Origin of the sequence: Pseudomonas syringae (assembly GCF_001698815.1) — a bacterium.
Taxonomy (GTDB): domain Bacteria; phylum Pseudomonadota; class Gammaproteobacteria; order Pseudomonadales; family Pseudomonadaceae; genus Aquipseudomonas; species Aquipseudomonas syringae_A.
This window is the reverse complement of the sequence record NZ_LGSI01000031.1, coordinates 1-57,671: the sequence shown is the minus strand read 5'-3', so window position 1 is coordinate 57,671 and position 57,671 is coordinate 1. Positions and strand designations below refer to the sequence as shown.

45 protein-coding genes and 1 riboswitch (1 of these 46 running past the window's edge) are annotated in these 57,671 nt (G+C 59.0%); of the genes, 19 read left to right on the top strand and 26 right to left on the bottom strand.

All coding sequences use genetic code 11. From position 1 onward, the window contains the following. The 3 genes from AFK24_RS07885 to AFK24_RS07875 form a co-directional block, all read right to left on the bottom strand. Positions 1 to 194, bottom strand: partial view of a hypothetical protein gene (locus AFK24_RS07885; RefSeq protein WP_080482076.1) — the 5' portion only. 1,129 nt of this gene lie to the left of the window's left edge; only the first 194 of its 1,323 coding nucleotides appear in the window; it begins with the start codon at positions 192 to 194; the stop codon falls past the left edge of the window. Positions 195 to 203: 9 nt separating this feature from the next. Next, the gene (locus AFK24_RS07880) at positions 204 to 1,511 is read right to left on the bottom strand and encodes a hypothetical protein (RefSeq protein WP_065832726.1); all 1,308 of its coding nucleotides are present in this window, start codon (positions 1,509 to 1,511) and stop codon (positions 204 to 206) included. Positions 1,512 to 2,025: 514 nt separating this feature from the next. Further along, positions 2,026 to 3,645: a glucan biosynthesis protein D gene (locus AFK24_RS07875; RefSeq protein WP_065832725.1), complete on the bottom strand. Its 1,620-nt coding sequence runs from the start codon at positions 3,643 to 3,645 to the stop codon at positions 2,026 to 2,028. A gap of 247 nt (positions 3,646 to 3,892) precedes the next feature. Next, positions 3,893 to 4,064: riboswitch (yybP-ykoY riboswitch) on the top strand. Positions 4,065 to 4,073: 9 nt separating this feature from the next. Between AFK24_RS07875 and mntP the strand changes: the two genes are divergently transcribed. Further along, positions 4,074 to 4,640, top strand: coding sequence for a manganese efflux pump MntP (mntP, locus tag AFK24_RS07870; protein ID WP_065832724.1), 567 nt, complete (start codon positions 4,074 to 4,076; stop codon positions 4,638 to 4,640). Positions 4,641 to 4,746: 106 nt separating this feature from the next. Here mntP and lpdA read toward each other — a convergent pair whose 3' ends face one another. The 11 genes from lpdA to AFK24_RS07810 all read right to left on the bottom strand — a co-directional run bounded on the left by lpdA (position 4,747) and on the right by AFK24_RS07810 (position 21,168). Then, positions 4,747 to 6,147: a dihydrolipoyl dehydrogenase gene (gene lpdA / locus AFK24_RS07865; RefSeq protein ID WP_065832723.1), complete on the bottom strand. Its 1,401-nt coding sequence runs from the start codon at positions 6,145 to 6,147 to the stop codon at positions 4,747 to 4,749. Between the two features lie 114 nt (positions 6,148 to 6,261). After that, entirely contained in the window at positions 6,262 to 7,191 is a 930-nt protein-coding gene (locus tag AFK24_RS07860) for a phosphatidate cytidylyltransferase (RefSeq protein WP_065832722.1), read from the bottom strand. Next, positions 7,191 to 7,811 carry a lysophospholipid acyltransferase family protein gene (locus AFK24_RS07855; RefSeq protein ID WP_065832721.1) on the bottom strand — a complete coding sequence of 207 codons (621 nt, stop codon included), beginning with the start codon at positions 7,809 to 7,811 and terminating at the stop codon, positions 7,191 to 7,193. The genes AFK24_RS07860 and AFK24_RS07855 overlap by 1 nt, the downstream gene beginning before the upstream one ends. A 9-nt stretch (positions 7,812 to 7,820) precedes the next feature. Further along, positions 7,821 to 8,279: a hypothetical protein gene (locus AFK24_RS07850; protein ID WP_065832720.1), complete on the bottom strand. Its 459-nt coding sequence runs from the start codon at positions 8,277 to 8,279 to the stop codon at positions 7,821 to 7,823. Next, positions 8,269 to 9,678, bottom strand: a complete 1,410-nt coding sequence (locus AFK24_RS07845; protein ID WP_240500361.1) for a phosphatase PAP2/dual specificity phosphatase family protein — start codon at positions 9,676 to 9,678, stop codon at positions 8,269 to 8,271. Before AFK24_RS07845 ends, AFK24_RS07850 begins: the two co-directional genes overlap by 11 nt. Then, a complete protein-coding gene (locus AFK24_RS07840) occupies positions 9,675 to 11,432 on the bottom strand; it encodes a bifunctional alpha/beta hydrolase/class I SAM-dependent methyltransferase (RefSeq protein WP_065832719.1) in 1,758 nt (585 codons plus the stop codon). The genes AFK24_RS07845 and AFK24_RS07840 overlap by 4 nt, the downstream gene beginning before the upstream one ends. A gap of 33 nt (positions 11,433 to 11,465) precedes the next feature. Next, positions 11,466 to 12,098, bottom strand: coding sequence for a CDP-alcohol phosphatidyltransferase family protein (locus AFK24_RS07835; RefSeq protein WP_065832718.1), 633 nt, complete (start codon positions 12,096 to 12,098; stop codon positions 11,466 to 11,468). A gap of 1,577 nt (positions 12,099 to 13,675) precedes the next feature. Further along, a complete protein-coding gene (locus AFK24_RS07825; protein WP_080482074.1) occupies positions 13,676 to 14,860 on the bottom strand; it encodes a hypothetical protein in 1,185 nt (394 codons plus the stop codon). Continuing rightward, a complete protein-coding gene (locus tag AFK24_RS07820; RefSeq protein WP_065832716.1) occupies positions 14,850 to 18,257 on the bottom strand; it encodes a toxin VasX in 3,408 nt (1,135 codons plus the stop codon). The genes AFK24_RS07825 and AFK24_RS07820 overlap by 11 nt, the downstream gene beginning before the upstream one ends. Beyond that, positions 18,254 to 19,132, bottom strand: a complete 879-nt coding sequence (locus AFK24_RS07815; RefSeq protein WP_065832715.1) for a DUF4123 domain-containing protein — start codon at positions 19,130 to 19,132, stop codon at positions 18,254 to 18,256. Before AFK24_RS07815 ends, AFK24_RS07820 begins: the two co-directional genes overlap by 4 nt. After that, positions 19,129 to 21,168, bottom strand: a complete 2,040-nt coding sequence (locus AFK24_RS07810; protein ID WP_065832714.1) for a type VI secretion system tip protein VgrG — start codon at positions 21,166 to 21,168, stop codon at positions 19,129 to 19,131. The genes AFK24_RS07815 and AFK24_RS07810 overlap by 4 nt, the downstream gene beginning before the upstream one ends. Positions 21,169 to 21,405: 237 nt before the next feature. Here AFK24_RS07810 and hflK (AFK24_RS07805) point away from each other — a divergent pair, with 237 nt between their 5' ends. The 5 genes from hflK (AFK24_RS07805) (at position 21,406) to cfaB (ending at position 28,864) form a co-directional block, all read left to right on the top strand. Beyond that, positions 21,406 to 23,352, top strand: a complete 1,947-nt coding sequence (hflK, locus tag AFK24_RS07805; protein WP_065832713.1) for a protease modulator HflK — start codon at positions 21,406 to 21,408, stop codon at positions 23,350 to 23,352. Between the two features lie 11 nt (positions 23,353 to 23,363). Then, positions 23,364 to 24,389 (top strand): protease modulator HflC, encoded by a 1,026-nt coding sequence (hflC, locus tag AFK24_RS07800; RefSeq protein ID WP_065832712.1) that lies wholly within the window; start codon positions 23,364 to 23,366, stop codon positions 24,387 to 24,389. Beyond that, positions 24,386 to 25,462 (top strand): protease modulator HflK, encoded by a 1,077-nt coding sequence (gene hflK, locus AFK24_RS07795; RefSeq protein ID WP_065832711.1) that lies wholly within the window; start codon positions 24,386 to 24,388, stop codon positions 25,460 to 25,462. The genes hflC and hflK (AFK24_RS07795) overlap by 4 nt, the downstream gene beginning before the upstream one ends. Further along, a complete protein-coding gene (locus tag AFK24_RS07790) occupies positions 25,459 to 27,402 on the top strand; it encodes a heavy metal translocating P-type ATPase (RefSeq protein WP_065832710.1) in 1,944 nt (647 codons plus the stop codon). The genes hflK (AFK24_RS07795) and AFK24_RS07790 overlap by 4 nt, the downstream gene beginning before the upstream one ends. 277 nt (positions 27,403 to 27,679) lie before the next feature. Next, entirely contained in the window at positions 27,680 to 28,864 is a 1,185-nt protein-coding gene (gene cfaB / locus AFK24_RS07785; RefSeq protein WP_065832709.1) for a C17 cyclopropane fatty acid synthase CfaB, read from the top strand. Between the two features lie 121 nt (positions 28,865 to 28,985). On the opposite strand, the gene cls is transcribed toward cfaB, so the two are convergent. Then, the gene (gene cls / locus AFK24_RS07780; RefSeq protein WP_065832708.1) at positions 28,986 to 30,425 is read right to left on the bottom strand and encodes a cardiolipin synthase; all 1,440 of its coding nucleotides are present in this window, start codon (positions 30,423 to 30,425) and stop codon (positions 28,986 to 28,988) included. 169 nt (positions 30,426 to 30,594) lie between these two features. Here cls and AFK24_RS07775 point away from each other — a divergent pair, with 169 nt between their 5' ends. Further along, a complete protein-coding gene (locus AFK24_RS07775; RefSeq protein ID WP_065832707.1) occupies positions 30,595 to 31,116 on the top strand; it encodes a DUF3617 domain-containing protein in 522 nt (173 codons plus the stop codon). A gap of 2 nt (positions 31,117 to 31,118) precedes the next feature. Here AFK24_RS07775 and folE2 read toward each other — a convergent pair whose 3' ends face one another. Further along, positions 31,119 to 32,015 carry a GTP cyclohydrolase FolE2 gene (folE2, locus tag AFK24_RS07770; RefSeq protein ID WP_065832706.1) on the bottom strand — a complete coding sequence of 299 codons (897 nt, stop codon included), beginning with the start codon at positions 32,013 to 32,015 and terminating at the stop codon, positions 31,119 to 31,121. 104 nt (positions 32,016 to 32,119) lie between these two features. Between folE2 and AFK24_RS07765 the strand changes: the two genes are divergently transcribed. Both AFK24_RS07765 and zigA read left to right on the top strand, forming a co-directional pair. Continuing rightward, the gene (locus tag AFK24_RS07765; RefSeq protein WP_065832705.1) at positions 32,120 to 33,352 is read left to right on the top strand and encodes an N-acetylmuramoyl-L-alanine amidase; all 1,233 of its coding nucleotides are present in this window, start codon (positions 32,120 to 32,122) and stop codon (positions 33,350 to 33,352) included. Between the two features lie 257 nt (positions 33,353 to 33,609). Beyond that, positions 33,610 to 34,818 (top strand): zinc metallochaperone GTPase ZigA, encoded by a 1,209-nt coding sequence (zigA, locus tag AFK24_RS07760; protein WP_065832704.1) that lies wholly within the window; start codon positions 33,610 to 33,612, stop codon positions 34,816 to 34,818. A 126-nt stretch (positions 34,819 to 34,944) separates the two neighbouring features. Here the strand turns inward: zigA and AFK24_RS07755 are convergent, their stop codons facing one another. Next, positions 34,945 to 35,316 (bottom strand): NADH:ubiquinone oxidoreductase, encoded by a 372-nt coding sequence (locus AFK24_RS07755; RefSeq protein ID WP_065832703.1) that lies wholly within the window; start codon positions 35,314 to 35,316, stop codon positions 34,945 to 34,947. A gap of 48 nt (positions 35,317 to 35,364) precedes the next feature. Here AFK24_RS07755 and AFK24_RS07750 point away from each other — a divergent pair, with 48 nt between their 5' ends. Beyond that, positions 35,365 to 36,336: a CobW family GTP-binding protein gene (locus AFK24_RS07750; protein WP_065832702.1), complete on the top strand. Its 972-nt coding sequence runs from the start codon at positions 35,365 to 35,367 to the stop codon at positions 36,334 to 36,336. A 28-nt stretch (positions 36,337 to 36,364) separates the two neighbouring features. Here the strand turns inward: AFK24_RS07750 and AFK24_RS07745 are convergent, their stop codons facing one another. Next, on the bottom strand, positions 36,365 to 36,757 hold the full coding sequence (locus tag AFK24_RS07745) for a DUF3301 domain-containing protein (RefSeq protein WP_065832701.1): 393 nt from the start codon (positions 36,755 to 36,757) through the stop codon (positions 36,365 to 36,367). 114 nt (positions 36,758 to 36,871) lie between these two features. Between AFK24_RS07745 and pdxY the strand changes: the two genes are divergently transcribed. After that, entirely contained in the window at positions 36,872 to 37,738 is an 867-nt protein-coding gene (gene pdxY, locus AFK24_RS07740; protein ID WP_065832700.1) for a pyridoxal kinase PdxY, read from the top strand. Positions 37,739 to 37,803: 65 nt separating this feature from the next. Here pdxY and AFK24_RS07735 read toward each other — a convergent pair whose 3' ends face one another. Further along, positions 37,804 to 38,289: an acyl-CoA thioesterase gene (locus AFK24_RS07735; RefSeq protein WP_065832699.1), complete on the bottom strand. Its 486-nt coding sequence runs from the start codon at positions 38,287 to 38,289 to the stop codon at positions 37,804 to 37,806. Between the two features lie 299 nt (positions 38,290 to 38,588). Between AFK24_RS07735 and AFK24_RS07730 the strand changes: the two genes are divergently transcribed. Continuing rightward, entirely contained in the window at positions 38,589 to 40,352 is a 1,764-nt protein-coding gene (locus AFK24_RS07730) for a cation:proton antiporter (RefSeq protein WP_065832698.1), read from the top strand. Between the two features lie 38 nt (positions 40,353 to 40,390). Here AFK24_RS07730 and AFK24_RS07725 read toward each other — a convergent pair whose 3' ends face one another. The 3 genes from AFK24_RS07725 to uvrD all read right to left on the bottom strand — a co-directional run bounded on the left by AFK24_RS07725 (position 40,391) and on the right by uvrD (position 44,288). Beyond that, positions 40,391 to 40,798 carry an SMI1/KNR4 family protein gene (locus tag AFK24_RS07725; protein ID WP_065832697.1) on the bottom strand — a complete coding sequence of 136 codons (408 nt, stop codon included), beginning with the start codon at positions 40,796 to 40,798 and terminating at the stop codon, positions 40,391 to 40,393. Between the two features lie 134 nt (positions 40,799 to 40,932). Next, positions 40,933 to 41,790 (bottom strand): Tim44 domain-containing protein, encoded by an 858-nt coding sequence (locus tag AFK24_RS07720; RefSeq protein WP_020291644.1) that lies wholly within the window; start codon positions 41,788 to 41,790, stop codon positions 40,933 to 40,935. Positions 41,791 to 42,104: 314 nt separating this feature from the next. Continuing rightward, on the bottom strand, positions 42,105 to 44,288 hold the full coding sequence (gene uvrD, locus AFK24_RS07715) for a DNA helicase II (protein ID WP_065832696.1): 2,184 nt from the start codon (positions 44,286 to 44,288) through the stop codon (positions 42,105 to 42,107). A 244-nt stretch (positions 44,289 to 44,532) separates the two neighbouring features. Here uvrD and AFK24_RS07710 point away from each other — a divergent pair, with 244 nt between their 5' ends. The 3 genes from AFK24_RS07710 (at position 44,533) to AFK24_RS31985 (ending at position 49,014) form a co-directional block, all read left to right on the top strand. After that, positions 44,533 to 47,040, top strand: coding sequence for a putative bifunctional diguanylate cyclase/phosphodiesterase (locus tag AFK24_RS07710; RefSeq protein ID WP_065832695.1), 2,508 nt, complete (start codon positions 44,533 to 44,535; stop codon positions 47,038 to 47,040). A gap of 152 nt (positions 47,041 to 47,192) precedes the next feature. Continuing rightward, on the top strand, positions 47,193 to 48,059 hold the full coding sequence (hexR, locus tag AFK24_RS07705) for a transcriptional regulator HexR (RefSeq protein ID WP_065832694.1): 867 nt from the start codon (positions 47,193 to 47,195) through the stop codon (positions 48,057 to 48,059). Between the two features lie 805 nt (positions 48,060 to 48,864). Continuing rightward, entirely contained in the window at positions 48,865 to 49,014 is a 150-nt protein-coding gene (locus AFK24_RS31985) for a PA3496 family putative envelope integrity protein (RefSeq protein WP_430962149.1), read from the top strand. On the opposite strand, the gene AFK24_RS07695 is transcribed toward AFK24_RS31985, so the two are convergent. Further along, positions 48,974 to 49,918 carry a LysR family transcriptional regulator gene (locus tag AFK24_RS07695; protein ID WP_065832692.1) on the bottom strand — a complete coding sequence of 315 codons (945 nt, stop codon included), beginning with the start codon at positions 49,916 to 49,918 and terminating at the stop codon, positions 48,974 to 48,976. The genes AFK24_RS31985 and AFK24_RS07695 overlap by 41 nt on opposite strands. A gap of 219 nt (positions 49,919 to 50,137) precedes the next feature. Here AFK24_RS07695 and AFK24_RS07690 point away from each other — a divergent pair, with 219 nt between their 5' ends. From AFK24_RS07690 to AFK24_RS07680, 3 genes are all read left to right on the top strand, one after another. Continuing rightward, positions 50,138 to 51,553, top strand: coding sequence for an acetyl-CoA carboxylase biotin carboxylase subunit (locus AFK24_RS07690; protein WP_065832691.1), 1,416 nt, complete (start codon positions 50,138 to 50,140; stop codon positions 51,551 to 51,553). 10 nt (positions 51,554 to 51,563) lie between these two features. Then, positions 51,564 to 53,372 (top strand): sodium-extruding oxaloacetate decarboxylase subunit alpha, encoded by a 1,809-nt coding sequence (gene oadA, locus AFK24_RS07685; protein WP_065832690.1) that lies wholly within the window; start codon positions 51,564 to 51,566, stop codon positions 53,370 to 53,372. Positions 53,373 to 53,671: 299 nt separating this feature from the next. After that, a complete protein-coding gene (locus AFK24_RS07680) occupies positions 53,672 to 53,950 on the top strand; it encodes a helix-turn-helix domain-containing protein (protein WP_065832689.1) in 279 nt (92 codons plus the stop codon). Between the two features lie 140 nt (positions 53,951 to 54,090). Here AFK24_RS07680 and AFK24_RS07675 read toward each other — a convergent pair whose 3' ends face one another. Genes AFK24_RS07675 through AFK24_RS07665 form a run of 3 tightly spaced genes read right to left on the bottom strand, consistent with a single transcriptional unit; the run spans position 54,091 to position 55,855 of the window. Continuing rightward, positions 54,091 to 54,762, bottom strand: a complete 672-nt coding sequence (locus AFK24_RS07675; RefSeq protein WP_065832688.1) for a GNAT family N-acetyltransferase — start codon at positions 54,760 to 54,762, stop codon at positions 54,091 to 54,093. An 11-nt stretch (positions 54,763 to 54,773) separates the two neighbouring features. Next, positions 54,774 to 55,220: a GNAT family N-acetyltransferase gene (locus AFK24_RS07670; protein WP_065832687.1), complete on the bottom strand. Its 447-nt coding sequence runs from the start codon at positions 55,218 to 55,220 to the stop codon at positions 54,774 to 54,776. A gap of 11 nt (positions 55,221 to 55,231) precedes the next feature. Further along, the gene (locus tag AFK24_RS07665; RefSeq protein WP_065832686.1) at positions 55,232 to 55,855 is read right to left on the bottom strand and encodes an FMN-binding negative transcriptional regulator; all 624 of its coding nucleotides are present in this window, start codon (positions 55,853 to 55,855) and stop codon (positions 55,232 to 55,234) included. 88 nt (positions 55,856 to 55,943) lie between these two features. Here AFK24_RS07665 and AFK24_RS07660 point away from each other — a divergent pair, with 88 nt between their 5' ends. Further along, positions 55,944 to 57,491: a PLP-dependent aminotransferase family protein gene (locus AFK24_RS07660; protein WP_065832685.1), complete on the top strand. Its 1,548-nt coding sequence runs from the start codon at positions 55,944 to 55,946 to the stop codon at positions 57,489 to 57,491. Positions 57,492 to 57,671: the final 180 nt, after the last annotated feature.

The window sequence follows — 57,671 nt, the reverse complement described above, 5'->3', positions numbered from 1 at the left end:
TCATCCTTGACCGAGGCGATGCCTGCATCGGCCGCCAGTTGCAGCGCTGGCCGCGATGGCTTTGGGTAATTCATCAGATGCGTGCCGATGCCGAGAATGAACGGCTCTTGCGCATTTTCCTGGGCCTTGGCCAGGCCGCCGCTCAGGCATCCGACACATAGCATGCTTGCTGCAAAACGTAGACTAACCTTCATGCTCACCACTCAATTCATGTTGGGCAGGGTGGACAGCTGGAACTGCGCAGGGCGCGCGGTTTGTCGGCTGTCCAGTTTCTTGCCGGTCAGCACATGACCGAGTGCCAGGCCCAGAAACAGATTGGCCACCGCGATTTCGAACATGTCCGTGGTCCAGCTGATCAGGCAGCAGCAGAAGGTGATGGCCAGCAACGCCCGGGCAATGCGCGAATCGTCGTTGCTTAGGGCGAAAAACAAAGGAATCTGCAGGGCGTACAGCAGGGGACCGAACACCCCGAACAATCCCCACAAGTACATGAAGGTGCTGTCCGAGCCGACCAGCAATTCGGCGCCGGCTACCGGGAAAATGATCACCGAGCTGCCGAACATCCCGAATCCTGCGCCGGTGTAGCCATAACCTAACCGGGTCATGGCATCGACGACGTTGGGCCAGGTGTTGTTCAACCGGTCATACAACGACGACAGCGACGAACCGCCGCTGCTCACGGTACGGGCGTCGAAGTCATACAGCAGCCCCATCAGCGGCAGCAGCATGCCGACCACCACCGCGACGATGCAGGCGGCGCGGGTGGTCCAGCGCATGCGGGCAATCAACAACAGACCCATGGTCAGCAAATAGCCGCCGGCCGGCGCCTTGCTGGTGGTCAGGACGATGCCGTACAGGGCGACAAGGCTCAGCGCCAGAATCAGCAGGCGCGAGCGCAGGAACATCGCGATGTACAGGCTGTAGATCGCGATAAGGATCGACAGCGTATTGGATACCCGGGCGAAACCGGCGCTACGGTCCTCGTCACCGGCGGACCAGGTGGTGTTGGCGCTTAGCTGCGTCTCGCCAATGGCGTAGCTGTAGCCTTTCCAGGGCACCGTAGTGACTTTGTCCAGGGCGAGACCAACAAAACAAGCCACGAGGCATATGCCGATGACCCATATGAGCAGCCGACGGCGATGGATCAGGTGATCGCTGCAAACCATGCCGAACAATATCGGGCTGAGCGCGAACAGGGTGAAGGCGACGTTGTTGAGGGTGGCGCCATGCAACATGGCCAGGACGGCGGAAATCACCAGCATCAACAGGCTCAGCCACACGACGCGGCCGGCCTTGTAAGTGCGCAGCTCCATGAGCAATAGAATCAGGCAGGCGATTTTGGGCAGGTACAGCGCGGGCGACAGTCCTGCCTGGTCGAGATAAAAGCGCAACGCACCGGAAAAGGTCTCGACCACAATCAGGCTGATGGCGGCCCAGACCATGGCCGTCGACTTGTTGAAGGAAAGCATCGACGCGTTATCGTCGGCCCTGTTCGCAGAGTTCAACATCATGTTTTCTGCCTCTGTGGCGCTTGTTTTGAGAGATACCCCGTTGGAGCGAGGCTTGCCCGCGAAGAACGATAGCGCGGTGAATCTGGGCCACCGAGGCGCCTGATTCGCGGGCAAGTCGGAACGCCGCCCGCTCGCTCCAACGAATCGGGGGTTGGGCAGGCACAACGCTACCGCCCATCGACTGTTGAAAACGGTCAATAGAGGTATCAATCAAGATAGGGAAATGGCCGCTGAAGAAGGGGGCGGCATTCAGGTCTGGAGCAAACGCTCCAACTGCGCGACAAGGGCTATATCAGCCTGACTTCGGGAGACTGTCAATCTATTCGTCAAAAATTAATCAAACACCGACAAGCGTAACAATACTAACTTGCTAAGTTATTGAATCTATTGAGCGGTATAAATTTGACGGTGTAAATAATGCTGAAACGAGCACAGGTTATAGCGACTCTATAACGCAAAAACGGCAAGTCCAAGTCACCCCGAAACTTGCCGCTTAAAGCTTGCCGCTTGAAGCTTACGGATACTTACGTTTGTCAGCCGTTGGCGGGAAGTACTGATACAGCCAGGTTTCACTCAGCGTGCGATCCTGGGACTTGATGAACATGCGCATCTCAACCGGTTCAGCACCCTCGTTGGTTGGGTACCAGTCGAACGTCACGCGATAACCCTGAATATCCGGCAGCACCAGAATGTTGAAATCCTGAACCTTGCCGTTGGAAACCGTGACGATCGGTTCGATGGCCGTGCCTTCCGGCAAGCGTTCCAGGCCGCCACCGTTGAAGTCCACCGCGAAGCGCCGCGCCCAGACTTCCGGGTAATGCTCGCCCGGTGCCCAGCCTTCGGTGAAGCCGCCCATGCCGGAACGGGTGGCATGGACCTGCGCCAATGGCGTGCTGACCGGTGGTAGCGGGCTCCAGTACAGTTTGTAGCCAAAGTTGAGCGAATCGCCGGCCTTGACCGGGTTTTTCGGCGTCCAGAACACCACGATGTTGTCCATCGTCTCGCCGGTGGTCACGATCTCCACCAGATTCACCGAACCCTCGCCCCAAGGCGTGGTGGGCTCGACCCACAAGCTCGGCCGGCGGTGATACCAATCGACGGTGTCCTGGTAGCTGGTGAAATTGTGATCAGTCTGCACCAGACCAAAACCTTTCGGGTCCTTGTCGGCGAAGGCGTTGAACTGCAGTTTCGGCGGATTGTTCAGCGGACGACAGATCCACTCGCCGTTGCCGCGCCACATGGCCAGGCGGTCCGAGTCGTGGATTTCCGGGTGAATGGTGTCGCACATGCGGCGTTCATGGGTGCCGCAGCTGAACATGCTGGTCATCGGCGAAATACCCAGCTGGGCGATATCTGCGCGCGCATTGACGGTGGCGTCGATGTTCATCACCACTTGCCCGGACTGGCAGTCGATATCGAAGCGATAGGCGCCGGTCGCGCTTGGCGAATCCATCAGGGCGTAGACCACGAAGCGGGTCGCGTTCTTGTCCGGAGTTTCAAACCAGAATTTGGTGAAGTCCGGGAATTCTTCCTGACGCGTCGAATACGTGTCGATGGCCAGGCCGCGAGCGGAGAGGCCGTACTGCTTGTTGCTGTCCACGGCGCGGAAATAGCTGGCGCCCAGGAACGACACTACGTCGTTGATGGCGATTTCCGGTGCCTTGAACAGCTTGAAGCCAGCAAAGCCCAGATCGCCCTTGACCAGCGACTTGTCGATGCCGCTGGACTCGTAATTGAAGAGTTCGTGGCGGAAGTGGACTTCCCGCGCCTGCTTGGTCGTCGGGTCGACGCTGTACATGCGCACCGGAGTCTTGAAGCCCATGCCGACGTGGAAGAAATGCACGTCCAGCTGGCCTTTGACGTCGTGCCACAAGGAATGCCCGGCGTCGTATTTGATGGCGTTGAACTGTTGCGGAGTCATGTTCGCCAATACCGGCGGCAGGACTTGCTTGTTGCTGACGTAGCCACGGCCGGCCAGTTGTTTGGCGTGTGCTTTCAACGTATCGAAGTCGAAATTTTCGATCTCGCCATCGGCGGCGGCAGCAAAAGCACGTGCAACATAAAGCCCCGAGGCCGGCACGCTGCTATAAGCCGCCAACGCCATGGATGCTTTCAGGAGATTCCTGCGATTCATAAGGTGAAGCCTCTGACTAGTGCTGTGCGTCCTGCACAAGAGAAATGCGCGCTACGACTCCTTGCTGAACGCCAAACTACCCACAACAGATAACAAACACAGCAACCGGTTCGAAAAAAACATAAATAATTACGATTTAGCTGCATTCCAGTGTGTAAATCGATGTCTGGGCCGGGGTTTTGCGGTTTTCGCTGATTTTGCCTTGTTTTGGGCATGACAAAATTTTCACAAATGGGCCGGTATAAAGCGCGCTCTCTTTGGGGAGTAGCCTGCTTCTTTTCGTTAAGAAGCGTCCGTATCAACATTCTCGGCAACCTGCCGTGGTGCGGACACCTTTTTGGTTGGTGAGACCATCGACATTTTCGCGCCATAAGGTCGGGCGTGCGGGAGTGTCGTGGACTCAATGCCCGACCGGAAAAAACCAAACCGTGAATCCCATATCCCTTGTAATGCTCGCCCTGGCGATGTCGACGGACGCTTTTGCTGCGGCCATCGGTAAAGGCTCAAGCCTGCACAAACCGCGTTTTATCGAAGCCCTGCGCATGGGCCTGATCTTCGGCGTCGTCGAAACCATTACCCCGATCATTGGCTGGCTGATTGGCAACGTTGCGTCCAAATTCGTCGAGAGTTGGGACCATTGGATCGCCTTCACCCTGCTGCTCGTGCTTGGCCTGCACATGATCTACAACGGCCTGAAGACCGCCGACGAGGAAGAAGAGAAAACCACCCGGCATGGCCTGCTGTTGCTGATCGTGACTGCGACTGCCACCAGCATCGATGCATTGGCGGTGGGCATCGGCCTGGCGTTCATCAACGTCAATATCCTCGTTGCTGCAGCGGCTATCGGCTTGGCGACCATGACCATGGTCACCCTCGGCACCCTGCTCGGCCGCGCCCTGGGCACCATCGTCGGCCAACGCGCGGAAATCGTTGGCGGCGTGGTATTGATCGCGGTGGGCTCGATGATTCTGTATGAGCATCTTTCAGTCGCTTGATAAAGATCCCGTTGGAGCGAGGCTTGCCCGCGAACCAGGCGCCTGGGGGTCCCGGATACACCGCGTCATCGTTCTACGCGGGCAAGCCTCGCTCCCACGACCGCACTCAAGACTGCGTCGGCAACCCAATCACACTCATTGCCGCCTGACGCAACGCTTCGGAGCGGGTTGGGTGCGGATGGCTGGTCAAGGCGATGTCCTCGGACGACGCGGCAAATTCCATCGCCACACAGAACTCGCCGATCATTTCGCTGACGCTTGGCCCGACCAGATGCACACCGAGGATTTCATCGGTGCGCTCGTCGGCCAGGACCTTGGCGAAGCCTTCGGTTTCGTGATTGACCTTGGCCCGACTGTTGGCGCTGAACGGAAACTTGCCGACTTTGTAAGCGCGGCCCTCGGCCTTGAGCTGCTCTTCGGTCTTGCCGACGCTGGCCAGTTCCGGACGGGTGTAAATCACATTCGGGATCAGGTTGTAATCGATCTCGCCCGCCTTGCCGACGATGCGTTCCACGCACACCGAGGCTTCATCTTCCGCCTTGTGTGCCAGCATCGGACCGGACGTCACATCACCGATCACCCAGATGCCTTCCGCTGCGGTGCGATGCCCTTTGTTTTCCAGCATGCCGCGCTTGTCCAGCTCCAGGCCGACCGTTTCCAGCCCCAGGCCTTTGGTGAAGGGCCGACGTCCAATGGACACCAGCACGTAATCCGCTTCGATCAACTCAGCCTGGCCGCCCGCCGCCGGTTCGACACTCAGGCTGACGCCGTTCTCCGAGGTCGTAGCCGTGGTCACCTTCGAACTGAGCTTGAAGTTGATGCCCTGCCGCGACAGCGAGCGATGCAAGGTCTTGCCCGCTTCCAGATCGCTGCCATGGGCGACGTGGTCGAGAAATTCCACCACCGTCACCTGCGCGCCCAAGCGGCGCCACACTGAACCCAACTCCAGGCCGATCACCCCGGCACCGATCACCACCAGATGCTTGGGCACTTCAGTCAGCGACAGCGCGCCGGTGGAATCCAGAATGCGCTGGTTATCGATGTCCACGCCGGGCAATGGCGTCGGCTCGGAACCGGTGGCAATGATGATGTTCTTGGCGTGCAGCTCGGTTTCGGCACCATTGGCGTCGGTGACGATAACCTTGCCCGGCCCGGCAATACGGCCCCAACCCTTGATCCATTCGGCCTTGTATTTGCGAAACAGAAACTCGATGCCCTTGGTCAGGGCCGTCACGCTTTCGCTTTTCTGTTTCATCATCTGTGCCAGATTCAGGGTCGGCGTGACCTCGATGCCCAGCTTGGCGAATTCTTCGCCGGTGGCCGCTTCATACAGTTCCGACGCATGGAGCAACGCCTTGGAGGGGATGCAACCGACATTCAGACAAGTCCCGCCCAACGTTTCGCGCCCTTCGACACAGGCAACGCTCAAGCCCAGCTGACCCGCGCGGATGGCTGCGTTATAGCCGCCGGGGCCGCCGCCGATGATTACAACGTCATAACTGCTCATGCCCATATGCTCCTGAAGTTGAGAATGGAGGGAAGCGTAGCTCGTGAGTCCGCAAAGGGGTCGTGAGCGATTAGATTATGGTTGTAATGTTTATGCGGCCGAGCGTCAAGCGGGCTACACCCACCAATACCGAACAAGGTGAAAGAAGATCGGCGCGGCGAAGCAGACCGAGTCCAGTCGATCCAGCATGCCGCCGTGACCTTCGATCATGTGCCCCCAATCCTTCACGCCACGGTCGCGCTTGATGGCGGACATGACGATGCCACCGGCAAAACCGAGCAGATTGATCAGCAGGGCGATCAATGCGGACTGCCAGGGATTGAACGGTGTGATCCACCACAGCGCGCCGCCGATCAGCGACGCCAGGGCGATGCCGCCGACGAAGCCTTCCACGGTCTTGGACGGCGACAGGTTCGGCGCGATCTTGCGCTTGCCGAACAACTTGCCGCAAACGTACTGCAACACGTCCGATAGCTGCACGACGATCACCAGATAGGCGATCAGCAGCAGATTGCGGCCTTCGTAACCGGGGATTTCCAGAGTCAGCAACGCGGGTACATGTGACACGCAGAACACGGCGATCATCAAGCCCCACTGGACTTTCGACGCGCGCTCCAGGAAGTGCGTACTGTCGCCACCCAGCGACGCCAGGATAGGCAGCAGCAAAAACACGTAGACCGGAATGAAGATCGAAAACAGCCCATACCAGCTCATGGCGATCAGCACGTATTGCAGCGGCAGCGCCAGATAGAACGCCGCGACCAACGCCGGGTAATCGCTCTTGCGCGTCGGCGTCAGGGTCAGGAATTCCCGCAGCGCATAGAACGACACGGCGTAGAACAGGATGATCACTGCGCTATAGCCCAGCGCGAAGGCGATGCCGATCACGATGACCATCACCCACCACGCGTTGATCCGCGCGTTGAGGTTGTCGATCACCGAGTTCGGGCCGCCAGCCCGGCGCTTGAGGATGAAACCGATGGTGGAGGCCAGCAACAGAATCGCGCCGATCCCCATGAACAACATTTGCGTCTGCTTATCCATCAATGCTGCTCCGGAGCCAGGGCCAGCAGCGCTTCACGGCTGCGCAATAAAAACTGTTCTTTGATCTCGTCACTGCCCAGCTGCAACGGCGTGCCGAAACTGGTTGTGCATAACAATGGCAACGGCAATACGCGGCCCTTGGGCATGACGCGGTTCAGGTTGGCTATCCACACCGGCACCAGTTCGGCTTGTGGATAACTTTTCGCCAAGTGATACAGGCCGCTTTTGAACGGCAGCAAGCCGTCTTCCAGATTGCGCGTGCCTTCGGGGAAGATGATCAGCGAGTCGCCGTTCTCCAGCGCTTCGAGCATCGGTTGCAAGGGGTTGCTGTCCGGCGTCTTGCGCTGGCGATCGACCAGCACGCCATTGAACACGCGATTGATGATGTAACGCCGCAGCGGACTGCTTTGCCAATAATCCGCGCCCGCAACCGGTCGCGTCAGCTTGCGCAACGCAGGCGGCAGCGAAGCCCACAACAGCACGAAGTCGCCGTGGCTGCTGTGATTGGCGAAATAGATGCGCTGCACGGGTTCCGGCGTACAACCCAGCCAGAGACTGCGCGCGCCAGTCACGCTTCGCGCGCCGGCAGTGATGATCGTCGCGACCAAAGGTTCGAACATGGCGTTTCCTTATGATGCGGTGAAGGACAACCAAGGGAAGATCAGAATCGCGCCCAGCATCACCAGCAGCTGGACGGCAACAAACAACAATTGTTGGCGCAGCAGCTTCAGCGCGCCCTTGCTGCGCAGCGTCCAGGATCGCCCGGATTTATCCACAGGCTGAAACTGCAGGGCGACCAGCGCTTGATCGAGGGCAATTGTGCGCTCGGCCAGTCGGGCTTCATCGCTGGCGACTGCCTGGAACAGGTCCGCATCGAATGCGACGCGCAGCGCGTAGTATTTTTCGATCAACCCCAGCAGGACAACGGCCGCTGCCAGTAGCAGCAGCAAAGGCATGGTCGGAGTTATCAACAGCTGTACCAGCCCGAATGCCAGGCCAAGCAAGGTCAGCCCTGTGGACAAGTTATCCAGCGTCTTGCCCCGGCGCAGAAGGCTGGCGACGATATGCAGCTGCATTTCACTGGACATGACCTGATCCTGTAGGAGCGAGCGGGCGGCGCTTCCGACTTGCCCGCGAAAGCGGTGCGCCAGGGGTATCGCCTTCGCGGGCAAGCCTCGCTCCTACGATTTCCTGCAAGGCTTTAACATGCGCGGCGCGCAGCACCACGCCGGGCCTTGCTTGGCGGATGATCGCAATCGCGTTATCCACAGTCTCGGCGCGACCGCTGTGCAAAATCCAGGCGGCGACCGCCGTGGCGCTACGCGAATAACCCAGCGCGCAACACACCAACAACGGGCCTTGCTGGCGCAGACGTTCGATGGCTTGGGCTGCAAGCAGACAGGTCTGCGCCGTGGGCGCGACAAGATCCAGAGTCGGAATCGCCTGATAGCCCCGTGAATCCGGTTTGATCGGCAGCTCAGCGCACATATCCACAACAGCGGCGAAGGGCTTGAGCTGGTCTCTATCCGGCAGACGACCCAGCCAGACGTTATCCACAACAAGATCGGGCTGTGGGTGCTTTCTTGTCCACAGTCGTGAGTTGATCCAGGCACCGAGCAAGTACGGCGCGAACAGCCAATACACTGCCGGGCTGAGGCTGCCGTCCTGACGTTTCTGGAAACCGGCGGCATCAAACACCAGATAATTCAGCGCGACCAACAACAGCGAGCCTGCTGGCCAGGCCAGCCAAAGCCATGCGCCGCCCAGCTTCAAGGCGGTCACGGCCAGGACTATTGCGCCGAGGCCATAAATGGCAGTCAGCTTCAGATGCTTCGGTCCCAGGTTGAAACGCGCCGCGAGCAAAGGGCTGCGGCCTTCATCCGGCCACAGCCACACACAGAACCAACCGGCCAGCGCGCCTGTGGGTAAGTCGATAAAGTGATGTTGATAAGTGGTCAGCACCGAAATGCCGATCAGGCTGAACCAGCCATGCAGCAACCAGCGCCATGCCTGATGGAAATTCTGCAAATAGCGGTCGTAGCAGACCCACAGCACCACCAACAGCGCGATGTGCAGCGAAGGCGCCTGATTGAAGGGCTTGTCGAAGCCAGCCAGCACGGCGAATAACCAGCCAAATACGCCGTCCAGTTCCGGACGCTCGAAAGCGAAACGCAACGGCCAGATCAGGAAGCAGCTCACCGCAATCAGCTGGGCGCTGAACAGGCGCAACGCGTGAGTATCCAGCTGTCGGCGAGTCAGGCACGCCAGCAACGAGAAACCGTAAAGCAGGTCAATGGACCAGTAGGGCACGATGGTCCAGGCCCAGAATGGCATGTGCGCTTCCCAACCGAAGGCCAGGCTTGGCACGTCGCTGCGCTGCGCCGTCACCCAGGTGGCGAAGCCGTAGCTGGCGAAGAAAAACGGCGCCAGTGCCAATAGCCAGACCACGGCGCGTTTCCACAAACCGGCTTCGCGCATCATCTTCAATTGATCCGCTGCGCCAGCGACACGCTGAAAATCCCCCATTCATCCACACGCTGGGTGATCTTGCGGAAACCAGCGGCCTCCACCAGTTGATCCATTTCCGTCTGGCTGCGTCGACGCATCACCCAAGCCTGGCCTTGACGGTGGCTGGTCAGGGCGCGGGCGATCAATTCCAGCTGCGGGTGCCACGGCTGACCGGTGTACACCAGATAACCTCCCGGCTCGACCGCTGCGGCCAGACCCGCCAGCGAATCGCCGACCATCTGGTTACTGGCGAACAGCTCATACAGGCCGGAAACCACGGCCAGCGTCGGTTTCGGGTCCAGAGCAGCGAGGTCGTTGCGGTCGAAGGCGTCGGCCTTGATAAAGCGCGCAATGTGACCCAGACCTTTCTGTTCGATCAAGGCGCTGCCATCGCGCACATTGATGTCGCTGTAGTCTCGCAGCAGGATCGACTCCGGCAACGGATCGACGCCTTGCAGGGATTCGAGAATGTAACGCCCGTGGCCAGCGGCGATATCGACGATGCGCACCGGTTTGCCCTGATTGCGCAGATGCTCCATGGCTAGGCGCAGCAGCTCTTCAACGTGCAGCTTGCGCTGGCGAATGCCGCGCCAGCCGATGGAATCCAGGTAATTCTTGTCGATCATCTCACCGAGCTTGCCGCTGCCGGTGGGCTGGTTGCGGTAGACATAATCCAGCGTGCTGCCGGAATCGAAACCGGTATCGAAACCCAGTTTCACGCCTGTGGATAACTTGCTGCCCAAGCGCATGCTGGCCCGGGTCATGCGCCAGTACAGATCGCGCAGCGAGTTATGCGGCAACGGCGCGGCCAGCTCTTCGGACTCGGCACAGGTCACGCCGAGCTTGTCAGCGTCCAGCAGGGAAGGGCGGGTCGCCGGCAGTTCGAAGTTTTGCAGGATAAAACGCCGCGCACGACTGACCGCCAGGTGGCGATCACGCTCGCCGAGGGTGTCGTGAAAGAAGCCCGGCAGGATATGTTTTTCCTTGCGCACACTGCCCAGCCGCTCAAAAAAGCGCTCCTGCGGGCCGCGATGCACCACAAAGTCCGAGCCGGAGATCAACAGCTGAGTCGGAATCGAAATGGCCTGCGCATCGGCTACAACCCGATCAGCCGCTTCGTACAAACCGAGCAGCACATTGACCGAAATTGCCTTGGTGATCAGCGGGTCGCTGTCGTAGGACGCAATGCGCTGCGGGTCATGGCTGAGGAAGCGCGCCTTGACGTAGCTGTTGACGAAAAAATTGCCTTTGAAGGTGCGCAGCAGCGCCAGCCCCGGACGGGCAAACGGCACGTACAGCTTGACCTTGAAGGCCGGAGAGGCGAGCACCAGCGCGCGGATCTTCGGCGCGTAGTCATGAGCCCAGGTCGCCGCGATGACCGCGCCAACACTTTGCGCAACCACCGCCATGTTTTCTTCGGCGATGTCGAACGTCGCGCTCAGGTAATCAACGAAGGTTTGCATGTCGCGCACACTGGTGGCGAAGCTCGGGCTGTCACCACGCGCGCCGGGTGACTGGCCATGGCCGCGTGAATCCCAGGCAAAGAAATCGAAACCCGGCAGATCCAGCTCATCCACCAGATGCGCAATGCGCCCGGAATGCTCATGACCACGATGAAACAACAACACGGCCTGGCGCGGGACCGTCGGGTCCTGATTCGCTGCGGGCCAATGGCGGTAGAACAGCTCGACCCCGTCATGGGTCATGAAGCGCTGATCCTGAACGTCACGCATGTGGATATCCTTATGCCGGGGTGTCGTTGGCTATTATTTTTCGTCGCGGGAGGTTGTTGGATCAGGCGTTTCGGCGAGGCCACGGCGCACGCGATTGACCACGGTGTAGACCAAAAGCGCGGTAATCACCGTCAGAACAATATTTATCCACAGCCCGGAAAGCCAGCCGATGGCAACGCCTGCCCCCAACACGCCGAAGACAAAGGCCCGATCACTTTTGCCCATCGGCCCGTCATAACGCCGCGAAGCGCCGATCATCGGGCCGAGCACGCCTGCGTACTCACTGAAAATCGCCCACAAAGTGACCATCAGAATCAGCAACAGGTTCACATCGGGAAGCAGCGCGAAAGGCAGGAACAACGCGCTGTCGGCGATGACATCGGTCAGTTCATTGAGATAAGCGCCAAGCCGCGACTGCTGGCCGAATTCACGCGCGAGCATGCCGTCGACGGCATTGAGCGCCATGCGCACAATCATCCACAGCGGGATCAGCACGAAAACCCAATGATGCGCGGCAAATAACGCGACCAACGCGCCGATCACGATGGACACCGCGCAGGCACTCAAAGTGACCTGATTCGCCGTCACGCCTCGGTCGAAAAGACGCTGAACCAACGGCCGCAGCAGGTTTTGAAAGCGGGGTTTGAGCTGATAGATCGAAATCAACGTACAACCGTCCTTGTCGTGAAATTCGCAGGAGGCGCCTGTGGATAACTATTACCACGACGCCAGGCTGGCCCGGATGCTAGTGAACCACAACGTAACGCGATTGAGGCGAGGTTGTTTGTGCGGTGGGTCTCAGGGTGGGAAAGGCACACATCTGTTGGAAGCTAGCTCGCTCCCACAAACAGCAATGATGAATTGAAATGCTCGTTGGAGCGAGGCTTGCCCGCGAATCAGGCGCCTCGGTGGCCTAGATCCACCGCGTCATCGTTCTTCGCGAGCAAGCTCGCTCCCACAAACACTTTGCCGCTTCAACCCTTGTGCTCAATCAACTTACAGGCTTCGATGAAGTTCATCTTCTTCTTGTCCATGGCGTGCTGCACAAGTTGTGTGGCTTTTTGCAGGGCGGGGCTGGGTTTGGCCCATTGATCGGGNTTCTTCTTGTCCATGGCGTGCTGCACAAGTTGTGTGGCTTTTTGCAGGGCGGGGCTGGGTTTGGCCCATTGATCGGGTGGGATGGGTTGCGACCACTGTTGAACACGCTCGGGCATCGCGGGTGTCCCCGCTTTATGGCCCCATTCGGCGATCATGTAGGGCATTTTCCAGAAGCTCAGGACGCGCCAGATATACCAACGACGCAGCGGCCAGCGTGAGCGCGGAGTCAGGCCGATTTCTGCGCGGCGCTCGTCAGTGAAGCAACTGTGCAAACCTCCGTCTTCTTCTTTCATCAGCTTTTCGACCTCCCAGGTATGCAACCCTTCATAAGGTCGTAACTCGTATTCAGTCAGTTCGCGGCCTAGCAGGAGCCTCAGCCATGCACCCGTCTTATCCGTCGGAACACCCTGTTCCATATACAGCCGAATAGCCTCCCAGGTACCAATGGCATGGGCCTGGCTGGGTTTGTCGAACAGAATCGGCTGCACCGTACCTTTCTCCTCATTTTCCAATGCCATGCCGAAGGTATAGAAAGTCGTGGCGTTGTATTGGGTCACCATCTGGCCCTGAGAAATCCAGGCGGTGACCTTTTCCCAGGGCACGATCAGAATTTCATGGGTTTTGCTGTCGACAAAACAGACTTCTCGGCGCTGGCGATTGAAGCGCAGGGGGTATTGGCGTGCTTGTTCGCGGGTTTGGGAGATTATGGTGTGAATGAATACGCCAATGTTCAATATGCCCACCGGAAGACCAATACTCCAAAAAACCTGAAAAAATAATTTGAGATCATTGGAGAATGTGTTGTTCGTACCCGGGGGGGTTAACACATGGAAAGCAATTGTAAGCCCCATTGGCATAATGAATAAAATCGTGATCACCAGCCAAATTACCCACGCTAATAATTTTCCCTGCCACACCATTCCTTTATTGCTTCCACCCAGTTGTAGATAAACGTCATTAAGCTTCGGAAAATCTTGCATGCTTACAGGTTGCTGACCGGTATAAACCGGCAAAGGCGCAAGATAGAGGGTTTCTTCCGAACCGGTCCTGCGCACTTCTCCTGCTTTGGGGTTTTGACTTTCCTGTGCGGCTGAAGGCGGCGCAGGTTCGGTTTTGCGTTTAAAAAATTTAGTTAGCATCGCAATTCAAGCCTTACGCTCAATCAACTTGCAGGCGTCGATGAAGTTCATCTTCTTCTTGTCCATGGCGTGCTGCACAAGTTGTGTGGCTTTTTGCAGGGCGGGGCTGGGTTTGGCCCATTGATCGGGTGGGATGGGTTGCGACCATTGTTGAACACGTTCGGGCATCGCGGGTGTACCTGCTTTATGGCCCCACTCGGCGATCATGTAGGGCATTTTCCAGAAGCTTAGTACCCGCCAGATATACCAACGGCGCAGCGGCCAGCGTGAGCGCGGAGATAGCCCGATTTCTGCACGGCGTTCGTCACTGAAGCAACTGTGCAAACCACCGTCTTCTTCTTTCATCAGTTTTTCGACTTCCCAGGTATGCAACCCTTCATAAGGTCGTAACTCGTATTCAGTCAGTTCGCGGCCTAGCAAAAGTCTTAGCCATGCACCGGTCTTATCCGTCGGAACACCCTGTTCCATATACAGCCGAATAGCCTCCCAGGTACCGATGGCATGGGCCTGGCTGGGTTTGTCGAACAGAATCGGCTGCACCGTACCTTTCTCCTCATTTTCCAATGCCATGCCGAAGGTATAGAAAGTCGTTGCGTTGTATTGGGTCACCATCTGGCCCTGAGAAATCCAGGCGGTGACCTTTTCCCAGGGCACGATCAGGATTTCATGGGTTTTGCTGTCAACGAAACAGACTTCCCGGCGTTGGCGATTGAAGCGCAGGGGGTATTGACGTGCTTGCTCGCGGGTTTGTGAAACCAGTATCTGGATGCAGTTACCTATAAGAAATGCACAACCTGGTACACCGGTCCCACCAAAAAAAAGGAATGATAGACCGAGGTCGTTGGAAAATGTGTTGTTTGTTCCTTCGGGTGTGAAGGCATATAGAAACGTCGCGATAATAAAGGGGGAGATAAGTATATAAAAAATTGATAACCAAATAACCCACGCCAGCATTTTTCCTTGCCACACCATCCCTATATTACTTCCGCCCACTTGCAGGAAGACGTCATTAACTTCCGGAAAACCTTGCATGCTCACCGGTTGCTGGCCGGTATAGACCGGTAAAGGCGCAAGATATAGGATTTCTTCCGAACCGGTCTTGCGCACTTCTCCTGCTTTGGGGGTTTGACCTTCCTGCGCCGCTGAAGGCGGCGCAGTTTCGGCTTTGCGTTTGAATAGTTTATTTATCATCAGATGCTCCCAGATCCACTTCGCGCAGAAGCCGGGGTGGCGTAGCCGTTAGTTGCATTGACTCCTCCGTCTCCGCTTTGTAAGCGAAGACGCCCTTGCGCTCGCGCCAGCGACCTTCAACCTGTTGGCGGTGCAGGTCCAGGACGTGGAAAGTTGACCGGTGGTTTATATCGCGATGCTCTTCCAGGTCATAACTGACTGCTATCGCGAGGCCAAAATGATCGGAAATCAGTGGGCGCAGATCGAGGCTGAGTACCAAGGCACCCTCCGTCGGGCCTACTCGTTTGAGCTGCCCTGCCAGGGCTTCGCTGCACACCGCCCAATGCACAGGATTTTGCGACCCGTAAGGCGCGTTGTAGTCCCTCTGCCGCTGGAGTGCCTCAATCCAGACTTTTCGGTGTTCCATTTCGCCGCTGCGTATGCCGGGGAAGGTCAGCCGCAATTCGGTGCTGTGCTCGGTACGGACCAGTTGGCAAACGGGTTGCTGGACGATGGAGGCTAGCTTGCTCCAATCCTCATCCAGGCTTAGGCCGAGCGACTGCTGGCCCCATGCGCTGTGCAATACCCATTTGTTCAACGCATCGAGATTGAAATAGTTGAAGAGTGCTTCACCCATCAATTGCAGACCAGTTGCCGCGATTCCAATCAAGTTGGCCCTGGTCGCGATACCGACCAGCTGGACGCTGCGCTCAGCCCAGGCAAGAGCGCGCATATGCGCCGGCATACGCATTATTTCCTTAGTAATTGAGTACGTATGCCTGAATGCCCAGACATGGGTGCCCACGAGGACGGAATCTCCACTTATTTGCACAGAACTTGCTGCCATCTTCTTGCCGTCGCCTTCTGCTAACGCATCAGCCCATTGCTTGGTGTGTTTGCCTAGATCAATCGCTCCTGCAAGAAAGCCAAAGAAAAATGTGCCCAGTCCAGTGAACGCAGACCACTTACCCAGCTGATTCATGGTATTGAGCTTGCCACCCGCACTTTCCATCTGATCGATATGCGCTCGCAGAACATTGATGGATAAGCCCTGAGCTGCTGCAAAGCCAGCAGACAAGGTCGTGATAAAAGACTCGCCGATATCGAATACGTCTTTCCATCCACGATCCTCTTTCGAAAGGATCTTCGACGCCACATCGAAAAACTTCATCGCCTGAAAGTAAAACAACACCACCGCGATTTGATCACCTTTGGATTGCATCACTCCGCGCATCGGTCCCTTGAATGTCCCGGTGCTGCGGTAGTCGTTCACCGTGCGGCGCATTTCCTCATTGAGTTGCGGGTCCATATTGCCCAGCACCAAGCCAAACTGGCCCGCACCGCCGCCGGGTGTCAGCGCCAGACTGAGGCGCTCTTCTATGGGGCCCAGTTGATATTTGACGAGGTTGATATTCTCATTCAGCCGTTTTCGAGAACCAATCGGATCGGCATCGGTCGTCTGTCCTCTGAGCTTTTCACGACGCTCCTTATAAAGCGCCTTGAGGTCGTCACGCAGGGCAAGGGCTGCGTTGCGGTCGCGGTTGAACAGTTCATATTCGGCGGCTGAGGCGATACGCAATTGCAAACCGCTGGAGGCATAAGCACTGAGCAAGCGCAGTCGCGCAGCCGGACCTATATTGCGAATGAAATTATTGGGATCTATTTGCACGCCACTGGCGAAATCTCGCCGAACCAGATCCAGTTCATGGGCCACCCGCAACTGCCGCGCCGGATCATAAGCACTGCCCAGCAAACTGTTCAAACCACTAAAGCGGGTATTCAGGTTGTCGTAGTTGGGCAGGCTCTGGCGCATCAGGCTATTGAACTGGTTCGCCAGTGCATCCATGTCGCGCACTACGCCGGGGGCGTCGGCGAGCTTGATGCTGAAGTCGCTGAGGTCGGCAAGTTTCTTGCGCAGGTCCGCCTGGTCAGCCAGATTCAGGGTGTCCAGGCCAGGCACCTGCACTAACGGGTTTTTCTCCAGATACGCCTGGAGTTGTTCGGTAGCTTGTTGATCGTCACAGATGGCCGCCACGCAATTGAACTCGCGCTCCAACCGGTGTTGAATCTGCTCGTCTTGTCGAAAGTCGTAGTACCACGCGGCGCGATGGAAATGGCCTTCGATAATCATCTTCAGCCGGTCGGCGCGGATGCTTTTAAGTTGACCGCGCCAATGACTCAGAAGCTTCTGGTGCTTGAGCGCAAAAGCTTCCATGGGTTCGCGATGAACCAGTTGATGGATGCCTCGCTCGCCGACTTCCTTACCGCTCAGCGCATACCAGGTCGCCAACTCAAGGTCGGTGATGGCGGGGCTGTGTTTATCGAAAAGCTGCGGACCCAAGGCGTCGCGCATGTCCACCGTCGCCTTGGCCAGTGGATTATGTTGCGCCTGATCGCGCCAACTCTGCTCGTCGCCGAAAATGGCAGGGCCACGATAGTCGCGCTTGACGCGCAGATACTCGAGGACCTTTTCCCGTTGATCCTCGTTGGTGTCGTCAAGCAGCGCCTGGTAGCGTTTGTCTTTAGACGCCAGTTGATCAAGGCGTTTCTGGGTGACCTGATACATCGACTGGATGTAGGCCCCGGTCAGGTATTTGCGCTGGGTGTCCTCATCATTGCTCCAGCGCCCAATCCAGTCGGCGACCTTAAGTTGCGCCGCAGCCAGATCGAGCATGACGCCGATATCGTCGCGTACCACCAGAAACAGAAAGTCGTGTTTATGTGCGCCGTTGACCTGACTCGTCAGCTCCTCGATCGAGGTTTTGCGAAATAGCGGTTTATGTTCCCAGTGATAGGCGGTGTTTTCCTCCGGGGCGGCGCCTTCGGGTAGATCCTTTGCTTCAGTGGTTTCCGCCGTTTCTGCCAGCCAGTTTTGGGTCTGTTTCTCCGTCAGCAGGTGCGCGCCAACATTCTCGCAGTCGATCTGGCCGAAGCTGACGTACTGCATGTATTTTTCACGCTCGGGCGGTTGACCGATCACCTGCGAGCATTTGTAGGCCGTCCATTGAAATTCGGAATATGCCACGTGCAGCGCGCTGTGCCGGGGGAAAACCAGATCTGGTTCGCCAATGGCGCTGGAGCGAGTGTCGGCGCTGACTTGTGGACCTTTCCAGAGCAATTTGCTTATCGATCCTTGCTCGACACGGTATTCGTGCAGGTAACCGCTGGCCTTGTCGACGATGTATAGATAGCCATCACGCAGCAGGCGCAAGCCCATTTTTCGGCTTTGCAGCTCATGGGGCATCGGAATGTCGCGGCTGGGTTGCAGGTTTTCCACAAGTCCATAGCGTAGCGGCAGGAGCTGGACGGTACGTTTCATCAGCGGACAGGTGCCACCGGCATCCAGCGGTTTGGCAGGGCGGGCCTTGCCCTTCAGGTTGGCCAGGTGGCCGCGAGGTGAATCGTTGGCGGCGCTCATTGCGTGCTCCTCTGCGCGGCTAGTTCGCTGGCACGGTCAATCCGCTGGAAAGACGTCAGCTCGGATTCAACGGTCAACAGCTCAACAATATCCGCGTGCGAATTGACGTTTTGCTCGCCTAAAAAACCGTAAACATTGGCGTACAGCCAGATCTCTCGATCATCTTCAAAGCCTTGTTCGATAGCGGAGTTGGCCAGTTCATGAAGGTGCGCCAAGCGCTGGGCGGGTTGCAGATCCGCTTTGTAGTCAGGAAAGAAGTGCTGCATATGTAGATACAGCTCACCGATTGACTTGTGAAAGGCGGCGGCCTGCAACGCAGTCCATTGCGCGGCGCTGGGTACATAAGGCTTGTAGTACTGAGGCTGCGGCATTTCGCCAGGGCGTTTGTATTGCTGCCAGCCATCTAGCGGCGTATTGGCAACGACGATCTCGGAGCAAGGGCCAAAGACCTGTGCATTTGGGTGCAGATCGGCCGCAAACAGAGCATGTGCGACGACGGGATCGGAAATGCGCAGGAACATTTCATCCAGCTGCGCAGGCTGGATGCTGGTCAACCAGCGCATATGGTCCAGTAGCTCCGTCCAGGGGCCATCGCTGAATAACAGATAGCCCCACTGATTGCGGGTGTTGGCCAGAAACTGCAGCAGAGCCGGATGTTCAGGGTGAGTGATATGTACCAGACAGGGCGAAAGTCGGCTGATTCCTGCCCATTGCGTACGCTGGTACAGGAGGTCCAAGTGGGGGGCTTCCGACCACTCATAGAGGCGCTTGATCAGGTCTTCTACTTGAAGCGCATCAAGTAACAACCCAACGGTTTGGCCCCATGGCAGATCATTGGGTAAATACTGGGCCTGGCTTGCCAATCGTGTGCTCATAAGACTTCCTTGTTATTTTCGGCGCATTTCGGACAGAACAAAGCACCTTGTTCTATCGCTTCAACCTGTTTGTGAGGTACCAGCGGCGGGCTGTTTGAAAGGGCGGGTTCTGCTGTTGATTTCGATAACGGCGCGGGCAAGCCCGGCACCGCAGGCATCCCCGGCATTGGCACGCCACCCAGCAGGATTGGCACGCTGGTGAAAATTCCTGCAGGTGTGATGGATATCCAGTGCCCGCCCGCCTTGATCGTGGTGGTGAGGGTCGCGTCGATGACCATGTGCTCCCCGGCAGCCAAGTGGACTTCCAGTGCGGCGCTGACCAGATGATTCGCCGCGCTGATGTGCTGATTGCCCACCACCGTCAGGGAATCATCCGCTAGCACCTGCGTCTTGCGCGGTCCGAGGGTCAGGTGATGTTCTTCGCCTTGCAGTTCATGACTGGACAGCCCGGTGACGAGGACGCTGCGCTGGTTGTCGACCTGGATCGACTGGTCGTTGAGGACATGCTCTTTCCAGTCGCGTTGGGCGCGGATGGCGATTTCTTCCTGGCCCTGGCGGTCCTCGATGCGCAGTTCGTTATAACCACCGCCGCCGGGGCTGCTGTGGGTCTTGAGCAGGGTCTGGGTTTTCTGCGCGGGCAGATCCAGCGGCACGCGGGTGCTGGCGTTGGGCAGGCAGGCCTGCACGTAAGGCTGGTCGGGATCGGCCTCGAAATAGCCAACCACCACTTCCATGCCGACCCGAGGAATCATTGCCGTGCCGTATTGATCATGCGCCCAGCCGGTGGCGACCCGCAGCCAGCAGCTGGCGTGTTCGTTTTGAACGCCTTCGCGGTCCCAGTAGAACTTGACCTTGACCCGACCATATTCATCGCAATGGATCTCTTCGCCGGTCGGGCCGCTGACGATGGCGTGCTGGCTGCCAAGGATGCGCGGCTTGGGGTGTTTGAGTGGCGGGCGAAAGGGCGTCAGGCCGGGGATCGCTTCGAAGCGGTTTTGGTAGCCCTGGCTGAACTCGCCGGGCTGCGCGGCGCGGTCGCTGTATTCTTCCAGCACCTGCGGCTGTTTGCCTTCATGGACAATGGCGGTCAGCAGCCACTGGGCATTCCAGTCGTCGCGGGGATGTTCGGCGAGGGTCAGCAGATGGCCGCTGAGCAGCGCCGGTTGATTGCTTTTGCCGCTGGCCAGTTGATAGTCGCTGCGATGCCGTTCCAGTACGGTTTGCGCCTGGCGCGCGCCGATCTGGCGGTCATTGAAGGGCGCCGGATAGCGGTAATCCTCCAGGTCCACACGCCCGTCCGTCAGCTTCGCACTGGCGTGCATGTCGATCCCGGGTTGTTCGAAATCATAGGTCTGGCGACTGACTTTGCCGGTGCGGGTGGCGAGGCGCACGCTGAACGCGTTGATCACCGGCGCTTCGGCCACCAGTCCGTTGCCTTGCAGGTAGGCCGTAGGATTTTTCACTTTGGGCAGTGCGACAGGGTCGTCGGCGAAGATCAGCAGGTGCCGGTCGCGGCTGTGCTCAAAGTGGAAGGACAAGCCCTCTTCTTCACACAGGCGACGTAGGAAATGCAGGTCGGTTTCGTGGTACTGGGTGCAGTAGTCGCGTGGCGGGCAGCTTTTGCTGCTCAGACGGAACGCGAACTCATCGGCGAGAATGCCATGGTCCTTGAGCACCAGGGCGATGATCTCCGGCACGCTCTTATTCTGGAAGATCCGGTGATTGTGCCGATGTTCCAGGCGTAGCAGGTTCGGCACCAGCCGGATGAAATAGTGGGTAAAACGCTTGCCGGAATCGCCCTGGGCGATTTCGCCGATCTGCCCGTGCAGCCCGTTACCCAACGCGTCAAAGGCCAGAAAGGCCTGACGATGCAGCACGTCTTCGAGCGCAAGATTGGCCCGTTCGCTGACCAGTTCGATACGCACGCTGAAAGGCCGGCTGACGGCCTCTTTGGCAGTGAAACTCAGGACGCGAAGCCGATGCTCAACCCCCGCGATATCCAGCGTGAAAGTGGCTTGATTGGCGGGGGTGGGCATGGGCAAGTCCTTGGCCTGGGGAAAGGCAGAACTTTGCGTGTAGACGCCTGGCGTGTAAGTAGGTATCAGGCCGAATATTTTGTAGGAACATTCTGGTAGTTATTGCGACTGCTCTTGTTGATCAATTCAAAGCCGAACAAAAATTTCACCATTTCTGTTATATCGTAACGCTCCTGCACAGCCGCTTTTGGTGCAGCGAATCCATGACAGCAACATTCAGTAAGTTTTGGGGTAGTGATGCGGGTTGATCTGGATGTTGAGCACGACAGGCTGGATGGCTTGCCGAGGTTTCAGAGGGCGGCGGTGCAGGCGGCGCGGCTTTTGCGGCTGACGTGGCTGGCCGCTGGTTTGGGTGGCGCCGGGTTGGTGTTGTCGTTGTTCGTTGATCTGTTCTCGCCCAACTCCTTGTGGACGGCAGTGCTGACCACTGGCGCTGCAGCTTTGCTGCTGCTGGCTGGCGGGTTGCAATCGGCGCAGGGCGTCGCTTTGTGGCGCGCGCGAGCCTTGGGCAGCATCGCGCCGCTAATCATCAAGCAAAACCTGGCAGAAGAGTCCGGCTGGTATGAGCGACTGTTGGCGCGTATCGGCGGCAGCGGGACGTCGCTGGTCGCACAGATTGGCAAGCCGACGTTATGGCTCGGCGCGTGGGCTTTGCTGGCGTTGATCAGCATCCAGTTGATCTGGAACCTGACGCTGCCGGGCAGCAATCTCTCGCAGCTGGGTAACCTTGCGGGCGGCGCGATTCTGCTGCTGGCGTTTGGCTTGCTGGTGCTTGAGCGACAGTTCAGCTCCGAGCTTGCTGCCGAATGGCCTGAAGCCGGGCAACTGGCGCAGCTGACCCGCGTGGCGATTGCGGTGTTGCTGGTGGGCGCGCTGTGTCTGTTCTTCTCCAGTGCCGACCGCGTCTGGCCGGCGCGACTGGCGGTGTTGATCGGTCTGCTGCCGGGGCTGGTCGCCATCGAATTCCTGCTGCGCGCTGCGCTGTCGTTGTTCAGCCCGCGCAACGTACGCATCGAGCCGCGTCTGACCGCCAGCAGTTTTGTCGCCGGTCTGCTGCGCTGGCCGCCGCAACCGCTGCTGGCGCTGCAACATGAACTGCACAACCGTTTCGGCATCGATCTGCGGCAGATCTGGGCGTTCACCTACATGCGTCGCGCCTTTCTTCCGGTGCTGGCGGTCGTGGCGGCGTTGGGTTGGCTGCTGAGCGGTGTGCACGAAATCCCCATGCAAGGCCGAGGCATCTACGAGCGTTTCGGCAAGCCGGTGGAGGTTTTTGGCCCTGGCTTGCATGGCGGATTACCCTGGCCGTTCGGGCGGGTGATCGCGGTGGAAAACGGCGTGGTGCATGAATTGGCGACCAGCGTCTCGGATTCCAGCGCCCTCGAACAGGTGCAAGACCCCGCCGAAGGCCCGCCGCCGCTGACCGCCAATCGCTTGTGGGACGCCAGCCACATCAACGAGAAATCCCAGGTGATCGCCAGCAGCGCCGGGGACAAGCAGGGCTTTCAGATCGTCAACATGGACGTGCGTTTCGTCTACCGCATCGGCCTGACCGATCAAGCTGCCATGGCCGCGACTTATAACGCCGCCGATGTGCCGACCTTGATCCGCAGCACCGCCAGCCGCGTGCTGGTGCACGATTTTGCCTCGCGAACCCTCGACGAACTGCTCGGCGAGCAACGCGCCGGTCTGGCCGACGACATTGGCAAAGCGGTGCAGGCCGATCTCAAGCAATTGGACAGCGGCGTGGAAATCCTCGCCACGGTGGTGGAAGCCATCCATCCGCCAGCGGGCGCGGCCAATGCTTATCACGCGGTGCAAGCCGCTCAGATCAGTGCCCAGGCGCTGATTTCCCGGGAGCGCGGCGCGGCCAGTGACAAGGCCAACGTGGCGCAGCTCAACGCCAGCATTGCGCGCGATCAGGCCACGGCGAACGCCCGGGAAGTCATGGCCACGGCGCAAGGCGCGGACTTGCGCTTCAGTGCCGAGCGCCAGGGCTTCGCCAAGGCCGGGCAAGCCTTTCTGCTGGAGCAATACCTGACCCAGCTGACCCAGGGCCTGGCCCACACCAAATTGTTGGTGCTCGATCACCGTCTGGGCGGCGCGAGCAATGCGCCGACCATCGACCTGCGTACTTTCACTCTACCGGCAGACCCAACGGCGCCGAGTAAAGCCGTTCAATAAGGAGTCGACCCTTGAGTCTGTTTCATAACCACGATCATCACGATCACGCCGGACACGATCACAGCGGCCATCATCACGGGCATCACCATGGCGAAGGCGCTGGCCCTGCGGCGTTCCCCTGGCGGCGCGCGGCATTGGCGGCGGTGTTGATTGCCTTCGCAGTCGCGGCGGCCAGCCTGGTGCAAGTCCGCTCGGGCGAGGCCACGGTCATCACGCGTTTCGGCAATCCATCCCGCGTGCTGCTGGAGCCAGGCCTGAGCTGGCGCTGGCCGGCGCCGTTTGAGGCCACGATTCCCGTGGATTTGCGCCTGCGCACCACTTCCAGCGGACTGCAGGACGTCGGTACTCGCGACGGCCTGCGCATCATCGTTCAGGCTTATGTGGCCTGGCAGGTACAAGGCGATCCGGACAACGTGCAGCGCTTCATGCGCGCGGTGCAGAACCAGCCTGATGAAGCCGCCCGCCAGATCCGCACCTTCGTCGGCTCGGCGCTGGAAACCACGGCGAGCAGCTTCGATCTGTCGAGTCTGGTCAATACCGATGCCAGTCAGGTGCGGATTGCCGACTTCGAAAATCAGCTGCGGCAGCAGATCGATCAGCAACTGCTTACAACGTATGGCGTGCGCGTCCTGCAAGTCGGTGTCGAGCGTCTGACATTGCCTTCGGTCACCCTCAACGCCACGGTTGACCGGATGCGCGCCGAACGCGAAACCATCGCCACTGAACGCACCGCCGTGGGCAAGCGCGAAGCGGCGCAGATTCGCTCGGCCGCCGAGCGCGACGCGCGCATTGTCGAGGCGGATGCGACGGTGAAGGCGGCGGATATCGAAGCGCAATCCCGAGTCGAGGCCGCGCAGATCTACGGCCGCGCCTACGCGGGTTCGCCGCAGCTGTACAACCTGCTGCGCTCGCTGGACACGCTGAGCACCATCGTCACGCCGGGCACCAAGTTGATTCTGCGCACCGATGCCGCTCCGTTCCGGGTGCTGATCGACGGCCCGCCGACGCTGGATAACAAGAGCGGATCGCAGCCATGAGCGAGCACGTTGCACCTGACGCTCCGGACAACCAGCGGCCGCCAGTGAACAGCCCTTGGCTGCAAGCCAGTCGGCTGGCATTCATTGCGTTGTACGCCGTGACTTTGCTGGCCGCGCTGGGCTGGGCGTTGTCCAATGTGCGGCAGATCGATCCGCAGAATCGCGCGGTGGTGTTGCGACTTGGTGCGCTGGAACGCATCCAGAACGCCGGTTTGCTGACCGCGTGGCCGCAGCCTTTCGAGCAAGTCGTGTTACTGCCTTCGGCGGATCGAGTCATCGAGCGTCGAGTCGAAACCCTGCTGCGTTCGTTCCAGGCGGTACAGGCCGACCGGGTCGCGAGTTTTGCGGCGCCGATGAGCGATGCGCTGGCCGGTTCCGGTTTTCTGCTGACCGGTGACGCCGGTGTCGTACAGCTGGACGTCACGGTGTACTACAAGGTGACCGACCCTTATGCGTTCGTGCTGCAAGGCGATCATGTCTTGCCGGCGCTGGATCGACTGGTCAATCGCAGCGCGGTGGCGCTGACTGCGGCGCGGGATCTGGACACGATTCTGGTTGCCCGCCCCGAGCTGGTTACCGCAGACAGCAAAGCCGCCGAACGCCGGGAACGTCTGCGCGGCGATCTGGTGCGCGGCATCAATCAGCGCCTGGCGGAACTCAACGCCACCGGCGTGGGCATTGGCATCGAAGTGGCGCGGGTCGATGTGCAATCGAGTCTGCCCACGGCGGCGGTCAATGCCTTCAACGCCGTGCTGACCGCCAGCCAGCTCGCGGATCAAGCCGTCGCCAACGCGCGCAACGATGCGGAAAAGCTCAATCAGTCCGCCAATCAACAAGCTGACCGCACATTGCAAGTCGCCCATGCTCAGGCCTCGGAACGCCTGGCTAAGGCCCAGACCGACACCGCCACGGTGACCAGCCTCGCGCAGTCTATTCAGAACCAGAGCGACCCCGGTTTGCTGCAACGCATCTATCGCGAACGGGTACCGAAGATTCTCGGTCAGGCCGGTTCCGTGACCACGGTCGATCCCAAAGACGATTCCCGCCTGATTATTCAGGGAGCAGATAAATGACTGGCGAAGCCATTCACGAACACCGCCATGCCGCGCCGCAACCGGCGGGCAGCATGCTCAGCGGCGCGGAACAACGCAGCGCGGCCCGGCAACTGACCTTGGCGATGCTCGCCTTGGGCTTGCTTGGGCTCGGGCTGGTCTGGCGATTTGTGGCGCCGGCCCAAACCGGCGTCAGCCAGTTATTGCTGGGCGCGGCATCGTTGCTGGTGGCGATTCCCGTCGTCAGCGCCGGATGGCACAGCTTGCGGCATCCGAGCCTGCACGGCATCACCGATCAACTGATCGCGCTGGCGATGTTGGGCGCGTGGGCAACCGGCGACTTGATGACCGCCGCCTTGTTGCCGATCATCATGATCTTCGGCCATGTGCTGGAAGAGCGCAGCGTGATTGGCTCGCAGGAAGCGATTCAGGCGCTGGGCCGTTTGACCCGCAGCCATGCGCGGCTGATCGACGCCGACGGCAACATTCGCGAAGTGGATAACTCGACGCTGGTGGCCGGGGATCAAGTGGAAGTTCGCGCCGGGGACCGTGTGCCCGCTGACGGCCTGGTGATTTCCGGGCAGGCCAGCCTCGACACCGCGCCGATTACTGGCGAATCCGTGCCGCTGGAGGCGAGGGCGGGTATCGAAGTGTTCGGCGGCGCGATCAATCTCGACGGCTTGCTGCGCATTGAGGTGACACGCATCGGCAATGAATCGACGCTGGGCAAAGTGATCGCGCTGATGCAAAGCGCCGAGCGTTCCAAGCCGCCGATCACCCGGCTGCTGGAACGCTACGCCGGTAGCTACATGATCCTGGTGTTGCTGATTGCCGCCGTGACCTGGTTCATCACCAACAATGCCCAGGCGATGTTGGCGGTGTTGGTGGCGGCTTGCCCGTGCGCCTTGGTGTTGTCGGCTCCGGCCACCGCCATTGCAGGCATTGCCGTCGCGGCGCGACACGGGATTCTGATTCGCAGCTCGGCGTTCCTTGAAGAGCTGGCCGATCTGACTTCGCTGGTAGTGGATAAAACCGGCACGCTGACGTTCGGCACGCTGCGCCTTGAGTCCGTGCAGGCGGTCGGCCCCGAGCGCCCGGACTTACTGCCCCTCGCGGCGAGTCTCGGTTCGGCCAGCAGCCATCCGGTCAGCCGCGCGCTGGCCGGTTTGGTGGGCAAGGATCAACTGCTGACATTGAGCGATATTCGTGAGCGGCAAGGCTTGGGCGTGATCGCGTTTACTGAGCACGGCGAAGCTGCGCTGGGCCGTCCTGAGCTGTTCGAACAGCTGAACATCCCCACTTCAGCCGTACCCAATCACGACGGACCTATCGCCGGTTTGGCAATGGACGGGGTGTTCCTCGCCTGGCTGTTGCTCGCCGACAGCCTCAAGCCGGAAGCGCGTTTTGCCTTGGCTGAGCTGCGTGAACTGGGCATGGGTCGGCAACTGTTGCTGACCGGTGATCGGAAAACCGTGGCCGACAGTCTGGCGCTGGAGGTCGGCATTGCCGACGTGGAATCCCAAGCGTTGCCGGAAGACAAACTCACCCGCGTACGCGGCGAAATCGCCAGTGGTTTTCGGCCCATGGTGGTGGGCGACGGGATCAATGATTCGCTGGCGCTGAAAGCCGGAGTGGTCGGCGTGGCAATGGGCGCGGGCGGCGCTGATATCGCGCTGGCATCGGCGGACATCGTGCTGATTGGCAGCGACTTGCGCCGTTTGGGCACTTGCGTGCGCTTGAGCCGCCAGTGTCGGCGAACCCTGCAAGTCAACGTGATCATCGGTCTGGGCTGGACGCTGGCCATCGTTGCGTTTGCAGCCTTCGGTCTGTTGGGCGCGGCAGGGGCGATGGTCGCCGCCATTCTGCACAATCTGAGTACGCTTCTGGTGCTGGGTAACGCGGGCAGATTGTTGCGTTTTCAGGAGCCACTACTAAAGTTGGATACGACGCCACAGGCCTGAAAAAACCTCGGTCTGGCGCAAAGGCTTGAGCTAGAGCAGTGGGTTAAGTATAAAAATTCGCTTGAGCTTTGAAGAACTCTGTTACAAATTAGGGGTCATTCAAGGTAAGGGTGTTCAATACAAGGCTGCAATGTGGGCTCGTATCAGTGGGCACAAGGCCGTTCCCGGAAGTCGATTTTTATAGTTTTTGCTATAAAGCCTATAGCCTTTCAGCCCGTTAATTCGGGCTGAGATTGGACTACCCTTTTCGAGTTTCTGGATCAGGGGGTTAACTCAAATGCTCGCGCAACTTCCACCGGCCTTACAGAATCTTCATCTACCGCTGCGTCTCAAGCTCTGGGACGGCCATGAGCTGGATCTGGGGCCCGCGCCCAGCGTCACCATAGTCGTCAAGGATCCCCGGCTGGTTTCCGAATTCACCCATCCAAGCCTTGACCTGCTCGGCAGTGCGTTCGTCGAAGGTCGGCTGGAGATGGAAGGCTCGATCAGCGAAGTGGTCAGGGTCTGCGACGAACTCAGCCAGGCGCTGGTTGACGATGAAGACGGCGAGTTCCACTCGTCGACGCAGCACGACAAAGCCACCGATGCCGCGTCGATTTCCTATCACTACGACCTCTCCAATGAGTTCTACCAGCTGTGGCTGGACAAAGAGATGGTCTATTCCTGCGCCTACTTCAAGACCGGCGAAGAATCGCTGGAGCAGGCGCAGCAAGACAAGTTTCATCACCTGTGCCGCAAGCTGCGGCTCAAGCCCGGCGAGTACCTGCTGGATGTTGGCTGCGGCTGGGGCGGGCTGGCGCGTTTCGCCGCGCGTGAGTACGGCGTGAAAGTGTTCGGCATTACCTTGAGCGGCGAGCAACTGGCGCTGGGGCGCGAACGCGTCAAAGCCGAAGGCTTGCAGGACAAGGTGGATCTGCAATTGCTCGATTATCGTGACCTGCCCCAGGACGGTCGCTTCGATAAAGTCGTCAGCGTCGGCATGTTCGAGCACGTCGGGCACGCCAACCTTGAGCTGTACACGCAACGGCTGTTTGGTGCGGTGCGCGAAGGCGGGCTGGTGATGAATCACGGGATCACCGCCAAGCACACCGACGGCCGTCCGGTTGGGCGGGGCGCTGGTGAGTTCATCGGTCGCTATGTGTTCCCCAATGGCGAGTTGCCGCACGTGTCGCAAATCAGCGCTCACATCAGTCAGGCGGGCCTGGAAGTGGTGGACGTGGAAAGCCTGCGCCTGCACTACGCCAAGACGCTGGAACACTGGAGTTCACGACTGGAAGCCAACCTCGACCGAGCCACCGCGATGGTGCCTGAGCAAACGCTACGCATCTGGCGGCTGTACCTGGCGGGTTGTTCCTATGCGTTTGCCCGCGGCTGGATCAACCTGCATCAGATCCTCGCGGTAAAACCGTATACCGATGGCCGACATGAATTGCCTTGGACGCGGGAGGATCTTTATCGGTAACAGGGCTGGATGAGCATGAGCAGGTGGGAGCAAGCTTGCTTGCGAAAGCGGAATTTCATTCGCTGGAGAGGCGTCGGAGATCCACAGTTATTCGCGAGCAAGCTCGCTCCCATAAATACAGTCACAGAATCGGCGAAATCAATCGTGCGATGCGCATGCCCAGCTGTTGCAGATGGTGAGTTTCGCGACTCTCCTGAATCGATATCTCATGAGCCTGCGCGAAGTCGTCGTTGAGCATGTGCTCCACTTCGCTGGCGAAGTCGCTGTCCACCGTTAGCAGCATCAACTCGAAATTCAGCCGGAAAGAACGGTTGTCCAGATTGGCGCTGCCGATGGCGCTGATCTCGTTGTCCACCAGCACCACTTTCTGGTGCAGGAACCCCGGCAAATAACGAAATACCCGAACGCCGGCGCGCACTGCTTCGAAGGCAAACAGGCTTGAGGCGGCGTAGACGATGTAATGATCGGGGCGCGAAGGTAGCAACAGCCGCACGTCCACACCGCGCAACACCGCCAGGCGCAGCGCTGCCGACACAGCCTCATCCGGGATGAAATAAGGACTGGTGATCCACACCCGTTCCGTCGCCGCATGAATGGCTTCGACAAAGAACAGCGAGCAGGTTTCCTGAGCGTCAGCCGGACCGCTGGCGAGTAACTGGCACAATACGCCGTCTTCCGGGTACGACTCGGGAAGACTCAGCGGTGGCAATTCCCGCGTCGCCCAGAACCAATCTTCGGCAAACGATTCCTGCAAACAGGCCACGACTGGACCGAGCACTTGCACATGCGTATCGCGCCACGGTGCGAGCGGTGGCTTGAGACCGACGTACTCGTCGCCGACGTTATGCCCGCCGACAAAGCCTCGTTCGCCGTCGACCACGACTATTTTGCGATGGTTGCGGAAGTTGATCTGGAAGCGATTAAGCCAACCGCTGCGCGTCGCGAAGGCTTTGATCTGTACACCACCGGCGCGCAATTTGTCGCTGTAGCTGCCGGGCAAGGCATGACTGCCGATGCGGTCGTAGAGCACATAAATCGCCACGCCTTCGGCGGCTTTTTCCAGCAACAGATTCTGCAACCTGCGGCCCAGTTCGTCGTCATGGATGATGAAGAACTGAATGAGCACGGTGTCTTTCGCTTGGCCGATGGCAGCGAAGATCGCGTCGAAGGTCGCGTCGCCATTGATCAGCAGCTTCACTTCATTGTTCGCCAGTGCGGGCATGCGTCCCAACTTGGGCATGGCGCGCAGCGATGCATACGCCTCGGACCGGCGCGCGGCCACAGCCTCCTCGATCCACGGCCGCCAGTTGAGATCGCCGATAGCGGTACGCATCTCATCGTTGGCCTGGCGTCGCGCCTTGATGTAGGCGTCGAACGAGCTGCGACCAAACACCAGGTAGGGAATCAACGCGACGTAGGGGATGAACAGCAGCGGCATGGCCCAGGCGATGGCGCCCTGCGCGGTGCGGACCGTCAGCAGTGCATGAATGGCTGCACCAACTCCAACTAGATGGATGAATCCAAGGACATAGCCGAAGAAATACGGGCTGTGATAATCCATGCGCAATCTTGCTCCAGGCCATTTGCTCATTAACAGACCACAGGCGGTGGTGAATGTCGCTATTTTATTCGCCGTGCAACTGGCTGGCGGATCTGTCGTCTAAGCCTCATTGTTCGCAGTCTGTGTTGGGCCGTCTTCTCTATCAATTGTTTGAAACAAGGATTCACAAATGAACAAACCCATGTTGGCGTTGATCTGTTGTCTGGCGGCGCCGCTGGCGCAAGCCCAAATGCTGCAGCCGGGACTCTGGGAGCTTACTTCCAGCAATATGTTGGTTGACGGGCAGCCACTGCCGGATCTGCAATTGATGCTCGGTCAGCTGCAAAATCTGGCGCCTGAACAGCGCGCCATGATGGAACGCATGATGGAAAAACAAGGCGTGACGTTGGGCGGCAAAGGCGTGCGGTTTTGTTTGACGGAGTCCCAGGTCAAATCCGACGACATCCCGCTGACTGATCCAAAATCTGGCTGCAACCAACAAGTGACGGCGCGCAATGGCAAGAACTGGAACTTCAAGTTCAGCTGCCCGAAAGCGCAAGGCACCGGGCAAGCGCAGTTCCTCAGTGATCGTGAGTTCACCACCAAGGTGATCGGCACGTTCAACGCCACTGGACAGCAGCAAAACGGCAGCATGGATACGCGTGCGGTCTGGCTCGGTCAGCAGTGTGGCGCGGTCAAGCCGCGTACCTGAGTTCAGGCACTGAGCCAATTCCACGAACTTTTCGCCACCGCGTCGTGAGCATGCAGGCTTTCGGCGTGGATGACCTTCAGGGCAAAACCCTTAAGCGTCGGATTGCGCTTGAACGTTCGATGCAACCGTCGTGCGGCATCCTCGCAGAACATCAGGTTCTGACCATTCGCCAAGGCAAAAGCCTGCTCATCCGCGCGCTTAACGGCCGTCTGTACTGCTGTTCCCAACGCTGCTTCGGCTTGATCGATCAACTGTAGCGTTGGGAATTCACTAACAAATTCATTGAGTTGCACATGAATCTTCGCAGTGCTGCGCTGGCTGTGAGGCGTCGCAACTATCCCTTCGGTACTGCCTAACCATTCCAGCACTGCGGCCGATTCAAGCTGCTTGCCGGGAAAGTCCTCGATGAACTGCTGCTGAATCAACTGACGCGCCAACGCTGCCGAGCAAGGGCAGGTCGATGAATAACTCACGTCAATTTTTAGTTCCACGTGGAACATTCCGTTTTTCAGGCTAGCGAAGATGCTGATTGGATAGGCTTTCCAGCCAGCCAACGCACTGACCAGCGCTGCTCGTTTCAGCAGCGGTACCACGTGAATATTCAGACAGGCATTGTTTGAAAGCCCTTCATGGCTCTGCAGAAAAGTCTCAAGCAGGCTGCGCACTGACGCGGGTGTCAGCTCTTCGTTCTCCAGCTTTTCAAGCGCTAGATACAGCCGGGACATATGAATGCCGCGAGCAGCGTCGTCATCGAGACTGACGCCCACATCGGCTTTGGCGCTCAGGCGTTTGCCGTCCATAAGGATAGGAAGAGCGATGCCGCACATCCCAACCCAATCCAGTGGCAGCGCTTGTCTTGAAGCCTGGGCGGCGATATCCGGAAGTGTCGCAACATTCATGAAAGGGGCCGTCTGGGGGCTAAAACATCATGTTATATTATTACAGTTAGATCGACGATTACTTTTTTGGGCTGGGATGCTCTGCAACTTTAGTGAGCCATGCCATGCATAGACGCCAAGTTTTGCTCAATCTGTTACTGGCCAGCGCCGCGCTGGCTTTGCCCTTGGGGACTTACGCCGCGCAGATTCGCAACGCGCGGTTGTGGCGGACTGCTGACAAGTTGCGCCTGGTACTGGATCTAAGCGGGCCGGTGCAATACAAGACGTTCTCCCTGGGTTCGCCGGATCGGTTGATCATCGATATCAGTGGCGCGCGGCTGACGGGAGATTTCAGCCAACTGGCCTTGGTCAACACGCCGATCAGGTCAATTCGCTCCGGCCACTACGGTCAGGGCGATGACACCCGCATCGTGCTGGATCTGACCGCGCCGGTGCAGCTCAACAGTTTCCAGCTGGGGCCGGAAGGTAGCCAAGGGCATCGACTGGTTCTGGACCTTGGCGCAGCGTTGCATACGCCCGTGCAACTGGCGGCCGTGGGCGCACAGCCGCCTGCGCCGCAACCGTCGCCGTTGCTCGACAAGGCTCACCCCAAACGCGACGTCATGGTGGTGATTGATCCCGGCCACGGCGGTAAGGATCCGGGCGCGGTTGGTGCCAAAGGCGAGCGGGAAAAAGACGTGGTGTTGTCCATTGCCCAGCTGCTGGCCAAGCGCATCAAGCGCGAGAAGGGCTTCGACGTGCGTCTGGTGCGCAACGATGACTTCTTCGTGCCACTGCGCAAACGCGTGGATGTTGCGCACAAATACAACGCCGATATCTTTATCTCGATCCACGCCGACGCCGCGCCACGGCTCACCGCGTCCGGCGCTTCGGTGTATGCCTTGTCGGAAGGCGGCGCGACGTCGGCCACGGCGCGCTTCATGGCGCAGCGGGAAAACGGTGCGGACTTGCTGGGCGCCACCAGTCTGCTGAATCTCAAGGACAAGGACCCTATGCTCGCCGGGGTGATTCTCGACATGTCGATGAACGCCACCATCGCCGCCAGCCTGCAACTGGGCAATACCATTCTTGGCAGCCTGGCGGACATCACCACGCTGCACCAGAAACGCGTGGAACAGGCGGGGTTCGCCGTGCTCAAGTCGCCGGATGTGCCGTCGATTCTGGTGGAAACCGGGTTTATCTCCAACGTGCGCGACAGCCAGCGGCTGGTCACTGCGCGTCACCAACAGGCTGTGGCCGACGGGTTGTTCGCCGGACTGCAGCGCTATTTCCAACGTAATCCGCCGGCTGATTCGTATGTGGCTAGGCAGCAGGCGCAGAAAGCGGGGCAGGTGTAGCAAATCTTCTTTTTTCAGCATCACGCAACCATTTGAATTGGAACGCATTTCGTAGGACTGGCTTTAGCCGGGAGGAGGCCAGTCCATTCGCAGCAGTTACGTTTTCAGAACTATTGGCCTCCCGGCTGAAGCCGGTCCTACGGGTCGAATGTTTGCTGGATGACGGGGGCTTGTCAGCGAAAGATTGGCGTGTTTGTATTGTTATACTATAACATATGCATCTTGCAGCCTGTCCCAAGCCGCCGATGAGAATCCTCATGCCAAATCGTCTTCCCGTTACTGTGCTGTCCGGCTTTCTTGGCGCGGGCAAAAGTACCTTGCTCAATTACGTGCTGCGCAATCGTGAAAACCTGCGAGTGGCGGTGATCGTCAATGATATGAGCGAGATCAACATCGATGGCAGCGAAGTTCAGCGTGATGTCAGCCTGAACCGTGCCGAAGAAAAACTGATCGAGATGAGCAATGGCTGCATTTGCTGCACCTTGCGCGAAGACTTGCTCGAAGAAGTCAGCCGCCTGGCTCAGGACGGGCGTTTCGATTATCTGTTGATCGAATCCACGGGAATTTCCGAACCATTGCCCGTTGCGGAAACCTTCACCTTCCGCGACGAGGCGGGCAAGAGCCTGGCGGATAGGGCGCGCCTGGACACCATGGTCACGGTGGTCGACGGGGTCAATTTCCTGCTCGATTACCAGGCCGCTGAAAGCCTGGCGAGTCGCGGGCAAACCCTGGGTGAGGACGACGAACGCTCGATCACCGACCTGCTGATCGAGCAGATCGAATTTGCCGACGTGATCCTGATCAGCAAGATCGACTTGATCAGCTCCAGCGAACGTCAGGAGTTGATGGCAATTTTGCAGCGCCTCAATGCCCAGGCGGAAATCATTGCCATGGTCATGGGCGAGGTTCCACTGGCGAAAATCCTCAACACCGGTCGTTTCGACTTTGAACGCGCTTCCCTGGCGCCGGGCTGGCTGAAAGAGCTGCGCGGCGAGCATGTGCCGGAAACCGAAGAGTACGGCATCGCGTCCACGGCTTATCGCGCCCGTCGGCCGTTCCATCCCGAGCGGTTCTTCAGCTTCATTGATCGTGAATGGACCAACGGTAAGCTGCTGCGCTCCAAGGGATTTTTCTGGTTGGCCAGCAAGCCCAAGGATGCTGGCAGCTGGTCACAGGCGGGCGGCCTGATGCGTCACGGGTTCGCCGGTCGCTGGTGGCGCTTTGTACCCGCGCTGCAATGGCCCGAGGACGAAGAGAGCAACGCCGCGATCATGCAGACCTGGAGCTCGCAAACCGGCGACTGCCGTCAGGAATTGGTCTTCATTGGCCAAAATATCGACTTCGCCCAGCTTACGGCCGAGCTGGATAATTGTTTGCTGACTGACGCGGAAATGGCGCTCGGAATCGACGGCTGGAGTGAGTTGCCCGACCCGTTTGGTTCGTGGCATGAAGAGCAGAGTGCTTGAGCTGGAGCCCGTAAGATCCGTTGGAGCGAGGCTTGCCCGCGAAGGCTATGTTTCTAACGCGGAAAACCTGGCGGATCTACCGACCAGTTCGCGGGCAAGCCTCGCTCCAACAGATGCCTGTCTTCATTACGGCACCAACCACTGCCCCTGACTTTGCCCTTCGCAAAACGGCTTGAGGTAGTGCGCATCGCTGGCGACGCCGTAATAGTGAATGTTCTCGCGATAGGGCATATTGGCGACTTGCGCGTTGCTGCACACGCCGAAAGCCCCTGCCGGGCATTGCTCCGAGTAGGTGACGTCGACTTTCTGGCCGGCCAGTTGCGGTTGGCAGAAGCCGTCCTTGAAGAGCTTTTCCGGAATGTTGCGGTTTTCCTGGCAGACTTTCACGTCGAGGCGCTCGGCCTGGCTGTGCACCAGACACGCCTGAGCCAGCGCCTGATTCGACGTCATCACCAACAGCATCAATGCCAACCACAGCGGCCGCTTGATCACGCGCATTATTGCCTTCCCGAATTCGTTATTTCGCCATCGTCAGAAGCGACCCACATGCTGCAAAACATCCCGACCCACGTCATCAGCGGCCCTCTGGGCGCCGGCAAGACCAGCCTCATCAAGCATCTGCTGGCGCAAAAGCCAGCGCATGAACGCTGGGCGATCCTGATCAATGAGTTTGGTCAGATCGGCCTGGATGCCGCGCTGCTGGCCACGGCCGCAGATGGTATCTCACTTGGCGAAGTGGCTGGTGGCTGCCTTTGCTGTGTGAACGGCGCGCCATTTCAGATCGGCTTGGGCCGTCTACTGCGTAAATCCAGACCTGACCGGCTGCTGATCGAGCCTTCCGGTCTCGGCCACCCGGCGCAATTGCTCAAGCAGTTGCGCGAATCACCGTGGCAAGGCGTGCTGGCTGTGCAGCCAAGCGTGATGGTGCTTGATTCGGCGTCTTTGGCGAAGGGCCAGGCGCTGCCGGCCAGCCAGCAGGATGCTCTGGCGGACGCGGGTCTGCTGGTGCTGAATAAATCCGCGCAACTGAGTGTCGCCGAGCGACAGCGCATTGCCCAGGCGTTGCCCAATCGCGCTTTAATCTGGACAGATCATGGCGCGTTACCGCTTTTGGCGTTGCCCGGCGCCGATCAGCAGGGGGCTGTGGATAACTCAGCTGTTGATAATCTGGTTCTGCCCAAGAGCCTGGCGCAGATGCCCGCGATCTGGACCGATCCACGTCAGCCGATCTGCCTCAGCCAAAGCCAGTCAGACGGCTGGAGCATCGGCTGGCGCTGGCATCCCAGCCAGTGTTTCGACCTGATGCGTATCCAGCAGTGGCTGGAAACCCTCGCGTGGCGACGGGCGAAGCTGGTTATCCACAGTCCGGCTGGCTGGTTTTCCGCGAATGCGCTTGAAGGTAGCGCGCTGGAATGGAAAACCAGCGAATGGCGCAAGGATTCACGCCTGGAACTGATCTTCAGCGAGGCGCAGGATGAGGCTCGATTACAGGCGCAACTGGTGGCATGCTTGCTCTAGAGCAACTTATCCACAGGGCGTTCGTGCTCTACTGCTTCCACTTGTTGTGTTCCTGCCGCCATTCACTCAATTGAATGATTTGCGCTGAAGGCGGTGGAGTTTTGATTTCGAACGGGTAGGGCGCCAGCTCGATCTGCGCACTGTGGGCACCAAACATGGTGATGGTTCCGGGATGACGCTGCTCGCCCGTCACCGTGAATTCGAAGTTATACACGCGCGCCAGGCGCTTGCGGCCTTGGGCATCGCGGGTGAAGGTCAGGCGGCGTAATGCGACGTTGCCATCCAGCAGCTCCAGGTCCAGCCGCGCGCAATGTTGCTTGACCCGCTCCAGCGCTCGTTCGCGCAGGCCATGGGAATGCCACAACCAGGCCGCGCCGGTTGCAAGCAGCATCAAGACGAACATGTTTCCCAAGGTCAGCATGAAAGGGGCGCTCCAACGAAGAGTCTCCAGCTTAACCGTGTCTTGGGATTTGCAGCCATACTGCGCGACTTAAATTTCTCATTACTGCATTTGCATCGTGTTCAGGATCTTGTCATGAAACGTACGCCCCATTTGCTCGCCATCCAGTCCCATGTTGTATTCGGCCATGCTGGCAACGGCGCTGCTGTGTTTCCGATGCAGCGCGTCGGGGTCAATGTCTGGCCGCTTAATACGGTGCAGTTCTCCAATCACACTCAGTACGGGCAATGGACCGGTGAAGTGCTGGCGCCGCAGCAGATTCCCGCGTTGATCGACGGTATTGCGGCCATCGGCGAGCTGGGCAATTGCGATGCGGTGCTTTCGGGTTATCTGGGCAGCGCGGCGCAGGGCCGAGCGATTCTGACGGGTGTGGCGCGGATCAAGGCGGCCAACCCCAAGGCGTTGTACCTGTGCGATCCGGTGATGGGCCATCCGGAGAAGGGTTGCATCGTGCCCGCCGAAGTCAGTGATTTTCTATTGGAGGAAGCGGCAGCGGTGGCGGATTTCATGTGCCCCAACCAGTTGGAGCTGGACAGCTTCTCTGGCCGCAAACCTGAATCGCTGCTCGATTGCCTGAGCATGGCTCGGGCTTTATTGGCGCGTGGGCCGAAAGCCATTGTGGTCAAACACCTGGACTACCCCGGCAAGGCCGCTGACGGCTTCGAGATGTTGCTGGTGACTGCTGATGCCAGTTGGCACCTGCGTCGCCCGCTACTGGCCTTTCCGCGCCAGCCAGTGGGTGTTGGCGATCTGACATCCGGTTTGTTCCTGGCGCGCGTCCTGTTGGGTGACGAGCCGGTGGCTGCTTTTGAGTTCGCCGCAGCGGCGGTTCATGAAGTGCTGCTGGAAACCCAGGCCTGCGGCAGTTACGAACTGGAACTGGTGCGCGCCCAGGACCGAATCGCGCATCCGAGGGTGAAGTTCGAGGCCGTTCGGTTGTAGGACCGGCGTAGGACCGGCTTTAGCCGGGAGGGCGTTCTCCCGGCTAAAGCCGGTCCTACCAGGGTTTACAGCGTTTCGTCCTTGATTTCCTGGTAGCGCTTTTCCAGCTCCTGACGAATCTGCCGGCGCTGCTGGGCCTGGATGTAGCGGCGTTTGCCGTCGTGGCTTTCCGGCTCCAGCGGCGGGACGCTGGCCGGTTTGCGCTGGTCATCCACCGCGACCATGGTGAAAAAGCAGCTGTTGGTATGGCGCACCGAGCGTTCGCGGATGTTCTCCGTCACCACTTTGATGCCGACTTCCATCGATGTATTGCCGGTGTAGTTGACTGAAGCCAGGAACGTCACCAGCTCGCCCACATGAATCGGCTCGCGGAAAATCACCTGATCCACCGACAAGGTCACGACGTAGCGGCCCGCATAGCGGCTGGCGCAGGCGTAGGCGACTTCATCGAGGTATTTCAGAAGGGTACCGCCGTGCACGTTGCCAGAGAAATTGGCCATGTCCGGGGTCATCAATACAGTCATCGACAGCTGGGCGTTTCCGGGTTCCATAGCGTACTCACGATCAAGGCGGTTCAGAGGTTTGCACCTTATGGCGGTGCTTGCGGGCTATCAATCAACAAAGAGCTAATCAACAAAGAACAGTTATCGGGACGCTTGCTGGCTCAGGGCCGTCACGCGCTCAAGCCGATCTGTTTCCATATATTGCACCGGCTTTCGCAATGAATGTGCGGTGTTAACCTGCAAAAGCCCGTGGAGCGGGTTAATTCCTACATGTTCATCAGAATTTTCACCGTAACGGCCCGGCAAATAGCGGGCTCGCGCTGTCGATTTCTCAAGGAGCCGGAACCATGCATGCCATCAGTTTTATTCAGGATTTGGCAGTGATCATGCTGGTGGCCGGTGTCGTGACGATCCTCTTTCATCGCCTGAAACAACCAGTGGTACTCGGTTATATCGTCGCCGGGTTCATCATTGGCCCGCACACGCCGCCGGTCGGGCTCATCCATGACGAGCAAACCATCAAGACCCTCGCCGAGCTGGGGGTGATTTTCCTGATGTTTTGCCTGGGCCTCGAATTCAGCCTGCGCAAGTTGTTCAAGGTCGGTGCCACAGCGTTTATCGCCGCGTTTCTCGAAATCACCCTGATGATCTGGATCGGCTACGAAATCGGCCAGTTCTTCGGCTGGAATTCCATGGATTCGCTGTTCCTCGGCGCGATCCTGGCGATTTCCTCGACCACCATCATCGTCAAGGCGCTCAACGACCTGAAGATGAAAAACCAGCACTTCGCCCAGCTGATTTTCGGCGTGCTCATCGTCGAAGACATCCTCGGCATTGGCATCATCGCGCTGCTGTCGGGGATTGCGGTGAGCGGCACGGTCAGTTCCGGTGAGGTCTTTTCCACGGTCGGCAAACTGTCGCTGTTCATGATCGTAGCGTTGGTCATCGGCATTCTGTTGGTGCCGCGATTGTTGGCCTACGTCGCCAACTTCGAAAGCAACGAGATGCTGTTGATCACCGTTCTGGGCCTGTGTTTTGGCTTCTGCCTGCTGGTGGTCAAGCTGGAATACAGCATGGTTCTCGGCGCGTTCCTGATCGGGGCGATCATGGCTGAATCGCGCCAGTTGTTGAAAATCGAGCGCCTGATTGAGCCTATTCGCGACATGTTCAGCGCGATTTTCTTCGTCGCCATTGGCTTGATGATCGATCCGATGATTCTGCTGGATTACGCATGGCCCATCGCGGTGATCACCGTTGCCGTGGTGCTGGGCAAGATGATTTCCTGCGGCCTTGGTGCGTTTATCGCAGGCAATGACGGCAAAACCTCACTGCGGGTCGGGATGGGGCTTTCGCAGATTGGCGAATTCTCCTTCATCATCGCGGCCTTGGGCATGACGTTGCAGGTCACCAGCGACTTCCTCTATCCGGTTGCGGTGGCGGTTTCCGCGATTACCACGCTGCTGACGCCTTATCTGATTCGCGGCGCAGATCCGCTGTCGCACAAGCTGGCCGGTATTGTGCCGCAGCGCATGGCCCGCGTGTTCGGCATGTATGGCGAATGGCTGCGCAGCATTCAGCCACAAGGTGAAGGGGCGTTGCTGGCGTCGATGATCCGCAAGATCCTGCTGCAAGTCGGGATCAATCTGGCATTGGTGATGGCGATTTTCTTCAGCGGCGGTTATTTCGCTGAGCGCATCGGCGGTTACATGAGCGAATGGATCGCCGATGAGAGCCTGCAGAAAGCCTGGATTTGCGGCGCAGCGCTGTTGCTGTCGCTGCCGTTCCTGATCGCCGCGTATCGCAAGCTCAAGGCCCTGTCGATGCTGCTGGCAGAAATGGGCGTCAAGCCGGAGATGGCCGGCCGCCACACTGCGCGGGTGCGCAAGGTGATCGCCGAGGTGATTCCGTTGTTGTCGTTGCTGGTGATTTTCCTGCTGCTGGCGGCCTTGTCGGCGAGCATTCTGCCGACCAGCGAACTGCTGATCCTGATCGCCGTCATCGCGGCGATTGTTGCCGCCGTCGCCTGGCGTTGGTTCATTCGGGTGCATACGCGCATGCAGATCGCGTTGCTGGAAACCCTGGGCAATCATCAGGAGCCGTCCGAGCATTAGCATTGCGCTGGCTCGGTCGGCTCCCGACTGACGGGGAATCAGCTTTCCAGCCAGACGTCCCGCGCCCAGTGCCAGACCGATTCCCAGGTTTCTTCGGTGACCAGCTCTTCTTCGCCGGACCACAGCACTACAGTGCCGTCTTCTTCGACGCAGTAGTAGTCTTCGCCGTCCTGACAGATCGGGATCAGCTCGCGCGGTACGCCAATGTCCCACGCGTTCGCGGCTACATCAGGCAAGTACGTGTGCGATTGCGGATCGGTGACCGTCACCGGCTCAAGGCTGCCGTACACCACATCGCTGACCGTCAACAGAAACTCCCTGAAGACGAACGGGATGTCGATGAACAGCTGCTCCTCGATTTCTACCAGCAGGTCTTCGTCGGGCAATTCAAGCGGAACCGGGACTGGTTCATTCGCTTCACGTAATTGTTCAATGACTTCTTCCACGGCCTGGCTCCTCTAAACTGATGGCGCGGGTTATACAGTAGCCTAAAGCCTTTCTCAAAATAACTATTCGAACGCATAAGACAAAACCCCGGACGAGTCCGGGGTTTTGGATGAAGCTTTCATGACGCAGCGGATCAGCCGTTCTGGCGGATACCGGCAACCAGCCAAGGCTGGTTGTCGCCTTGAGGACGTTCCATGTTCCAGCTTTCGCTGAACACTTCACCCTGGTCAAAGCGCGAGGTCTTGGAGACGCCGCTGAACGTCAGGGTTGCGATGGTCTTGTCTGCACGATCATCCAGGCCGTCGAGTTGCACGGTCAGGTTGTCGATGAACGTCGACTGGAAACCTTCGCCCAGATCAGCACGTTCCTTTTTCAGGAACTCCAGCATTTGCGGGGTCACGAACTCTGAGATCTTGTCCATCTCGTTGGCATCCCAGTGCTGTTGCAGCGACTGGAAGTGGCTACGAGCGGCTTCGAGGAAGCGGGTTTCGTTGAACCATGCTGGCGCGTTGATCACTGGCGCTGCGGCTGCTGCGGAAGAACCGCCACCGAAGATCGAGTTCTGCGCAGGCTGTTCAACGCTTTCACGCTGAAACGCAGCAGGACCGGCAGCAGTGGCCATTTGCGGGCCTTGTTGCTTGCGACGACGGGCCGCGATGAAGCGGAAGATCAGGAAGGCGATGACCGCCATGATCAGGATGTCGAAGATTTGCATCCCCTGGAAACCGTCGCCCATGAACATGGAAGCGAGCAGGCCGCCGGCAGCGATACCGGCCAACGGGCCGAGCCAGCGCGAAGCACCGCTTGCAGCAGGTGCAGGACGACCGGCGGCGTTAGGCGCAGCGGCAGGGGTGGCAGGAGCAGTTTGGCGCGCCTGGTGAGTCGGCGCCGAGCCCATGCTCTTGCCGCCACCGAAACGCGCGGCGCTGGCGTCAAGGCTCATGGTGAGCCCGATGCACAGCGCCAGAGCGATGCTTAGAAAACGTTGCATAAGGGTATTCCCGTTTTATGGATTGCACGCGCGCCATATTGCATAGGGCATAGGTGTATAGCTAGTGGCCAAATGTTTCCGGCTTTTGCGTAAGAGCCCAAAGACCCTATAAAGGTTGGTCTGTAGGGCTTCGGTAAAAGTACTGTAGGACACCGCCGTTGGGCGTAGTCATCTATATGGAGCTGGCCGGAGGCACATTCAAGCTGAGGCGGCGTTGCAATCACTCGTAGGGCCGGCTTTAGCCGGGAGGGCGTGCTCCCGGCTAAAGCCGGTCCTACGGGCGAACACACTCCAAGAACCCGCTTGAGTCTGTATCAAATCGCTTCCAGCTTGGCATACCCCATCATCAGCCACTTGCTGCCTTCCGCGAAGTTGACCTGCACCCGCGCCTGGGCGCCAGCGCCTTCGAAGTTGAGGATCACGCCTTCGCCAAACACCGCATGCTGCACGCGCTGGCCCAGGCTGAACGCGGTTTCCGGGATTCCGGTGCCGTTGAACAGGCTGCTGGTGCTGACTTTTTGCGTGCCACCGAAAGGTCGGCTGACGCTATTGGACAGGCGCACTTCCTGGATCAGCAATGGCGGAATCTCGCGTACGAAACGTGAGACCTTGTTGTAGGTTTCACTGCCATACAAGCGTCGGGTTTCGGCGTAGGTCATCACCAGCTGTTGCATCGCGCGGGTGATGCCGACGTAGGCCAGACGACGCTCTTCCTCAAGACGGCCCGGTTCTTCAAGGCTCATCTTGTGCGGGAACAGGCCTTCTTCCATGCCCACCAGGAACACGTAAGGAAATTCCAGGCCCTTGGCGCTGTGCAAAGTCATCAGCTGAATGCTGTCTTCGTGCTCTTCAGCCTGAGTGTCGCCCGATTCCAGCGACGCATGACCGAGGAACGCCGCCAGTGGCGTCAGCTCTTCATCTTCTTCAGCGTTCTCGAAGTTGCGCGCGGCGCTGACCAGTTCCTCAAGGTTTTCTACCCGAGCCTGGCCTTTTTCGCCTTTCTCTTCCTTGTGATAGTTGATCAGGCCGGACTGCTCGATGACCGTTTGGGTCATCAGGTGCAGTGGCATTTCCATGACCTTGGCCGCGAGGTTTTCGATCAGCTCGACGAACAGGCCCAAGGCGCCGGCAGCGCGGCCGGTCAGGCCCTTGTTGGCGATCAGCTGGCGGGTGGCTTCCCACATCGAAACATCGGCGTGGCGCGCATGCTGACGAATGGCCTCGACGGTTTTCTCGCCGATCCCACGCGCTGGCACGTTGATGACCCGCTCAAGCGCCGCATCGTTGCCACGGCCTTCCAGCAAACGCAGGTAGGCCATGGCGTTCTTGATTTCGGCGCGTTCGAAAAAGCGCTGGCCGCCGTAAATGCGATACGGAATCCGCTCGCGCAGCAACGCTTCTTCAAGCACCCGCGACTGGGCGTTGGAGCGGTAAAGAATCGCGATGTCGCTGCGCGCCAGACCGGTCTTGAGCGCGCTTTCGATGGTTTCCACCACGTAGCGGGCTTCGTCATGCTCGTTGAAGGCCGCATACAGATTGATCAGCTCGCCATCGCCGACGTCCGTCCACAGCTCTTTGCCCATGCGGCCGCTGTTATTGATGATCAGGCCGTTGGCCGCCTTGAGAATGCTGGCGGTGGAGCGGTAGTTCTGTTCCAGGCGGATGACTTCGGTGTCAGGGAAATCATCGGAATACTGGTGAATGTTTTCGATTTTCGCGCCGCGCCAGCCGTAGATCGACTGGTCGTCATCGCCGACCACCATCAGGCTGTCGCCACCTTGGGCGAGCAGGCGCAACCAGGCGTACTGCACGGCGTTGGTGTCCTGGAATTCGTCCACCAGAACGTGCCGGAAGCGCCGCTGGTAGTGGGCGAGCAGGCCAGGATTGTCGCGCCACAGGTCAAGGGCGCGCAGCAGCAACTCGGAAAAATCGATGACCCCGGCGCGCTGGCAGGCGACTTCGTAGGCTTCGTAGATCGACTTCATTGTTGCCAGGAACAGATCGCCGCTGGCCTGAATGTGTTTCGGGCGCAGGCCTTCGTCTTTCTGGCCATTGATGAACCACTGCGCCTGTTTGACCGGCCAGCGCTGCTCGTCCAGGCCCAGCTCGCGGATCACCCGCTTGACCAGTCGAGTCTGATCGTCGCTGTCCAGGATCTGGAACGTCTGCGCCAGACCGGCTTCCTGCCAGTGCGCCCGCAGCAAGCGGTGCGCCAGGCCGTGGAAGGTGCCGACCCACATGCCCGCCGGGTTGATCCCCATCAGCTGCTCGATGCGATGGCGCATCTCCGCAGCCGCCTTGTTGGTGAACGTCACCGACAGGATGGAGTGTGGCGAGGCTTGCTCGACCTGGATCAACCAGGCGATGCGATGCACCAGCACACGGGTTTTGCCGGAACCAGCGCCGGCCAGGACCAACTGACGACCCACGGAGGCAGCTACGGCCTGGCGTTGGGCATCGTTGAGGGAATTAAGCAGAAGGGAGAGGTCATCGCGCATCGGCGCATTCTAGGGTGCCGAGCGAAGCCGGGCAAACCATGCTTTGCACCAGGCGATAAACGCAGGCTTCCGGACGACCGGTAAGTCAGGCGCTATTGGCGTGCATGGGCACCGAAAAGATCAAGCCTCTACGACCAAAGTAACTGGCTAACAGCTATTTATATGAGCCCGGACAGTTTGGTCTGTGACAACGCTTGTGTATGCTCCGTGCATGCTCAAGGCCCTATCATTATAAGAATCTGCCATGACACTCAGCTCCAGTGGCCAGGACGCGACAGCTGCTGGCCGGCGCAACATTTATAAGCAGTTCGCCACTCAGTTGGCGGTCGAGCGCACACGCCTGCTCTACCAAGGTTCATTGCTGCCAACCCTGTTCATGTTTATCAATGGCCTGGTCTGCGCCTGGCTGCTGTGGAGCCCGCAACGTTATTTGCTGGTGGGTATCTGGCTCGGCTGGCTTTCGGCGTTGATTTGCTTGCGGGTCATTCAGGCAACCGCTTTTCGCAGTGCTTCTGCCGAGCGCCAGGCGCAGCCGATCTGGGGCCGAATGTTCCTGCTCGGGGCTGGAGCCAGCGGTCTGACCCTGGCCAGCGCCGCGCTGGTGTTGGTGCCCGCGGAAAACTTCCAGCAGCAAGCCTGGGTGTTTGGCCTGATCGGCGCGGCGACGTTATCTGCCAGCATCGCTTACGCCGCGAGCATCACCGCATTCCTGACCTTTACCTTGCCGTGCCTGCTGCCGCCGATCATTTATCTGTTCTGGGGGGGTGACGTGCCGTTGCGCGGTTGGGGCTGGCTCGGTCTGATCCTGTTGTTCGCCCTGAGCGTGGTGGCCTGGCAGGTAAATCGGCTGATCCAGCGCGGTCTGATCCGGCGCTTCCAGAATCAGGCCCTGATCGACAACCTTCAGCAAGCGCAAGCCAGAAGCGACCAGCTGAATCAGGAACTGGCCCGGGAAATCGAGCAGCGCCGCAATGCCGAGCGCGATTTGCGAGATGCGCAGGCTGGTCTTGAAGAACGTGTAGCGCAACGCACGCTTGAGCTGGAAGAGGCCAATCAGACGCTCAGCCAAAGCCCGCCGCGTCTGGCCGCGACTGTATTTGAAGCGGCCAGCGAAGGCATTGTGATCTTTGATCCGGAGTACAACATTCTTACGGTCAACCAGGCGTTCAGTCGGGTCAGCGGCTATCAGCCGGAAGATCTGGTCGGGCGTAAAGTGACCGACGTCGCCAGCAGTCGCGATGCGCGGCGGCATTTTGCGGCCATTCATCAGGCTCTGGAGCTAACCGGCTGCTGGCAGGGCGAGCTGGTCGAAACCCGCAAGAACGGCGAGCTGTATCCACAGTGGCTGCAACTGAGCGTAGTGCGCGATAGTGCAGGCAAAATGAGCCATATTGTCGGCTTCTTCGCCGATCTTTCTGCGCGCCGCGAATCCGAAGAGCGCATGCGCTATCTCACCCACTTCGATGAGCTGACCGGGCTGGCCAATCGCTCGCTGTTCACCGAGCGCCTGCGTGAAGCCAATAAGCGCGTGCGTCAGGGCGGCAGAAGCCTGGCGTTGCTGCACATCAATCTGGACCGTTTCAAGCTGCTCAACGACAGCCTCGGTCATGAAGTCGCCGACCAGTTGCTCAAGCAGGTCGCGCGACGTTTGACCAGTGCGCTGCCGGAAGCTGACACCATCGCCCGCTTGTCCGGCGATGAATTTGCCGTGTTATTTGATGCCTACGCCAACCTGTCCAGCCTTGCGCGGGTGACCAGTCGACTGCTGGCCAAGCTGCGCACGCCGATTGCGGTGGGTGGGCATGAACTGGTGGTCAGCGCATCAGTGGGTATTAGCCTGCTGCCTGATTCGGCCCGGGAAATCCCGGCGCTGGTCAGTCAGGCCAACATGGCGATGCAACACGCCAAGCATCTGGGCGGCAACAATTTCCAGTTTTATACCGAAAGCCTGCAAGCCAGCACGCTGGAGCGTTTGCAGCTAGAGATTCAGCTGCGCAAGGCCATTGAAGAGAAGCAGCTGGAAGTTTTCTATCAGCCCAAGCTTTGCCTGGCCAGCGGTCGGCTGGACGCTGTCGAGGCGTTGGTGCGCTGGCGGCATCCGGTCATGGGTATGGTGCCGCCGGGGGATTTTATCGGGCTGGCCGAAGAGACCGGGTTGATCGGCGCCATCGGTGAGTTCGTGCTGCGCGAATCCTGTCGGCAGGCCTGCGAATGGCAGCGTCAGGGGCTCGACTCGATTCGCGTGTCGGTCAACCTGTCGGTGCATCAGTTGCGTCAGGGCAAACTGGTCAGTCTGGTGCGTCAGGTCCTCGAAGAAACCGGGCTGGCGCCGCAATGGCTGGAGCTTGAGCTGACCGAAAGCCAGTTGCTGGACAGCGTCGAACACATCATTGCGACCTTTCATCAGTTGCGCGAGCTGGGCGTAAAACTCGCCATCGACGATTTCGGCACCGGCTATTCTTCCCTGAGCTACCTCAAACGTTTCCCGGTGGACTACGTAAAAATCGACCAGGCCTTTATTCGCGGCCTCGGCGAAGGCACCGAAGACGCAGCGATCACCCGCGCGATCATCGCCATGGCCCACAGCCTCGGGCTGAAAGTCGTGGCCGAAGGTGTCGAGAACCAGGCGCAGCTGGATTTCCTCAAGGCCAACGAGTGCGACGAAGTGCAGGGTTATTTGATCAGTCGGCCGATTGAAGCGGGGGCGTTGGCGGGGGTGTTGGATGAATACACCGCGAGAGACGGCAGTTGAGGTAGGAAGAGGCCTACGTGATTGCTGGATAGGTCATTCAATCACTGGTGTCAGACCGGGCAAGCTCGTTTAACTGGGCGTCCCGCAGGTCATGTAGTATAACTACAAGAAAGCTACATCCCGGCCAACGCACCTTTATCGAGTCTGCCCCCTTGAATCTGCTGCAACACATTGCCCAGTCACGCCACCTGCTACGTAAATCGGAACTCAAGGTCGCCGATCACGTGCTGCTTGACCCTGCGGCTGTGATGCACAGTTCCATGGCCGATCTGGCGCACAGCGTTGGCATCAGCGAACCGACCATCGTACGTTTTTGCCGTGCCATCGGTTGCACCGGCTTTCAGGATCTGAAGCTCAAGCTGGCGCAGAGCCTTGCGGCGGGGGCGAGTTTTGGTCAGTTCGCGATTCATGAAGACGATTCGGTCGCCGACTACAGCCTGAAAATTTTCGACACCACGTTGCACACCTTGATGGAAGTGCGCGAGAACCTCGATCCGCACGCCTTGCAACTGGCGGTCAGCGCCATGGCAGCGGCCAAGCGGGTGGAGTTTTACGGCTTTGGCGCGTCCGGCGCGGTGGCGGCGGATGCCCAGCACAAGTTTTTCCGCCTGCTGCTCAGCGCAGCGGCTTATTCCGATCCGCACATGCAGGCGATGTCGGCCGTGACCCTGAAGCCTACGGATGTTGCGGTGTGCATCTCGCAATCCGGCCGCTCCAAGGATCTGCTGATTACTGCGAATCTGGTCCGCGAAAGTGGCGCGACCTTGATTACCCTGTGCCCGAGCCAGACGCCATTGGCCGAGCTGTCGTCGGTCAACCTGGCCATCGACGTGCATGAAGACACGGAAATCTACACCCCGCTTACCTCGCGTATCGCTCACCTGGTGGTGATCGACGTATTGGCGATGGGCGTTGCCATGGCGCGCGGGCCGAGCCTGGTCAACCACCTGAAAAGCGTCAAACGCAGCCTGCGCAGCCTTCGTCTGTCACCCAAATCAGTCAAATCCCACGAGGATTGATGAGCTGTAGGAACCCCGCCGAATTAGCGCGAGAGGAGGCGTTTTTGTGGGAGAGGACAAGTCCTCGATAGCCGTGGCTCTGGCAATGTGCCGGAACAGGCAGATTGAGCGGGGCCGGGCAGGCCATTCGGGGACAAGTCCCCTCCTACTGGTTCTGCATAGATTCGGTAGGACCGGACTTGTCCGGGAAGGCTTTTGAGCGACACGGAATCTGTAGTCGTTTGGGCCGCTTCGAGGACAAGTCCCCTCCTACTGGTTTTGCACAGATTCGGTAGGACCGGACTTGTCCGGGAAGGCTTTTGAGCGACACGGAATCTGTAGTCGTTTGGGCCGCTTCGAGGACAAGTCCTCGATAGCAGTGGCTCTGGCAATGCGCCGGAACAGGCAGATTGAGCGGGACCGGGCTGGCCATTCGGGGACAAGTCCCCTCCTACTGGTTTTGCACAGATTCGGTAGGACCGGACTTGTCCGGGAAGGCTTTTGAGCGACACGGAATCTGTAGTCGTTTGGGCCNTCGAGGACAAGTCCCCTCCTACTGGTTTTGCACAGATTCGGTAGGACCGGACTTGTCCGGGAAGGCTTTTGAGCGACACGGAATCTGTAGTCGTTTGGGCCTCTTCGAGGACAGGTCCTCTGCCTCTGGGAAATGGTTTCATCGTTTTGTCACCATTACGCCCTCTATCCGTCACCATTCCTGCTCATTCTGTATTCCCACACACGCATTGGGAGACAGGATATGGCTCGGCATCATGATGACTCGAACAGCACCGTCAAAACCCGCCGTCAGCAGGAAGACCAGCGTCGGATGGAATTTCGTCGTGCAATCGAAAGCTATTCGGAAGAGCGCAAACTGAATCAAGCCCTCTCGGATTTCGACGACAGTATTTCCGGTCATTTCTGGCAAGCTTCCAACGCTAGCGAGGGCGTCCGTCGAAACGCTCGACAAGCTGGCTGATCTGCGCGCGTTCGGTGCGGATGAAACCAAGGAAGGCATGAGCCACCGGCGATAGGCGTCTGTCCCTGGCTTGCACCACGCACCAGCTGCGATACAGCGGCAATTCCGCCACGGGCAGCTCGACGAGCATGCCGGTGGCGAGTTCGAGGCTGACCGCGTGGCGAGTCAGCAGCGCAATGCCCAGCCCGGCCACGACGCATTCGCGCTGCGCCTCGTGGGACGCAACCTCCAGCGTCTGAGTGAAATGCACGCGCTTGTCCTTGAAGTATTCCTCGCATGCCTTGCGCGTTCCCGAGCCGCTTTCCCGAATCAACAGTGGATAAGGTTCCAGATCCTTCAGCGCCAAGGCTTGCCCGTTGCACAGCGGATGGTCAGGCGGCGCGACCGCGACAATCGGATTGTTGAGGAAGGGTAGAAATTCCAGGCCCATGTCCTGGGGCACCATGGACATCACCACCAGATCGTCACGATTATCGGAAAGCCGTCTGATGACCTGGGCGCGATTAACGACCGTCAGGTTGAGAATAACTTCCGGATAATTGCGCTTGAAGGCGGCGAAAAGGTGCGGGACGAAATATTTGCAGCTCGACTCGACCGCCAGCTTGAGTTGGCCTTGCAGAGAGCCCTGCAAATCGGTGAGCTGCATATCCAGGCTTTCCAGCCGCCCGAAAATGTCCCGGCTGGCCAGTTGCAGCGCCTCGGCGGCTTCGGTCAGGTAGAGTTTTTTGCCGATATATTCGAACAACGGCTGGCCGATCAGCTCTTCCAGTTGCCGTATCTGCAAGCTGACAGCCGGTTGCGTGAGGGCCATTTCATCCGCCGCGCGGCTGTAAGAACGCAGATCACAGACTTCGTTGAAAATCCGTAATTGACGCAATGTCATACGCATCAATGACTTACGCATTATTAACGGCTCCGTCGAATAGCTGAAGTGCCAACTATAAGCTTTTACTTATAGTCATCCCAATATTTACTCATTTTTGTTAATCGCTGATCCGGCATAGGGTGGTCGTGCGACAAGAAACCACATGTGCAGTTACAAAAAAGCGGCGACCGAAGCGATATCCGGTCCTGCGCCGAGCGGCTTTGTCGTTTCGTCTGTTCAATGGTCGAGGAAATACTCGTGATAACAAAAATCCTGATCGCCAACCGCGGTGAGATCGCTGTCCGTATCGTGCGCGCCTGCGCCGAAATGGGCATCCGCTCCGTAGCGATCTTTTCCGACGCCGACCGTCATGCGCTGCACGTCAAACGCGCTGACGAGGCCCACAGTATTGGTGCCGAACCGCTGGCCGGTTACCTGAACCCGCGCAAGCTGGTCAACCTAGCCGTGGAAACCGGTTGTGATGCGCTGCACCCGGGTTATGGCTTCCTCTCGGAAAACGCCGAACTTGCTGATATCTGCGCCGAACGTGGAATCAAATTCATCGGACCTTCGGCAGAAGTCATCCGCCGCATGGGTGACAAGACCGAAGCCCGGCGCAGCATGATCAAGGCGGGCGTCCCGGTCACGCCTGGCACTGAAGGCAATGTCGCGGACATCGCCGAAGCGCTGGTGGAAGGCGACCGCATCGGTTATCCGGTGATGCTCAAGGCCACTTCCGGTGGCGGCGGGCGCGGCATTCGTCGCTGCAACAGCCGTGAAGAACTGGAACAGGCTTTCCCACGGGTGATTTCCGAGGCGACCAAGGCGTTTGGTTCGGCCGAAGTCTTCCTCGAAAAATGCATCGTCAATCCCAAGCACATCGAAGCGCAGATTCTTGGCGACAGCTTTGGCAACGTGGTGCATCTGTTCGAGCGCGACTGCTCGATCCAGCGCCGCAACCAGAAGCTCATCGAAATCGCGCCAAGCCCGCAGCTCACGCCGGAACAACGCGCCTACATCGGTGACTTGTCGGTGCGTGCAGCCAAGGCGGTGGGTTACGAGAACGCTGGCACCGTGGAGTTCCTGCTCGCCGAGGGCGAGGTGTACTTCATGGAGATGAACACCCGGGTGCAGGTGGAACACACCATCACCGAAGAAATCACCGGCATCGACATCGTTCGCGAGCAGATCCGCATCGCTTCCGGCCTGCCATTGTCGGTCAAGCAGGAAGACATCATCCATCGCGGTTTTGCCCTGCAGTTCCGGATCAACGCCGAAGACCCGAAAAACAACTTCCTGCCCAGCTTCGGCAAGATCACCCGTTATTACGCGCCCGGCGGCCCCGGCGTGCGGACCGACACGGCGATCTATACCGGTTACACGATTCCGCCGTACTACGACTCCATGTGCCTGAAGCTGATTGTCTGGGCGCTGACCTGGGAAGAGGCGATGGATCGCGGCTTGCGCGCCCTTGACGACATGCGTCTGCAAGGCGTGAAGACCACCGCCGCCTACTACCAGGAAATCCTGCGTAACCCGGAATTCCGTAGCGGCCAGTTCAACACCAGCTTCGTCGAAGCTCACCCGGAACTGACCAACTACTCGATCAAGCGCAAACCCGAAGAGCTGGCCCTGGCCATCGCCGCCGCCATTGCCGCCCATGCGGGCCTGTGAGGAATAGAACATGAGCAAACAAATTTTCGTAACCGACACCATCCTGCGCGACGCTCATCAGTCGCTGCTGGCGACCCGCATGCGTACCGAAGACATGCTGCCGATCTGCGACAAGCTCGACAAGGTTGGCTACTGGTCGCTGGAATGCTGGGGCGGCGCGACCTTCGATGCCTGTGTGCGCTTCCTGAAAGAAGACCCGTGGGAGCGCTTGCGTCAACTGCGCGCGGCGTTGCCCAACACGCGTCTGCAAATGCTGCTGCGCGGCCAAAACCTGCTGGGCTATCGCCATTACAGCGACGACGTGGTCAAAGCCTTCGTCGCCAAGGCTGCCGAAAATGGCATCGACGTGTTTCGCATTTTCGACGCCATGAATGACGTGCGTAACCTGCGCGTGGCTATCGAAGCGGTGAAGGATTCGGGCAAACACGCCCAAGGCACGATCGCTTACACCACGAGTCCGGTGCATACCATCGACGCCTTCGTGGTTCAGGCCAAACAGATGGAAGCCATGGGTTGCGACTCCATCGCCATCAAGGACATGGCCGGCTTGCTGACGCCATACGCGACGGGTGAACTGGTCAAGGCGCTGAAGGCCGAGCAATCGCTGCCGGTGTTTATCCATTCCCACGACACCGCTGGCTTGGCCGCCATGTGCCAGCTCAAGGCTATCGAGAATGGCGCCGATCATATCGACACCGCGATCTCCAGCTTCGCCTGGGGCACCAGCCATCCGGGCACCGAATCGATGGTCGCTGCGCTCAAGGGCAGCGAGTTCGATACCGGGCTGAATCTGGAATTGCTGCAAGAGATCGGTTTGTACTTCTACGCCGTGCGTAAGAAATATCACCAGTTCGAAAGCGAGTTCACCGCTGTCGATACTCGCGTACAGATCAATCAGGTGCCGGGCGGGATGATTTCCAACCTTGCCAATCAGCTCAAAGAGCAGGGCGCGCTCAATCGCATGAGCGAAGTGCTGGCCGAGATTCCACGGGTTCGCAAAGACCTCGGTTATCCGCCGCTGGTGACGCCGACCTCGCAAATCGTCGGCACCCAAGCGTTCTTCAACGTGCTGGCTGGCGAGCGTTACAAAACCATCACCAACGAAGTGAAGCTCTATCTTCAAGGCGGCTACGGCAAGGCGCCGGGTCAGGTGGATGAGAAGCTGCGTCGTCAGGCCATTGGCAACGAAGAGCTGATCGACGTGCGCCCGGCAGATTTGCTCAAGCCGGAAATGACCAAGCTGCGCGGGGAAATCGGCGATGTCGCCAAGTCTGAAGAAGACGTGCTGACTTACGCCATGTTCCCGGACATTGGCCGCAAGTTCCTCGAAGAACGCGCGGCGGGCACCCTGAAGCCGGAAGTGCTGTTGCCAATTCCAGAAGCGGGCGGCGTGAGCAAGGCGGGTGGCGAAGGCGTACCGACCGAGTTCGTCATCGACGTGCACGGCGAAAGCTACCGCGTTGACATCACCGGCGTGGGCGTCAAGGCCGAAGGCAAGCGCCACTTCTACCTGTCCATCGACGGCATGCCTGAAGAAGTGGTGTTCGAACCACTCAACGAATTCGTCAGCGGCGGCGCAAGCAAGCGCGCCCAAGCCAGCGCGCCGGGTCACGTCAGCACCACCATGCCGGGCAACATCGTCGATGTGCTGGTCAAGGAAGGCGACATGGTCAAGGCCGGCCAGGCAGTGCTCATCACCGAAGCGATGAAAATGGAAACCGAAGTTCAGGCGTCCATCGCCGGCAAGGTCGTGGCGATCCACGTAGCCAAGGGCGATCGCGTGAATCCGGGCGAGATCCTGATTGAGATCGAAGGCTGATCACAGCCTCGACAAAAAGCTTTAACGATTAACCTCTGGGGGAGCGTAATGCTCCCTTTTTTTTTGCCTGGCTATCGCAAATCAGTCGTTGGAGCGAGGCTTGCCCGCGAAGAACGATAACGCGGTGGGGCTGCTCCATCGAGGGGGCTGATTCGCGGGCAAGCCTCGCTCCAACGTTGCATCTGCATTAAAGTGCGTTTTTTACTGCGACCTTCGCTCTATATCTGCACTATAATGCATGTCTTCCCGCAATCGCCTTGAAAAACCTCGACCAGCGTTTGCTTGCCTGGGGGGCTGCAATGACATTGTCCATGGATGCGCGCGCGCTGCTGATCGACAGCGTTCAACAGGAAATTGCCGATGGCAGCCTGGAGATCGGCGCAGCGGTCAGACGCCTGCGCGTCGAAGGGGCCAGCCTGCATCAGAGCCAGTTCGCGAAAATGTGCAAGATATCGGTCCGCACGCTGATTCAGATCGAGCAAGGCGAGGGCAATCCGACCCTCAAATCGTTGAATGCCGTGCTGCGGCCGTTCGGTTTGCAGATGGGCGTGGTGCGGCGGCATCGGCAGATCAGTTGATGACACCTGCATTAATAATCAAATCCGTAGGAGGGGACTTGTCCCCGAAGGCAATTGCCCAGGCACCGAGATAATCCGAACATTCACGCCGCCTGACCTGACGCCTTCGGGGACAAGTCCCCTCCTACCAGACCGCCTGATTACCGGCGAAACGCCTCCAGACCTTTCACCTGTTGCCCAGCCTCGAAATTGCTCTCGGCCAGCCAACCCTCGAACGCGTTTTGCAGTTCAGGCCATTCGCTGTCGAGTATCGAATACCAAGCGGTGTTGCGGTTCTGGCCTTTGACCACCATGTGCTGGCGGAAGGTGCCTTCGTAACTGAAGCCGAAACGCTCGGCGGCGCGTTTGGAACGGGCGTTGTCGCCGTTGCATTTCCATTCCAGGCGACGGTTGCCCAGTGCGAAGGATTCCTTGGCCAGCAGGTAAATCGCCTCGGTGCCTTTGGGCGTGCGCTGCATGGCGGCGCCGAAGGTGACGTGGCCGATTTCGATGCGGCCGTGGGCCGGAACAATGGACATCAGGCTCAAGATGCCATCCACCGCGCCAGTCGCTTGATCGACGATGGCGTAGAACCACGGATCGGTGTCTGCCGCATGGCGCACCAGCCAGGCGTTGAATTCTTCACGCTGATCAAACGGACCGTAAGGCAGGTAATTCCAGAGCTTGGGGTCTGAGTTCGGGCCTTCCAGCGCTGTCCACAACGCGTCGCTGTGGCGCGCGGTGTCGAGTTTTTCCAGGCGAATGAAGCGCCCTTCGAGGGTTTTGTTGTTCGGTAGATTGGCCGGTTGCCAGTGCAGTTCATCGTTCGACATGGGCAGACTTCCTAAAGCATTTTGCGAAATTGAATGTAGCCGGGGCGCTCAGCGATGCGCTCGTACAGTTGAATCGCGGTGGCGTTGGTTTCGTGGGTGAGCCAATGGACCTTGTCGCAACCAGCGGCTTTTGCCGTCGCGTAAACGTGCTCGATCAACAACCGCCCGACACCTGTGCCGCGTTCTTGCGGCGCGACGATCAGATCTTGAAGGTAACACGCGTTGGCGATGCTCCAGTTCGAGCGGTGGTAGATGAAATGCACCATGCCGACGGCCTTGCCATCTTTCCAGGCCAGCGCAGCGTTGGTCGGCTCGTTCGAATCGAGCAGACGTTGCCAGGTGGATTCGCTGACGCTGTCCGGCAACTGGGTCTTGTAGAACTGTAAATACGCCTGCCAGAGCGGTAGCCAGGCGGCGTGATCTTGCGCGGTGACGGGACGGATCTGAATATCGGTCACACAATTCTCCTTCAGCTCATCAAGCGAGCGAGTTCCTGGTCTTTGAGATCAGCGCTGGCAGCCAGCCCGTCGCGAACACCGGCGACATCAGCGGCTGAGCGGTTCTGGCCAAGCTTGCGTTTGCCTTCCAGGCGCTCGATGGGCAGCGTGAAACCGACAATGGCGCCGAGCATTTTTTCGATGTAATCGGCGGGCGCGTCGGCTACTGCCCAAGGGCTGGCGCGGCCGGCTTCATGTTTGTCGGTCAAGCCGCTGACCACTTCGAGCAGGCGCGCAGGATCGGTGAACACCTCGGCGACCCCGTAAGCGTGTATGGCGATGTAATTCCAGGTGGGCACCACTTTGCCGTGCTCGGCTTTGGCCGGATAAAACGACGGGCTGATGTAGGCGTCTGCACCGGGGAAAATCACCATGACCTGCGCGCCATTGGCCAGCGCCTGACATTGCGGATTGGCCTTGGCCAAGTGCCCGTAAAGCGTGCCGTACGCGCCTTGCTCGGGGCGTAACAGTAATGGCAAATGACTGGCCTGGATTCCGGCGTCGTCGCTGGTGACCAGAATCGCCAGGCGAGTGTGTTCCATCAGCCCGTGCAGGCGGGCGAGGTCGTCATCTTTGAAGGCGGCCGGCGTGTACATGAAATTCTCCTTGGCGAATGGAGCAATCCTAGGCAGCCTATTGGTTCGATGTAAGAGCCATTACTGGCAAATTTGATAGGACCAATTCATGTCTGAGCGTCCGTTGTCTTTCCCCTTCAATCTGGCGGGCATCGAACTGGACCGCCGCCACGGTTTGAGTCGTCAGCTGTATGAGGCATTACGTCAGCGGATTCTTGATGGGCGTCTGAGCAGCGGCACGCGTTTGCCTGCCAGCCGGGATCTGGCGGAGTCGTTATCCATCTCGCGAAACAGCGTGATGCGCGCCTACGATCAGCTCTACGCGGAGGGTTTCACCGACGGGCGAATTGGCGACGGCACTTATGTGGCCTTGTTACCCGACAAGACCATCCCGCTGAAAAAATTATCCACAAAACCATCCACAGGCTTATCAACAAGGTTACCCACAGCTTTATCCACAAATGCCCACGAAACTGATGAGAGTGCGCCCGAAGAAGTTATCCACAGCGCGGCGCTGGAATTGCTCAAGCGTCACCATTTGAATAAGCCATCAAAGGGCGCGCCACGGGCATTCCGGGTAGGTATTCCCGCCTTCGATCTGTTCCCGTTTGCCGTTTGGGGCAAGCTGCATGCGGCTTTTTGGCGCAAACCAGATTTGCAAACCCTGGGCTACGGCGAGGCTGCGGGGGATTGGCGACTGCGGGAGCTGATCGCCGTGTATTTGCGCACTTCACGGGGCTTGCAGTGCACGGCTGAACAAATAGTAATCACCAGTGGTGCGCAGCAAGCGATTAGCCTTTGTGCACAGCTGCTGATCGAGGCGGGTGATGGCGTTGCGATAGAGAATCCCGGCTATCGCGCAGCCGGCCATGCGTTTGCCATTGCCGGGGCAAAACTGCAGGGCATTTCAGTGGACGGCGAGGGCATGTGCAGCGCGGAACTGCAGCACAGCGCCTGCAAACTGGCGTACGTGACGCCGTCCCATCAATACCCGACCGGCGTGGTGATGAGCCTGGCGCGTCGCCTCGATCTGTTGGCCTGGGCGGAGAAAAACCAGGGCTGGATCGTCGAGGATGACTACGACGGCGAGTATCGCTACAGCGGCGCGCCCTTGGCACCATTGGCGGCGCTGGATCGTTTTGGTCGGGTGTTGTATGTCGGCACGTTCGGCAAGATCGCCTACCCGGCGCTGCGTCTGGGCTATCTGGTTTTGCCGGTCGGTCTGGTGGAGCCGTTCAGTCAGCGACGTGCCGTGGACATGCGCCATTCGGAAGTCAGCACCCAGGCGGTGATGGCTGAATTTATTGCTTCCGGCCACTTCCAGCGCCACATCCGCCGCATGCGCCGCGCCGCCTTGAATCGACGCGACGCGTTGCTGGCCGGTTGGCCCGATGGCCTGCGCGGTTGCAGCCCGATGCCCAAAGTCGTCGCCGGGCTGCACGTTGCGGTGCGGGTGGACAGCCTGGCCAGGGAAAAGGAGCTGGTCGAGAAAGCTGAAAGCGTCGGCGTCGAAATCACGCCGCTCAGCGATTACTGGCTGCCGGAATCCACCGAGCCTGTGGATAACCGGGCCGGATTGGTACTGGGCTTTGCAGCAGTGCCGGAGGCGGATATTGCCGAAGCGTTGGAGAAGTTGCGGGCGGTTTGGGCGGATTGAGGCTGGAATGCATTCCGTAGGACTGGCTTTAGCCGGGAGGAGGCCAGTCGATTCACCGCCGCTGCGTCGTCAGAACCCTCGCCCTCCCGGCTAAAGCCGGTCCTACGGGTTGTAGTGGCGGAGCCTGTGGATAACCGCGCCGGATTGGTACAGGGCTTTGCGGGCGGTTTGGGCGGATTG

Bases quoted from the DNA above. Each gene is read 5' to 3' on its own strand.
- AFK24_RS07880 (WP_065832726.1), bottom strand. From the start codon at position 1,511: ATGATGTTGAACTCTGCGAACAGGGCCGACGATAACGCGTCGATGCTT.
- AFK24_RS07875 (WP_065832725.1), bottom strand. From the start codon at position 3,645: ATGAATCGCAGGAATCTCCTGAAAGCATCCATGGCGTTGGCGGCTTAT.
- lpdA (WP_065832723.1), bottom strand. From the start codon at position 6,147: ATGAGCAGTTATGACGTTGTAATCATCGGCGGCGGCCCCGGCGGCTAT.
- AFK24_RS07860 (WP_065832722.1), bottom strand. From the start codon at position 7,191: ATGGATAAGCAGACGCAAATGTTGTTCATGGGGATCGGCGCGATTCTG.
- AFK24_RS07855 (WP_065832721.1), bottom strand. From the start codon at position 7,811: ATGTTCGAACCTTTGGTCGCGACGATCATCACTGCCGGCGCGCGAAGC.
- AFK24_RS07850 (WP_065832720.1), bottom strand. From the start codon at position 8,279: ATGTCCAGTGAAATGCAGCTGCATATCGTCGCCAGCCTTCTGCGCCGG.
- AFK24_RS07840 (WP_065832719.1), bottom strand. From the start codon at position 11,432: ATGCGTGACGTTCAGGATCAGCGCTTCATGACCCATGACGGGGTCGAG.
- AFK24_RS07825 (WP_080482074.1), bottom strand. From the start codon at position 14,860: ATGATAAATAAACTATTCAAACGCAAAGCCGAAACTGCGCCGCCTTCA.
- AFK24_RS07820 (WP_065832716.1), bottom strand. From the start codon at position 18,257: ATGAGCGCCGCCAACGATTCACCTCGCGGCCACCTGGCCAACCTGAAG.
- AFK24_RS07815 (WP_065832715.1), bottom strand. From the start codon at position 19,132: ATGAGCACACGATTGGCAAGCCAGGCCCAGTATTTACCCAATGATCTG.
- AFK24_RS07810 (WP_065832714.1), bottom strand. From the start codon at position 21,168: ATGCCCACCCCCGCCAATCAAGCCACTTTCACGCTGGATATCGCGGGG.
- hflK (WP_065832713.1), top strand. From the start codon at position 21,406: ATGCGGGTTGATCTGGATGTTGAGCACGACAGGCTGGATGGCTTGCCG.
- hflK (WP_065832711.1), top strand. From the start codon at position 24,386: ATGAGCGAGCACGTTGCACCTGACGCTCCGGACAACCAGCGGCCGCCA.
- AFK24_RS07790 (WP_065832710.1), top strand. From the start codon at position 25,459: ATGACTGGCGAAGCCATTCACGAACACCGCCATGCCGCGCCGCAACCG.
- cfaB (WP_065832709.1), top strand. From the start codon at position 27,680: ATGCTCGCGCAACTTCCACCGGCCTTACAGAATCTTCATCTACCGCTG.
- cls (WP_065832708.1), bottom strand. From the start codon at position 30,425: ATGGATTATCACAGCCCGTATTTCTTCGGCTATGTCCTTGGATTCATC.
- AFK24_RS07775 (WP_065832707.1), top strand. From the start codon at position 30,595: ATGAACAAACCCATGTTGGCGTTGATCTGTTGTCTGGCGGCGCCGCTG.
- folE2 (WP_065832706.1), bottom strand. From the start codon at position 32,015: ATGAATGTTGCGACACTTCCGGATATCGCCGCCCAGGCTTCAAGACAA.
- AFK24_RS07765 (WP_065832705.1), top strand. From the start codon at position 32,120: ATGCATAGACGCCAAGTTTTGCTCAATCTGTTACTGGCCAGCGCCGCG.
- zigA (WP_065832704.1), top strand. From the start codon at position 33,610: ATGCCAAATCGTCTTCCCGTTACTGTGCTGTCCGGCTTTCTTGGCGCG.
- AFK24_RS07755 (WP_065832703.1), bottom strand. From the start codon at position 35,316: ATGCGCGTGATCAAGCGGCCGCTGTGGTTGGCATTGATGCTGTTGGTG.
- AFK24_RS07750 (WP_065832702.1), top strand. From the start codon at position 35,365: ATGCTGCAAAACATCCCGACCCACGTCATCAGCGGCCCTCTGGGCGCC.
- AFK24_RS07745 (WP_065832701.1), bottom strand. From the start codon at position 36,757: ATGCTGACCTTGGGAAACATGTTCGTCTTGATGCTGCTTGCAACCGGC.
- pdxY (WP_065832700.1), top strand. From the start codon at position 36,872: ATGAAACGTACGCCCCATTTGCTCGCCATCCAGTCCCATGTTGTATTC.
- AFK24_RS07735 (WP_065832699.1), bottom strand. From the start codon at position 38,289: ATGGAACCCGGAAACGCCCAGCTGTCGATGACTGTATTGATGACCCCG.
- AFK24_RS07730 (WP_065832698.1), top strand. From the start codon at position 38,589: ATGCATGCCATCAGTTTTATTCAGGATTTGGCAGTGATCATGCTGGTG.
- AFK24_RS07720 (WP_020291644.1), bottom strand. From the start codon at position 41,790: ATGCAACGTTTTCTAAGCATCGCTCTGGCGCTGTGCATCGGGCTCACC.
- uvrD (WP_065832696.1), bottom strand. From the start codon at position 44,288: ATGCGCGATGACCTCTCCCTTCTGCTTAATTCCCTCAACGATGCCCAA.
- AFK24_RS07710 (WP_065832695.1), top strand. From the start codon at position 44,533: ATGACACTCAGCTCCAGTGGCCAGGACGCGACAGCTGCTGGCCGGCGC.
- AFK24_RS31985 (WP_430962149.1), top strand. From the start codon at position 48,865: ATGGAATTTCGTCGTGCAATCGAAAGCTATTCGGAAGAGCGCAAACTG.
- AFK24_RS07695 (WP_065832692.1), bottom strand. From the start codon at position 49,918: ATGCGTAAGTCATTGATGCGTATGACATTGCGTCAATTACGGATTTTC.
- oadA (WP_065832690.1), top strand. From the start codon at position 51,564: ATGAGCAAACAAATTTTCGTAACCGACACCATCCTGCGCGACGCTCAT.
- AFK24_RS07680 (WP_065832689.1), top strand. From the start codon at position 53,672: ATGACATTGTCCATGGATGCGCGCGCGCTGCTGATCGACAGCGTTCAA.
- AFK24_RS07675 (WP_065832688.1), bottom strand. From the start codon at position 54,762: ATGTCGAACGATGAACTGCACTGGCAACCGGCCAATCTACCGAACAAC.
- AFK24_RS07665 (WP_065832686.1), bottom strand. From the start codon at position 55,855: ATGTACACGCCGGCCGCCTTCAAAGATGACGACCTCGCCCGCCTGCAC.
- AFK24_RS07660 (WP_065832685.1), top strand. From the start codon at position 55,944: ATGTCTGAGCGTCCGTTGTCTTTCCCCTTCAATCTGGCGGGCATCGAA.